Here is a 55334-nt window from a genome sequence, read left to right as displayed (position 1 = left end):
GGACAGTCCAACATTCATCCGATGACGCCGGATCTCGCGATGCGCGTCGGCATCGCCGTCGGCACGATCTTCCGCAACGGCAATCATCGCCATCGGGTGGTGATCGGCAAGGATACGCGTCTCTCCGGCTATATGCTGGAAAACGCCATGGTGGCGGGTTTCACCGCTGCCGGCCTCGACGTCTTCCTGCTCGGGCCGATCCCGACGCCGGCGGTCGCCATGCTCACCCGGTCGCTGCGCGCCGATGTCGGCGTGATGATCTCCGCCTCGCACAATCCTTACGAAGACAACGGCATCAAGCTGTTCGGCCCGGACGGCTACAAGCTCTCCGACGAGCTGGAGATGCGCATCGAGGACCTGCTTGACAGCGACCTGCATTCGCAGCTCGCCAAATCGGGCGATATCGGCAGGGCGAAGCGCGTCGAGGGCGACATCTATCGCTATATCGAACATGTGAAGCGTACGCTGCCGCGTGACGTTACCCTGCACGGCCTGCGCGTCGCGATCGATTGCGCCAATGGCGCGGCCTACAAGGTGGCTCCGCTGGCGCTCTGGGAACTCGGCGCCGAGGTGGTGACAATCGGCAACGAGCCCAACGGCACGAACATCAATCTCGACTGCGGCTCGACCAGCCCGGAAGCGCTTCAGAAGAAGGTGCATGAGGTGCGCGCCGACATCGGCATCGCACTCGATGGCGATGCCGACCGCGTCATCATCGTCGACGAGCGCGGGGAGATCGTCGACGGCGACCAGCTGATGGCCGTCATCGCGGAGAGCTGGGCCGAGGACCAGAAGCTGAAAGGCGGCGGCATCGTCGCGACCGTGATGTCCAATCTCGGCCTGGAACGTTTCCTCAACGGCAAGGGTCTCGATCTGGCGCGCACCAAGGTCGGCGACCGTTATGTCGTCGAGCATATGCGCACACACGATTTCAACGTCGGCGGCGAACAGTCCGGCCATATCGTACTCTCCGATTTCGGCACGACCGGTGACGGCCTCGTCGCCGGCCTGCAGGTCCTGGCGCGGGCAAAGCGGCTCGGGCGGCCGGTCAGCGAGATCTGCCGCCGTTTCGATCCTGTGCCGCAGCTTCTGAAGAATGTTCGTTTCCAGGGCGGCAAGCCGCTGGAGGACGTAATCGTGCGTCAGGCGATCGCCGATGCTGAAGCCGAGCTCGCTGCCAAGGGGCGCCTGGTGATCCGCCCGTCCGGCACCGAGCCGCTGATCCGGGTGATGGCGGAAGGCGACGACCGGGGACAGATCGAGCGCATCGTCGACGGATTGGTCGGCGTCATCGCCAACGTCCGCAACGCGGCCTGACGGCGCAAGCCCCCCAAGCCCAATGAAAAAGGCCACCCGCGGTTTTCGCGGGTGGCCTTTATTTTTGCGGCAAGTTCCGGATGGCCGAATTGCCGTTCCTGCCGCCTCTAGAACTCTTCCCAATCCTGCTTTGCGGCAGCGGCGTTGCCCTGGAACGACTGCGCGACTTTGGCAACCATTCGGCGGGCCGGCGATGCCGCCGGGCGGCTGCTGCCGGATGCGAGTGCGGGCGAGCCCCGATGTGAAGAGGTTCCCGTTACGGCGCTGCCGCCGATATGGAATTGCGACAGAAGTTGGAACAGGCCCTCCGCGTCCCGGGCAAGACTGTGTGCCGCTGCGGTGGTTTCCTCGACCATGGCCGCGTTCTGCTGCGTCCCTTGATCCATTGTATTGACCGACGTGTTGATTTCCTTGAGGCCGGTCGCCTGTTCCTTCGAGGCTTCCACAATAGCCTCGACATTGCCGTTGACCTGCTGGACCTGGATGACGATCTCCTGCAGGGCCTTGCCGGTTTCCCCGACCAGCGCCACGCCGCTCTTCACGTGGTCGTTGGAGGTGTGGATCAATTCCTTGATCTCTTTTGCGGCCTTGGCGGAACGCTGGGCGAGTTCCCGCACTTCCTGCGCCACCACCGCGAAGCCCTTGCCGGCCTCGCCGGCACGGGCAGCCTCGACGCCGGCGTTGAGAGCAAGCAGATTGGTCTGGAAAGCGATCTCGTCGATGACGCCGATAATGTTGCCGATCTCGACGGCGGATGAATCGATCTTGCCCATCGCATCGACCGCATCACGGACGACCCGGCCGGAACGTTCGGCGTTCTCCTTGGTCATGCGCACCAGGTTGCCAGCCTCCTGAGCGCGGTGGCTGGAGTCGGAAACCGTCGTGGTGATCTCTTCCAGGGCCGCTGCGGTTTCTTCGACGGAGGCCGCCTGCTGTTCGGTGCGTTTGGCGAGGTCGTCGGAGGCCGAGCGGATTTCCTGGGCACCGGCGGCTATCGCACTCGCATTCGCGGCAACCTTCTGCATCGCTTCGCGAAGTTTCGCCACCGCGGCGTTGTAGTCGGCCCTCAACTGGTCGAGCGAGGGAGTGAACGGGGTGTTGATCTCCCGGGTCAGGTCGCCGTTTGCCAGGGCCTGCAGAGCGTCGGCGAGCTGGCGGACCGCCTGGCTCGTCTGTTCGGCGAGCGCACTACGCTCGGTCGCTTCCTGTTCCAGCCTGTGGCGTTCTCCAACGGTCCGCTTCGCCTCGGCATCCGCTTCGCGCTCTGCCTTGACGGAGATGGCCTCCCGGAGGGCCGCCACGGCGCGGGCCAGCATGCCGATCTCGTCACCGCGCGCCTCGATCGTCCGGTCGCCTTCGAGGTTGCCCGCAGCCATGGCTTTCAGTGATTGCTGCAGCTTGGAGAGCGGTCCGATGATCGAGCGGGCGGTCAAGAAGGCGGCAATGATCGAAAGCAGTGCGGCTATGCCGAGGGCAGCCAGCGCAATATTTCTAAAGCCGCTCGCCGCGTTGCGGACATCGCCGCCGATCGTTTTGTTGAGCGCCTCCTGATGGTCGATGAATTTGTTGATTGCGCCAAGCCAGGAGACGAAGAGCGGGCGGGCCTGTTCCAGCAGGATCTTGCGGGCCGCATCGCCATCGCCTTTTTCCTGCAGCGAAATGATCTGGCTGACCAGCGGGTTGGTCTTGGACTGAATGTCGGCGATCTCGGCCAGTATCGTCTTTTCGCGATCCGTTGCACCGGAAGGGGCACCGACCATTTCCGCCATGCGCTTTTCGTTTTCCGCATAGGATGCCGCGAGCTTGCCGATAAGCGCTTCCGCTTCCTTGCGCTCAGCCTCGGACGTGACAAGCGTTACATCGCGGATCGCGATCGCCCGGTCGTGCACGCTGCCGCGATAGTTGATGGCATAACGTTGCTTGACGCTGTTGACGTCGTTTACGGTTGCCAGGTCGTTGTCGATCGTCTTGACCTCGCTGGTGGAATAGAAAGTCAGGCCGATCATCAGGAGAAGTAAAAAGCCGAACCCGATAGCCAGTCGGAATGCTATGCCGAATGTTTTGACATTGCTCATGGACAGTTCTCTCTTTTGCGGCGCCTTTCGCCGCAGCTACACGCGGTCATCTTCTTCGGAAGAGCACTCGCGCAATCCCATCGCAGTAGTTCGCCGACTGGAGTTGTTTGTTTGGCGCAAAAGATATTTGCGGATTGACTGTATCGGCAATCCAAGCGTCGAGTTCAGAATGCGCTCGGCGCTCAGGTGTGCTCCACCAGTCTTTCGGCACTATCGATTCCCCGGTATTTCCCCCTTCGGAATGTGCTAAAAATAGCTATCTATGGTTTATAAAGAATTAATTGTTTATCTAAGTGTAAATTACCATTTGCTAACTATTTTCTACTGAAGCAGGTGAGATCAATAATTCCGCGCGGCGCCGTGGATGGCGGATCTTTCCTTGCGGCGAAAAGAACGGATTCTGCCGGATGCGATGCCTTCTGCAAGTCTCAGGCACGCCGTTACTTGTAGAATTGCCTGCGATTTTAGGAAAACGCGCGGTAAATAAGCATGGTTAAGCGAGACTTAACCTTTGTCGATCATCATCCACAGCGGATCAACCCGTTGGCTGCCCGCTTTGCATGCCATACGCGATACGAGCTTTGGAGATGAACCCATGAAAAAGTTGCTGGCCAGCGCTTTTGCGCTGACACTGACGGTGAGTGCCGCCAATTCCGCCGATCTTTACCAGCCGCAGCCGGAGCCTTATCAGGATGCGCCCGAAGTGACCGTTCAGGAGGCTACCGGCTGGTACCTTCGCGGCGACGTCGGCTATTCCTTCAAGAAGTCGCGCGGCACCGACTTCTACCAGGGTACCGGCACGCCCGGCGTGGCGATGGCCGAATTCGACCGTTCCGATCTACGTGATGCCTTCACGCTCGGGGGCGGTGTCGGTTATCAGATCAACAGCTACCTGCGCACCGACGTCACCCTCGACTATATGTTCGACAGCAAATTCCGGGGTTCTACGCATGGAGGCTGCGGCTCCGGTCCCGTTTGCACGTCAACGGATCTCGCTGCGCTGCACGCCTATTCGCTGATGGCCAACGCCTATGTCGATCTCGGCACCTATGGTTATTTCACGCCTTATGTCGGTGCCGGTATCGGCGGTACCTACGTCAAGTGGTCGAACCTGCGCAACACGTCTTGCGACGACGCCGGCGGCGGTTGCGACGACACAGTGACCCATGGCGGCGAAAAGAGCTGGCGCTTCACCTACGCGCTGATGGCCGGTGCGTCGATCGACATCACCTGCAACGTCAAGGCCGATGTCGGCTACCGCTTCCGTCAGGTTGCCGGCGGCGACATGTTCGGTTACTCAACGGGCGGTGGCCCGGGCAAGGACAAGGGTTTCTATTCGCATGAAGCCCGCGTCGGCGCCCGCTACATCTTCGGCGGATGCGACACGCCGCCGGCTTACGAGCCCCCGCCGCAGCAGATCGTCTACAAGTAAATTTGCCTCATCTCCAAGCGAAAGCCGCCTTCGGGCGGCTTTTTGCGTTTGGGGCGACAGAGCTGCGGCAAAAATTTGTCAGCGGGCGACATTAGTCGCTTGACTGTTAAAGCACTCAGGCATAACCACAGCGGCGGGACACCTCTCCCCAACGAGAGGCCATCTATCTGGAAGGATAGCCATATGGCAAACGCCGCAAAGCCGGACCTGCGTCCGAACAACGCCCATTTTTCTTCTGGCCCTTGCTCGAAGCGCCCCGGTTGGTCGCTCGAAGCGCTCTCCGATGCGCCGCTCGGTCGTTCGCACCGCGCCAAGGTCGGCAAGGCGAAGCTGAAGCAGGCCATCGACCTCACCCGAGAAATTCTCAACGTGCCGGCGGATTACCGCGTCGGCATCGTGCCGGCTTCCGATACCGGCGCCGTCGAAATGGCGCTCTGGTCGCTGCTCGGCGAGCGCGGCGTCGACATGCTGTCCTGGGAAAGCTTTGGCGCCGGCTGGGTCACCGACGTCGTCAAGCAGCTGAAGCTCAAGGACGTCCGCAAGATCGAAGCCGGCTACGGCCTGCTTCCGGACCTTTCCACGGTCGATTTCGACCGCGACGTGGTCTTCACCTGGAACGGCACGACGTCTGGCGTCCGTGTTCCGAACGCCGACTTCATCCCGGCAGACCGCAAGGGCCTGACGATCTGCGACGCCACCTCGGCGGCTTTCGCGCAGGACATGGACTTTGCCAAGCTCGACGTCGTCACCTTCTCCTGGCAGAAGGTTCTGGGCGGCGAGGGCGGCCATGGCATGCTGATCCTCAGCCCCCGCGCTGTCGAGCGCCTGCAGACCTACGTTCCGGCCTGGCCGCTCCCAAAGATTTTCCGCCTCACCTCGGGCGGCAAGCTGATCGAAGGCATCTTCGTCGGCGAGACGATCAACACGCCGTCGATGCTCTGCGTCGAGGACTATATCGATGCGCTCGTCTGGGCAAAGTCGGTCGGCAGCCTTGAAGGCCTGATCGCCCGCGCCGATGCCAATGCCAAGGTCATCCACGATTTCGTGGCCGCCAACGCCTGGATCGACAACCTCGCCGTCGATCCGGCGACGCGCTCCAACACCTCTGTCTGCCTGAAGATCGCCGACGCGGATGTCGCCGCTCTCGATGCCGACGCGCAGGAAGCCTTTGCCAAGGGCATGGTGTCTATCCTCGAAAAGGAAGGCGTCGCGCTTGATATCGGTGCCTATCGCGATGCGCCGTCCGGCCTTCGCATCTGGGCCGGCGCCACGATCGAAGAAGCCGACATGAAGGCTCTGATGCCCTGGTTGACCTATGCTTTCGAAACGCAGAAGGCTGCGCTTTCCAGGGCCGCCGCTTAAAGCAAGTCGCGTATCGGCTCCGCTGACGAAGCGGAGCCCATTCCCTCATTCACGACAGAAACTTTTTCAGGAGGCCCACTGATGGCACCTCGCGTTCTCGTATCCGACGAATTGTCGGAAACCGCCGTCCAGATCTTTCGCGATCGCGGCGTCGAAGTCGATTTCCAGCCGAAGCTCGGCAAGGACAAGGAAAAGCTTGCCGAGATCATCGGCAACTATGACGGCCTTGCGATCCGGTCCGCCACCAAGGCGACCGAAAAGCTGATCGCGGCTGCAACCAACCTCAAGGTAATCGGCCGCGCCGGCATCGGCGTCGACAATGTCGATATCCCGGCCGCCTCGCGCCGCGGCATCATCGTCATGAACACCCCGTTCGGCAATTCGATCACGACAGCCGAACATGCCATCGCCCTGATGTTCGCTGTCGCCCGCCAGCTTCCGGCAGCCGACGCCTCGACCCAGGCCGGCAAGTGGGAAAAGTCGCGCTTCATGGGCGTCGAGATCACCGGCAAGATCCTCGGCGTCATCGGTGCCGGCAATATCGGCGGCATCGTCTGCAAAAAGGCGATCGGCATCGGCATGCATGTTCTTGCCTACGACCCCTTCCTCTCGACTGAGCGCGCCGAGGAAATGGGCGTCACCAAGGTCGAGCTCGACGAGCTTCTGGCCCAGGCCGACTTCATCACCCTGCACGTGCCGATGACTGACAAGACCCGCGGCATCCTCGGCAGGCAAGCCCTCGCCAAGACCAAGCCCGGCGTTCGCATCATCAACTGCGCCCGTGGTGGCCTCGTCGATGAGGCAGCGCTTGCCGAAGCCATCAAGTCCGGCCATGTCGCCGGCGCCGGCTTCGACGTGTTCGAAGTCGAACCCGCCACCGAAAGCCCGCTCTTCGGCCTCGAAAACGTCGTCTGCACCCCGCATCTCGGCGCCTCGACCACCGAAGCGCAGGAAAACGTAGCACTTCAGGTCGCCGAGCAGATGTCGGACTACCTGATCAAGGGTGCGGTCTCGAACGCCATCAACATGCCGTCGATCACGGCGGAAGAAGCGCCGCGCCTGAAGCCCTTCATCCGGCTTGCCGACGTGCTCGGCGCCTTCGTCGGCCAGGTCACCGAGGATGCGATCAAGGAAATCGAGATCCTCTATGACGGCTCGACTGCCGGCATGAACACCAAGGCGCTGACGAGCGCGCTGCTTGCCGGCCTCATCCGCTCCCAGGTCTCCGACGTCAACATGGTTTCGGCGCCGATCATGATCAAGGAAAAGGGCATCATCCTTTCCGAAGCCAAGCGCGACAAGTCGGGCGTCTTCGACGGCTATATCAAGCTGACTGTCACGACGGACACGATGACCCGCTCGGTTGCCGGCACGGTCTTCTCGGATGGCAAGCCGCGCTTCATCCAGATCAAGGGTATCAACCTCGATGCGGATGTCGGCACCAACATGGTCTACATCGCCAATACCGACGTGCCGGGCATGATCGGCTTCATCGGCATGACGCTCGGCAATGCCGGCGTCAACATCGCCAACTTCCATCTCGGCCGCGACAAGGAAGGCGGCGATGCGATCGCTCTCCTTTATGTCGATGGTCCGGTTCCGGCCGATGTGCTGGCGAAACTGACCGCCAACCCGGCGATCCGCCAGGCCAAGCCGCTGGCGTTCAACGTCGAGTAACCATCACCGAAACTGCTCACGCCTGTTGTGGTGGTGAGGGTTTTCCGAATAGGACGAAGGCCTCCGGCGAGTATGCCGGAGGCCTTCTTCATTTTATCCGTCCGGCATGTCGGAGAGCTCGATGCCATGCGTATCGAACCACCATTCGGGGCTCATGCCGGGGTGCCTTTCCCGCAGGCGCAGATATCTCGCCCGAAGCCGTTCCTGACGTGCGACCTCCTCGATGAAGAAAGGATGGTCGAACGTGCCGCCCATCCGATGCAGGCGGCGGAGCAGTTTGCGCAGGACATAACCCTGCTCCTTGTTGCCAGGAGGGTAGCCGCTTTCGATGATCTTCACGATCGCGCTGCCGAGCGTTTCGAGCACATTCTCCGGCGGCGTGCCGTTGATGAGCATATTGAGACGATCGGCGCCGAAGCCGACATCGATGCAGGTTCCGAGCGGATTGACGATGTTTCCGATCTCTACCCCGTCCTTGTAGAACTCGGTACTGTATCCGGTGATGCTGCCGTCGCTCCACGTGCATTCCGGATCCGGGACGATTGGAATGCGTCCGCGGTAAAGCGGCGTCCATTCGGTGAGGCGGTCGGGATGAATGGTGACGTGATCCGGCGTAAGACCGAGCGTTCGCAGGAACTCGAGCCAGAAATCGATGGCACCGCCAACGCTCATCTCCCGGAAGGAGAAGAGGCCGAGCATGGTGAAGTGAAGGAAGTGGGTTCCGTCTCCGATTTCGTCCAGGTCGCCCAGACGCAGGCATGCCTGGCTGTTTGCGACGGTTCCTCTATGGGAGGGATCGGAGAAGAGGAGTTTGTACTGCTGCATGCCAGCGCTGCAGAAGAGCGTGGTGGCGTCATGCGGCCTTACGGATTGAATGCGTGTGAAGTCGATACCCTTTGAAAGGCAGAAGTCCCGGTAGTGCTGGATCAGGCGTCCCGCTGTGACATAGGCAACCTCCTTTGTTTGTGTGCCTCACCAAGAGGTAATGGTATTCCGCATGCGGCGCAATATGGTTTGCGGATCATCTTTCGGCGCGGAGGCCCGCGCCTGGATGTCGCAGGCTGATATGAGGAATTTCTCGTTATGATTGTATTTTTGATGCTTGGTTCCCGTTTCAAACTCCGTTATCTACTTCGACGGGAAAAAATGAGGGCGGGCCTAAAATCCTGAAGGCCGCCTCTCTATATAAACAGGGAATACCGCGCTTGAGCGGTTTATGAGGAGAAAACGATGTTATCCAACCTTCGGCGTTTCAAGAACCTGTTCGCGATCCTGGCGATCGGAATGGCGGTTTCCTTGACCGCCGTGGACATGGCTGAGGCGCGCCGCGCCAGCGGTGGTTTCGGCAGCCGCGGCACGCGCACGTTCTCGGCTCCGGCGACCACCAATACAGCGCCCACGGCGCCGACCGGCATCAACCGGACGATGACGCCCAATACGCAGCAGAACGCCACGACGCCGCAGAACGGCCTTGGCCAGCAGGCGGCACAGCCTCGTCGAGGCCTGTTCGGTGGCATGTTCGGCGGTCTGCTCGGCGGTCTCGCCCTTGGCGGCCTGATCGGCATGTTCATGGGCACCGGTTTCGGTGGCATGGCCGGCATGCTCGGCATGTTGCTGCAGATCGCGCTGATCGGTGGTCTCGCCATGCTGGCGTTTCGTTGGTTCGCCCGCCGTCAGCAGACGGCCGGCGGTCCGGTGGGCGGAGTGAAGACCGGCTTTGGTCAGCCGCGCAACGCCTATGAGGCGCCGAGCCAGAATACCTCGTCCTTCCAGATTCCGAAGATCGGGTCGCTGGGCGGCGGTGGTCAGGGTGGTTTCGGAGGCGGTTCCAATGCCGCGCCGCGCCAGGCCGGACCCCAGACGGACGAGATCGGCATCACCAACCGCGACCTCGATCAGTTCGAGAAGCTGTTGACCAATGTTCAGTCGGCTTATGGCGAAGAGGACTATGCCAAGCTGCGCAGCCTCACGACGCCGGAGGCGATGTCCTATCTGGCGGAAGAACTCGGCGAGAACGCCACCAATGGCGTCAAGAACGAGGTGAAGGACGTGAAGCTGCTGCAGGGCGACCTTTCGGAGGCCTGGCGCGAAAACGGCCAGGACTATGCGACCGTCGCGATGCGCTACTCGAGCGTCGACTACATGAAGGACCGCAATACCGGCGCAGTCGCCGAAGGCGATCCGAACGCGGTGACCGAAACCGTCGAAGTCTGGACCTTCGTGCGCAAGCCCGCCAACGACTGGCAGCTTTCGGCGATCCAGGCGGCCGCTTAATTTCGAAGCAGCGCGACGGTCTTTTCGTCGCGCTCGCCGTCAAAGAACTGCTCAAGGGCTCGCTCGAAAGGCGAGCCCTTTTTGCTGACCGCCTCGAACAGCGTCATCGAGCTCTTGAATTTCATGTCGTCGGGCGAGCCGAGGATCGCGTGCGCCGAAAGACCGGGATGGGAGAGCATCGCTTCGGTGCATTCGATGAGCCTGGGGCCAAGCTGGGGATGTTCCAGATAGGCCGTCGCCTCCGCCCTCGAGCCGATTGCGAAACGCTGGGACATGATCGAAAAACCGAGCCCCGCGACCTGGGGGAAGACGTACCACATCCAGTGGGAGCGCTTTTTGCCGTCGCGCAGCTCGCCGATGACGCGCGCATAGACAGGCGCCTGCGCGTCGACAAAGCGCATGAGGTCGAATTGCATCGTCTCTCCGTCCCTGATCGCCCTGTTGCCACAAATCACCCCACGCCCAGAAGGCTCCCAAATCATGAAATTTTTGCGGCCGCTCTTTTCGATGCTGCATCGCACCCTAGCTGAGGGGGCATGGAACGCTTCATTCAGGAATTCCGGAATGATACGGCCTGGCTGCCGGACTGGCTCGTCAGTTGTGGTGTCATGGCCGTCGCATTTCTGATCGGCCTTGCGATCCAGCGCTTCGGATTTCGCTTTCTGACGCGGCTGGTGGAGAACCGGGACCTGTTCTGGCGGTCGCTGGTGTCGCGTACGCGGCGGCCGATGCGGCTGGCGATCCTCACCTGGACGCTGTCGCTCGGCGCGACCATCGCTCCTCTCAGTGCCGGGCAGGGAGACGTGATACGTCACCTGCTGCTGCTCGGCTTCATCGTCGTCGTCGGCTGGATGCTTAAGATCGCCCTGCATGTGTGGATGATCGTCTATCTGCGCCGCTTCAAGCTGGATGCGGAAGACAATCTGCTCGCCCGCACCCATGTCACCCAATCGCGGATCGCCGAACGGATCGCGAGCGTCATGATCGTGGCGATCACCATCGCCGCGATGCTGATGACCTTTCCGGCGGTGCAGCAATACGGCGTCAGCCTGCTCGCCTCCGCCGGCGTGGCGGGTGTCGTGCTGGGCCTTGCTCTGCAGCCGGTGCTGAAGAACATTTTCGCGGGCATCCAGCTCGCCATCACCCAGCCGATCCGCATCGACGACGCGCTGATTGTCGAGGGCGAGTGGGGCAATGTCGAGGAGATCACCTCGACCTATGTGGTGGTGAAACTGTGGGACTGGCGGCGGATGATCCTGCCGCTTAGCTATTTCATCGAAAACCCGTTCCAGAACTGGACGCGCGACAGTTCGGAACTGATCGGCACGGTGATGATCTATCTCGACTATTCGGTTCCGGTGAATGCGGTTCGTCGCAAGGTCGAGGAGATTGCCGCAACGTCAAAGCTCTGGGACAAGCGGGTGGTGGCCGTGCAGGTGACGGATTTCAGGGAAAACGTCATGGAGATCCGCATCCTCGTCTCGGCCTCCAATGCTCCGCGAACCTTCGACCTGCGATGCGAGGTGCGCGAAAAGATCATCGACTTCATCCAGCGCGAATATCCGGCAAGCCTGCCGCGGGTGCGGGCGGAAGGTGTGGCCAGCGGCGTCAGGACGGCTGCCGGCAAGGCCGTACGGCACGGCGCGCTGCAATCTTGAATCCCGACCTCCCGGCTTCGAGCAAGCTGCTTTTCAGGCGCTGAATCCCGGCGGGACAGGCCCAAGTGTTTTACAAAACCATTCCATGGGCATAGACAGTCGGCCATGCAAACCTCCACTGGTCGATCGCATTGAACCCCGAAGCAAAGCCGATATGCGCCATCCTTGTCCATGTCGCGGATGTTGCACGGGCTTTGGACTGGTATCAGGCCGCTTTCCCGCAATCGGTGCGGCGTCACCTTGAGGCTTTCGAATTTCAGTTCCTCGATGTCGGCGGGATCTGCCTCGAGATCGTGGCGGCTGACGAGAAGGTGGGAAGCGGCGCCAGCGGATCCGTCGTCTATTGGCAGGTCGATGATCTTGACGCGGCGGTCGAGCATTTCACCGCGATTGGCGCGACGCTTTATCGGGGACCGATCGACATCCAGAGCGGCCTGCGCATGTGTCAGGTCCGCGATCCATGGGGAAACTGCATCGGTCTTCGCGGTTGAGGCCTTGTCCGTTCCTGCACGCGCCGTGCCTGCGATTCGCGCTCCTCCTTGCGCAGGCCGCAAATCCTTTCTATATCCGGCAAGAATTGCCTCCGACGGCCGATCCCGCCGCAGGCCCTGAACATGTCGCCCTCCCATCATGGACCGGCGCTTGAGAGACCGAGAGAGTTACTCGTGAATACGCTGGATTTTGACAAGAGGCCGGAAGACACACGTGTTGTCGTTGCCATGTCGGGGGGAGTGGATTCCTCCGTCGTCGCAGGTCTGCTCAAACGCCAGGGTTATGACGTGCTCGGCATCACGCTGCAGCTCTATGATCATGGCGCGGCCGTGCACCGCGCCGGCTCGTGCTGCGCCGGCCAGGACATCGACGATGCGCGGCGTGTTTCCGAAACGCTCGGCATTCCCCATTACGTCCTCGACTACGAAAAGCGGTTCCGGGAAACGGTGATCAATCCGTTCGCGGAAGCCTATGCGATGGGCGAAACGCCGATCCCCTGCGTTGCCTGCAACCAGACGGTCAAGTTCGCCGATCTGCTGGCGACCGCCAAGGATCTCGGCGCCGATGCGCTGGCGACCGGCCACTATATCCGCTCCTCCGCCAATCCTTCCGTGGGCAACCCGAACCGCCGCGCGCTGTTTCGCCCGATCGACAGCGACCGCGACCAGAGCTGGTTCCTGTTCGCGACGACCCAGGAGCAGATCGACTACCTGCGCTTCCCGCTCGGCGGCATGTCGAAGGCGCAGGTGCGCGAGCTTGCCGAAGAGATGGGCCTCGTGGTCGCCAAGAAGGCGGACAGCCAGGACATCTGTTTCGTGCCGCAAGGCAAATACGCCGACATCATCAACAAGGTGAAGCCGAACGCGGCACTCGCCGGCGATATCGTGCATATGGACGGGCGCGTGCTCGGCCGCCACGAGGGTATCGTGCATTATACGATCGGCCAGCGCCGCGGTATCGGCATCGCCACCGGCGAGCCGCTCTACGTCGTTTATCTCGATGCCCGTTCGCGCCGGGTGATCGTCGGACCGAAGGAAGCGCTCGATACGCACCGCGTCTACCTGCGCGACGTCAACTGGATCGGCGACGGGGCGCTCGCTGAGGATGTGAAGGGCGGTTTTGCCTGTTTCGCCAAGGTGCGCTCGACGCGCCCGCCGACGCCGGCAACCATCCACTGTGACAGCCATGGCATCTATGTCGATCTTGCGATCGGCGAGGCGGGCGTCGCGCCAGGCCAGGCCTGCGTGCTCTATTCGGCCGAAGGTGCGGATGCGCGCGTCTATGGCGGCGGTTTCATCGAGCGTTCGGAACGGGCGGCCGAGGCCGAAATCGCTCTGAAGACCCTGCTTTCGACGCCCGTCGCGGCCTGAAGCCGGCACTTGCCGGTTACGGCGAAATTGCCGCCGGTTTTTTGCCCAGACCCTGCTTGACACTTTGGTGACGGGGGACTTATAAGCCGCACGACCAAAGCGGAACCGGCCACGCCGGAACTTCCGCAATCCCTGTGGCGGGGTAGCTCAGTTGGTGAGAGCGCAGGATTCATAACCCTGAGGTCGGCAGTTCAATTCTGCCTCCCGCTACCATTCAACCTCATGGGAATAACCTGAAACTGTCTCTCACGCTGGCAGAACCTCGAGCCCTGATGTGTTCAGGGATCAGTTCGGCCGAGCCGCGGGGCGGTGCCCAGTTTCAACAGCGCCATGAACAAACGGATGCCGCCCTCAAACTCCGGCCCGGTGCCATGCGTGTGCTTGATCCCATCCATCGCCGCGACCACCAGTGCGGCCAGCTCCGTGGCTTGAGTTTGCAGGGCGGTGAGGTCGATCTCCCGGTTTTTCTCGGCTTCGCTCAACGCCGTGATCAGTAAGTCCAGCAGCCTTGCCCGAGCCTCCAGCGCGATGTCGCGCGCCAGTTCGTTGCTGGCGGCGAAAAGCTCATCAGCATTATGGCTACCCCCGAATGGCGCGATCAGCCCTTCCTGGAAGGCGCGAATGCCAGCCGTCATGCGGTCGAAGACGCTGCCGGGGCGATCGAGCGCCGCCGTGACGTCGTTCATCGTCCTGGAATGCGCGCGCTTCGACCCGGCCCGAAACAGTTCTTCCTTGCTGCTGAAGCAGAGATAGAGCGAGGCCCGCGATATCTTCGCGGCACGCGCAATATCGGCCATGGTCGTCTTTCGAAATCCGAAACGGACGAAGACGGGCAGGGCGGCATCGAGAATGAGGTCTGTCTTGGAATCGGTTTCGTTCATCTGGACATATTGACACTCGGCGTCTTATTGGTCAAAAGACGATTAGACATTTTTGATCCATATGTCCATTTGAGATGGCGCCCGACTGATCGGGGTCTATCTGCCGCAGGTTTGGCTGGAAGGCCCTCTGCCGCCGCCGAACCCTGCTTGTCCTGAAAACCTGGAGACGCCCGTGACTCGCGACATTGCTACCGAAGAAGACCAAATCCGCCAGACCGAACGGGCAAGGCTCAGCGCGTTGGTCAGCGGCGACGTGGCCGCGGCGCAAGCCCATCACGCGGCGGATTTCCAGCTGATCACGCCGATCGGCGCCGTTCTGTCGCGGGACCAATATCTCGGTGCGATCGCATCCGGACACATCAAATATCTCAGCTGGGAACCGGAGGAAATCGCCGTCCGTCTTTACGGTCCTGCGGCCGTCATTCGCTACCGGGCACGGCTGGCCGTCGTTTTCGGCGGGCATCACGTGCCCCTCAGCGGCTATTGGCATACCGACAGCTACGAGTATCGCGACGGCCGCTGGCTTGCCGTATGGTCGCAGGCAACTGCCATTAGTCACGGCAGTCCCGAATAACGCGCACGGTCAAAGGCAACGAAGTTCACGGCTCTCGCGCAGCGTCTCTTATTTGTCAGTTGAGCGGAGCAACGGCCTTCTCGGGGACGCCATGCCCAGACCTTTCGAGCAGCATGCGCTTTCGCCATGCATTGGGAGCAATTCCGTAAAGACGGCGGAAGCTGTTGGTAAGATGCGCCTGGTCGGTCATGCCGCATTCCAGGGCGATCCGGCAGAGAGGTTCATCTGTGCCGGCCATCATCCGGCAAGCCAATTCCATGCGCCTGCGGGTGACGTATTTGTGCGGCGTCTCGCCAAGGCTTGCCTTGAAAGCCCGCTGGAAATGGCCGCTGCTCAGGTTGCAGAGGCCGGCCAACGCCTCGACGCGGATTGTCGAGCGGAGATACAAGTCGACATAGGCCTGCACATTGCGCATTTGCCACGGGGCCAGGCCGCCAACGGCGATTTGACGGAGGTTGGGGGCCGGTTCGGACTGGTCGGGATCTCGCGGGACCTGTCTGGCGACAAGTCCTTCGAGGTCGATCTCCGAGGTCCGATATCTTGAAACGTCGGTGCGCTTTGCCGAAGGGTTGGCAGGCGGCGCCTTCGCGGGTTGTGGGATCTGCATCCTAAGTCTCCCCCATTCTCGGTGTACTTCGTCGATGATCAGAGTCTAACGCCGAGGCGGGCGGTCAGACTATTGGACAAGGGGACTTGTGCCCCTATCCAAAGGTATGATCGAGACTCACTGAAATTGTCTGGCCACCTTCGGAAGCCTGCGTTTCTGTCCCGCGGCCACATCAAAAAGCTCCGGTACGATGCTTCCGGAGCTGTTGCTTTTTCTGGGCAATGGGGAACCGCGGTCGGCGGGGCGGCCTCAGTCGAAGAATGCCCGGTCGTCTTCGGTGAGATAACGTTTGGCCTGGAGGCCCGACGGCGGAGGAGAGGCGGCTGGTTCCAGCGGTCAACCGCCGTCGCGCTTCAACCGCGCAACAGCGGGAGCAGTTGGTCGCCCTGCCGCTTGATCTCCTGGAGATAAGGCGTGTCGGAGAGCACGAAATGGGTGATGCCGAGATCCTCGTATCTGCGCAGCGAACGGGCGACGTCTTCGGCTGAACCGACGAGCCAGGTGGTGCCGGCGCCGCCGCCGCCGAATTTGCCGGGCGCCGTGTAGAGGTTGTCGTCGAGGACGTCGCCCCGCTCGTGCAATTCGAGCAGCCGGCGCTGGCCGACGGCGACCGGCTTTCCGTGGTCGTTCCAGTTGCCGGCCTTGCCCTTGGCCATCTCGGCGACCTTGGCCTCGGCATCGGCCCAGGCCTGTTCCGTCGTGTCGCGGACGAGGGTGGTGATCCGCAGCCCGAATTGAAGAGGAGGAAGGTCGCGGTCGAGTTGCCTGCTCAGCGTCTTCAGCCGTTCGATCCTCTCCCGCACGCCGTCGAGCGGTTCGCCCCAGAAAAGCTGGATATCGGCTTCCGTCGCGGCCACCCGCTCGGCGGCTTCGGAAGCGCCGCCGAAGTAGAGTTTCGGGTGCTTGCGGTCGCCGCGGGGTTGGAGGCGAGGCTCGATCGTGGAACCGGTGACCTGGAAATGCTCGCCCTTGAACGTGACGTTCTCCTCGGTCCACAGCCGGCGGACCAGCCGCATGAATTCCTTGGTACGGGCATAACGATGCGCCTGATCGCCCTCGCTGTCGCCATAGGCGGCGAGGTTGTCCTGACCCGAGACGATGTTGACCCGCACCCTGCCGCCGCTCAGGTGGTCGAGCGTCGCCGCGGCAGAGGCGAAGTTCGCCGGCCGCCAATAACCCGGGCGGATGGCGATCAGCGGCTCGAAGGCGGTGGTGCGGGCGGCAAGAGCGGTTGCGATGGTGAACGTATCCGGCCGGCCCCAGCCGGTACCGACGAGCGCGCCTTTCCAGCCGTGCTCCTCCAGCGCCTTGGCGTGGCTGGTCAGGGTCTCCAGGCTGTTGTGGTTCTCGGTTGAGGAATCGCCGCGATGGCCGGCCTTGACGTCGTTCGGGATATACCAGAGGAACTCGGAATTGCTGCTCATGTTATCGGCCTGCATCTCTAGTGGCTGAAATAGGGAAATGAGTGGAAGGCATCGCGGTCGCAGCTCATTGATGCGACCCTTGGCTTACCGGCACCGGCGCACGCCGGGTCCGAGAGTTTCCGTCAGACGACGATCGGGTTGAGGGCGCCGTCCATGCCGATCACGACCCCGGTGACGTAGCTTGCCTTCGACGAACTCAGGAAGGTGACGACGTTGGCGATCTCGTCAGGGGTCGCCATGCGGCCGAGGGGGATGCGCTGGACCAGTTTTTCGAGGGCCGCCTGTTCGCTGATGCCATGGAGAGTGGCCTCTGCCCGAAGGCCCTCGGTTACCCGCTCCGTTTCGGTATTGCCGGGATTGATGCCGACGATGCGCAACCCGCTGGCGGCGTAGGCGTTTGCAAGGCCGACGGTCGCCAGCATCAGCGCCGCGTTGGCGGCCCCGCCCGGAAGGTGGATCGGCGATGCAACCTTGCCGCCGCCGCCGATGACATTGACGATCACACCTGCCCGTCGCGCAGCCATTTGTTTGACCACCGGATCGATGACGTTGATGTAGGAGAAATACTTGGCATCCATCGCAGCCCGCCAGTGGGCCGGGCTCAGCTCCTGGGGCGGCGTGCGGCGCGCAGCTCCGGCGCAGTTGACGAGAATATCCAGCGCTCCCACTTCGGCTTCGATCTTGTCGACGAGCGTCAGCGCCTCGTTTTCCGATATCAGATCGGCCGTGAAGCCGATCGCGCCGGGCAGTTTTGCCAGAGCCGCGTCGATATTCGCCTGGGAACGCGAACAGATGACGACGCGTGCGCCTTCGGACAAAAGGGATTGGGCGCAGGCGAGGCCGATGCCCTTGGAGCCGCCCGTGATCAATGCCGTCTTGCCGTTCAAATCGAGTTGCATGATGCGCCGCTTTCCTCAAAATCCAGGGGAGAGGCTAGGCTCTCGAGGATATTGGAACAAGCAAAAGGCAACTGCCGCGGTCCCGGTTACGGGGAAACGGTTCCTTAGTTCGCTGCGCAAGGAGGCAACTCTTCCATGCGGCGCGCCTGGCACGTTTTTCCGGCTTTGCCGAGACACCGATGTCAGCTGGAGCCGATCCTACCCTCGGATGATTTCCTCATGGGCCATCGCGGCCTGTAGCAATGTTTCATCGCAATTGGCATTGGCGGACAGCAGGAAGCCGACCGGCATGCCGGCATCGCCGCTGCCGCAGGGGATCGAGACGCCGCACCAGTCGAGGAAGTTGCCGAAGCCCGTATTGCGCAGCGTCTTGCCGTTGGTGGCAAAGAACAGCTCGTCGTCCCTTTCGAGCGGTGCGATCGGCGGGGCTACGTGGGCGACCGATGGCATGGCGACGAAGCGGTCGCCGATCAGTGCCTCGGTTTCGGCAATCATCCGGGCGCGGTTTTCGACGATGGCGATATAATCGGACAGGCTGGTCTTTTCGCCGAGGCGGGTGCGTGCGACGACCCGGTGGTCCATCTCCTCGGCATCCGGTCCCGACAGCTTCTCGCGATGCAGGGCGAAGGCTTCGGCGGTCACCATCGGGCCGTATTTCACCATCAGCTTCGGAAGTTCGTCGAAGGTTGGAAAGGCGAGGCGGGCGATCCTGGCTCCGGCCTTTGCAAGGCGCTCGATCGCCGCTTCGAAGGCGGCCACCACGCCCGGCTCGGCGCCGTCGAGGACGATATTGGTGGGGATGACGATATCGAGGGGTCGGGCCGGTTGGCGGGCCGTCTGCGGTACTGCAAGCCCGCGCATGGCCGCATCAACCCAGACCGCATCCTGCACCGTGCGGCAGAGCGGGCCGAGCGAGTCGAGGCTGGTCGCCAGCGGATAGACGCCGTTCATCGCATAACGGCCGCGGGTCGCCTTGTAACCGACGATGCCGTTGAAGCCCGCCGGGATGCGGATCGAGCCGCCGGTATCGGTGCCCATCCCGACCGGCACCAGGCCTGCCGCGACCGCGACGGCCGAGCCGGAGGAGGAGCCGCCGGGAATGCGCGGCGCGTCCTTGCCATGCGGATTGTGCGGCGTGCCGTAATGCGGATTGATGCCGATGCCGGAAAAGGCGAATTCGCTCATGTTGGTGCGGCCGACCGCGACCATGCCCGCCTGTTTCAGCAGGTCGACGATTGCGGCGTCCTTCGCAGCGGGAGCGGCCTTCTTCAGGACTTTCGAGCCGGCGGTGGTCGGCAGTCCCTCGATGTCGAAGAGGTCCTTCCAGGCGATCGGGATGCCATCGAGCAGGCCGAGCGAGCGGCCTTCCTTCACGCGCTTCGAGGATGCCTGCGCTTCCGCGAGGGCGCGATCTTCGAGAAGCGAGATGAACACGGCCTTGTCGGGGTAGGCCTTGATGCCGGCCAGCACCGATTCCGTGACTTCGACGGGATCGACCCTGCCCATCTGGATGAGCGCGGAAAGCTCGGCGATCGACATCGCTCCAAAGGTTTTCGTCACGGCCGTCATTCTCCCCATTGCGTTACTGGCGGCCCACAGATGTATCGGATATTTTGGCGATGGGTAGAGGAATTATCGGCTCGGCAGGTGGTATGGAACCTCCCGCATATCCGCGAAGTTCAGTGAGTCCACCGCGTCAGCGGGACATCGGGAAGGATCAACCCATGAGAAACATCATCGCCATAACCGGTCTCGTGATCGCGCTTGCCGGCTGCAGCACGGACGGCGGCGGAACCACCGGCGCAATCGACATCGGGCCGGGCATCCGGCCAATCCCCGGCAGCATCACCTATCGTGGCCAGCCGCGCACCAAGCTCACCAAGTCGCCGATCGGCAGCGTCGTGCCGCACGAATTCCGCAACGAACTCGGCCAGCGGGTCGAGGAAAATTACATCATCCAGCCGGACCGCAGTCTCAGGCTGGTCAGCCGACGGGTGTTTCGCGATCCGTTCGGGTTCGACGATTGATGAACTTCAACCGGAGATGCCCGCCCAGGCACGTTCGGTGGCGACCGGTTCGTCGGTGGTGATCTGATCCGGCTTCAGCGCCATCAGGGCGGAGAAGCTGCGGGCTTCGGCCTCGTCGAAACCGGCGTCCGGGTTCTTGAGGTTGAAGGTCCAGGCGTCGACGAGCCTGCCGGCATCGTGGCAGAGGCCGATCAGGTCGAGCCCGTCTTTGGCGGCCTGCAGCACCAGCTGCCAGGCGAGATAGATCGTGTCCGGCTCGGTCGGGCCGGCGATATCGGCGCGCAGACCCGTTTCAACGGCCTTCGGGCCCTGATGGCGATAGATCTCCATGAGCTTGCCGGTGGGGTCGATGCCGCGCTTGAGGTCCGGCAGTCTCCGCTTGACGGCGACGACAAGATCGAGATCGGCGCCGCTGACGATGATCGAGGAGCCGGCATTGCCGAAATGATCGGCGAGGTGATCCATGCCGCGTGCGCCGATCACCTCAAGTTCGTCCTTCATGTCGAACTGCAGCAGGGCGTCAGGATGAGCTGTTTGAAGCATCGTCGCGAGATCCTCGCTGAGGATCGGCGAATGGCCGCCCTGCAAAAGCGTCAGGCCGCGAATGGTTTCGGGCAAGGTCTCACGGATGAGGCCGTGGCCGGTGGTTTCACCTTCGAGCTCCTCGTCGTGCAGCACGACGAAGCCGCCATCGGCGCGGACGCGCAGATCGAGTTCGCTCGATGATCCAAGACGAAAACCCTCTGCCATGACGCCGGCGGAAAACAGCGGGTCCTTGAAGCTGCGGCGCAGGCGATGCCACTTCAGCCGGGTGAAACGGCCCTGATGGGCGATGCCGAGACCTGAAAATTCTGAAGCCATGAAATACCGTCTAAGGTGAAGGGCAGCGATTCGATCGACGCCACACTATTGTTTTGGAGCTGCCTGCCATAGATCGATGACAGAAGTTTCGTGCCGAACCTCAAAAGCCGAGATTGCGCCCGGCAGGGAACGGCTTGTTATAGATGTCTGCCGGATAAATACCCGGAAAACACGTTTTGTCTCCTGTCACGAAAGGCAGATTTCCATGTCCCATGACGCGAATTGGGCGCCTCTTCCTCCCCATAGCACCGGCCCGCGCGGCCGTTGCCCGCGTTGCGGCCAGGGACATCTGTTCAACGGTTTTCTGTCGATGCGGCCGGCTTGCGAGGTCTGCGGCCTCGATTATTCCTTCGCCGATCCCGGAGACGGTCCCGCCTTTTTCGTCATGTGCTTCGGCTGCATTCCGAGCATTGCGCTTGCGGTCTGGATCGAGACCGGTTTTCAGCCGCCATTCTGGGTGCATCTGCTGATCTCGCTGCCTTTCCTGCTCCTCACCTGCCTTGCGCCGATGCGGCCGCTGAAGGGCTGGCTGATCGCGAGCCAGTATTTTTACAAGGCAGGCCCCGGCAAGGTCGACAAGGGGGCGTCATCGCGGAATGACGCCCAGAACGGCAGCTGACTGCCGACAGGACTTCGAGGCTTGCGACAAGACCGGGCCGGATGATGAGGAACAATCTTCTCCCCAAACCATTCGGCAGGTGACAGTTCAAGGAGCCTGCAATGTCCGATGCCGATGAAATCGAAATGGAAACGCACCGACGGTCGCTCGCGGTCGAGGGGGCGATGCTCATGCTGATCGACGGCCTAGCCGCCCGGGGCAGCATCTCTGCAGACGAGGCGGAGGACATGTTGCGGATCCTGTCGAAGAGCTCGGATTCCTCGGCGGCACGGGCCGCAAGCTCGCTTCGCATCGTCAATCATCTGAAACGCCTGCGGCGCGGCGACGGAGCGATCACCCCCGGGGCGTGAGGCGGAGGTCAACATCCATGCGATGTTCTATCTCACCAAGGCAGCGGTGCCCCACATGAAGCCGGGTAGCGCCATCGTCAACACGGTCTCGATCGCCGCCGTTCATGTTTGGCGGGCAGATTTTCTCAGGTGCGGCGGCCGACTTCCCGGGCCAGATCCTCGAAACAGAATTTGGTGCCCTGTTCGCTCGCCTCGTTTGCCAGAAGCAGGAGCCGGATCGGAAAGGCGATTGCTTTCTGATGGGAGGTCGACACGGCGAGGGGCTTGTCGTCGGCAAGCACCGTGCGTTCGGCCGCCTGCAGGGCGCCCTGGATTTCTTCGTGGGAGAGGACGCCTTTTTCGACGAGGAGCCGGTTGATCGCGGCAACGGCGAGATAGAGGCCTTCGAGCTGCGGATTGGCGGTGTTCATGTCTCGGTCCTTTGCGTGGAAGACGGCACTGAGGTGGCGGCATTTTCGTCGATCAGCCGGGCGCCGCGCTGCTGGGTCAGGTAACGCCAGATCCATTGCACGCTGACGAGCAGGCGCTTTTCGAAATTGACCAGCAGGTAGACGTGGACGAGCGCCCAGAGGAACCACGCGAGCCGGCCCTTCAGCGTCCACTTGCCGAAGTCGAAGATCGCCGCATCGCGGCCGATGACGGCCGTATTGCCGCGATTTTGGAAGCGGAAAGATTCGGCCGGCTTGCCGTCGAGAAGTTTTGCCCGCAGCGCCTTGCCGAGGTACTGGCCCTGCTGCTTGGCGACCTGGGCAAGGGCAGGCAGTGGCTTGCCGTCTTCGCCAAGGCCCAGCGCCGTATCGCCGATCGCAAAAATATCCGGAAAGCCGGTGATGGAGAGGTCCGGTTCGACCGGAATGCGCCCGCCCGCCTTGCCTTCGATGCCGAGCCATCTGGCCGAGGGCGAGGCTTTGACGCCCGCACCCCAGATGACGCAGCTGGTGCGGAAACGCTGCGAGCCGGCGATGACCTCGTCCTTGGTGACGGATTCGACGGCCAGATTGGTCATCACCTCGACGCCCGCCTTTTCCAGCGCCTTCATGGCATATTGGGTGAGGTTGTCGGGAAAGGTGGCGAGGATCTTCGGGCCGGCCTCGATGAGGATGACCCGCAGATGATCGGGCTCCAGCTTGCGGAAGTCGCGGGCGATCATGAAATGGCCGAGCTCTGCGATCGCGCCGGCCATTTCGACGCCGGTCGGACCGCCGCCGATGATGACGCTGGTGAGCAGCGCCTTCTTTTCTTCCGGATCATGGGACAGCTCGGCCTTCTCGAAGGCGAGCAGCAATCGCTGGCGGATCAGCCTTGCTTCGTGGATGGTTTTCAGCCCCGGCGCCCAGGCGCGCCAGTCGTCGTGGCCGAAATAGTTGTAATCCGAGCCGGTGGCGATGACGAGGCGGTCGTAAGGGACGGTGGAGCCGTTATCGAGCGTCACGGTCTTGCCCACCGCATCGACGCCGGTGACTTCCGCCAGCATCACGTTGATGTTTCTGAAACGCCCGAGCGTGCGGCGGATCGGCTCCGATATGTCGGCGGGAGACAACGCGGCGGTTGCGACCTGATAGAGAAGCGGCTGGAAGAGATTGTGGTTGCGCCGGTCGATGACCGTCACGTCGATGGCGCTGTTGCCGAGCGCGCCGGCAGTCGCAAGCCCGCCGAAACCGGCGCCGACGATGACGATGTGTGGTGGTTTGGTATTGCCGCCCGTCATGCCGTTCTGAATATTCTCACCCGCCATTTTGCCCCACCCTGTTGGCGGAGCAGAACTCCGCTGGACGCTCGTTCAACACATGCCAGGCGCGTTTGTTCCGGGCATGTTTCACCGGAACCTTTTACGCCTGTCGCCGTTCAATTTCACGACATCAAAAGGAGAAAGTCATGAACAGCATCGTTTGGTTGGTCGGCGCGGTCGTCATCGTCATCGCGGTTCTGAATCTCGTTGGGTTTGCTTGATTTATTGAATGGAATCAAACGGAAGCATTGCTTCCACCTGTAGCGAACTGAAAAGGAGACAGTCATGAACAGCATCGTATGGCTCGTTGGAGCCGTCGTTATCGTTCTCGCCGTCCTATCCTTCATCGGCATAGGCTGATCGGTGAGAAGCAAGGCTGAAGGATATCGATAAGGCGCCGTCCGCTGAAGGATCGGCGCCTTATCTTTGTGAGCTCTTTGGAAAGTAGCGGGACTATTCCGTCAGCAGGAGCGCGAAGGGGTGGTCGCCAAACGCCCAGTTGACGGCGATACGATCCTTGGGATCGACGACCTCGCAGGTGCAGACATCGCGGTAGCGGCGGTGTCCGAGCCTTTCGGGCAGGATGATCTCCGTTTCTGCCCAGCGTTCGGACCGAGACGGGGCAAGGCCCGCATGCAGCGCACTGAACACCAGCCGCGGGGCGATGACGATGAAGGCGTCGTCCATGTCCGCGCGGGCGAAGGCGATGACGTTGCCGGCGCGCTTGCCCGACGCTCTAAGAGGCAGATATTCCCCCCGCCGAAACAGCGTCGGCGCCTCCTGGCGAACGCGCAGCAGGGTCGCGATGACATGCTGTTTCAGCCGGCCGCTCTGCCATTCCTCCTCCTCGGTGGAGGCAAGCTTTTCCTTCTCCGTCAGTCGCTGCTGGAGCCTATCGAAATCTGGCTCGCGGCGGTTGTCCGGATCGACGAGGCTGAGGTCGAGGCCTTCGCTGCCCTGATAGATGTCGGGTACGCCCGGCGCCGTCAGCTTGATGATCGTCTGGGTGACGCCGTTCACCAGGCCTGCGCGGATGAAAGGGCGCAGCGTGTCCGTGAAGTCCGTCAGAAAAGCCTGGTTGTCAGGTGACGGAAGCGTGCGGGCGTACTCCAGGACCGCCTTCTCGTAGGTCTCATGTGGGGCGCCCCAGTTGGTGCGCAGCTTCGCCTCGCGCAGTGCCTTTTCGACATAGTCGAGGAAACGTGTCTCCAGTGCCTTGAGGCCCGCCGCGTCTTCGGCATGGAGATCGTTCGGCCAGGCGCCGGCGAGCGCCTGGTAGAGCATCCATTCGACCGCCGGTTCCGGAGCGGGGCCGTCGTCGAGTGCCTGGACGGCATGGCCGTTGATCTTGCGCCAGCGGGTCACGGCATCGGCCCAGAGTTCGGGTGCTTCGGTGATCGCGTAGAGCCGGGCACGGGCATCCTCGCCGCGCTTGGTGTCATGGGTCGAGGTGCCCGACAGCGCATCGGGCTGCCTTTCCAGCCGCGTCTGCATTTCCGCGTGGAAACGGTCGAGCGAGAAGGGGCGGGGCAGGGGTTCGGCTCCGACCTCGTTCAGCGCCAGCGCCATGTGCTGCCGGAAGAACAGCGTGTCCTCCACCGATTTCGCCATCAGCGGGCCGGTGAGCTGCTGGAACCGGGTGCGGAAGATCGACGCCTGGCCGGCCGCCGCCTGCTCGACATCGCCGATCAGGATGCGTTCGAGGAAGGCGAGCGCCGTAGCCTCCGGCGGGTTCGGGTCGTTGCCCACCTTGTCGAGAACTTTTGCCAGCATCTCCCGGCCCTCGGGCGGAATGCCCTCCCGCGTGCCATAGGTGCGGTAGACCGGGAAAGCGACCAGCAGCTCCCGCAGCGCCGACTTCACAGCCGCCTCCGACAGGGCGGATTCGCGGTCCTCCGTGGGCTGGATCTGCATGGCGATATTCAAGAGCGTCGAAACCTCGCCGGCGAAATTGTTGTCGGCCATCAAGAGCTTCGCGGTGCGGAGTTCGGCTTCCATGTCGATCGGCCGGCCGGTAACCTTTTCATACGCGGCGCGAAGGTCGTCTAGCTTTCGGCCATCGACCAGCGCGTCACTCACGGCCGCGATGAACTCATAACCGGTCGTGCCGGAGATCGGCCAGTCGGCGGGGATCTGCTCACTTTCGCCGAGGATCTTCTCGACGGTGATGTAGCAGTCCGGCCCAGCCTCGTGCCGCAGGCGCTCGAGATAGCCCTTCGGGTCGGCAAGGCCGTCGATATGATCGACGCGCAGGCCGTCGACCTTGCCGCTATGGACGAGTTCGAGGATCAGCCGGTGGGTATCGTCGAACACGGTGCCGTCCTCCACCCGCATGCCGGCAAGCCCGGTGATCTCGAAGAAACGTCGGTAAGAGAGTTCGCGGGGCGCATCCCGCCAGGACATCAGCCGGTAGGGCTGCTGGTCGTGCAGTTTGGCAATCGCCGGGTGATCGGTGACTTTCAGCACCTCTTCCTGGCGGCCGGCGTAACTCGCCGGTGCCAGCGGATAGTAGGTGTCGTAATAGGCGAGCGCCGGCTTGCCGGTCTTCGGATCAGCCTTGACGGCAAGCTCGCCCGCCGCCAGCACCTTCTCGAACGTGTCGCCAAGGAAGGGCAGCGTCAGGGATCTGGTCCAGTCGATATCGAAATGGCGGGCATATCTGCTCTTTTCGCCATTCTCGACGACATCGCGCCACCAGGGATTTTCGAGCGATGCGGCCATGTGATTGGGGACGATGTCGAGGATCAGGCCAAGGCCCTCGGCCTTCAATGCCTTCATCATCCGCTCGAAACCGTCGCGGCCGCCGATCGCTGGGTCGATCTCGTTGGCGTCGGTCACGTCGTAGCCGTGGGTGGAACCGGTCGTGGCCGTAAAGATCGGCGAGGCGTAGAGGTGGCTGATGCCGAGCCGCTTCAGATAGGGCACCAGGCTGCTCGCCCGATCGAAGGTCATGCCGTTGCGGAACTGGATGCGATAGGTGGCGGTCGGAATCATCATGCGGCGTCTCCCGCGGTTCCGGCGCGGACGAGGACGGAATTGGGCGGCAGGTCCTTCGCCTGTTCAGGCCATGCGAAGATCACCTTGCCGGGCAGGTCTGGCAGCGCCTGCGCCTTCTCGCCGATATTGATCGCCATGGAGAGCGTGCCTTTCGGAAAATTCCACGATACGGCAAGGAAACCCTTGTCGGTCCTCAGCACCTTGCCGGAGCGACCGCCCGCGGAGCCGAGCAGGGGAACGACGATATCCTGCCGCAGCTTCAGCAGCGTCTTGGTGAACTCCAGCCAGTCCTTGCCGTCCGCCGATTCCAGCTTCTTCCAGTCGAGCCTGGAGACATCGAAGGTCTTTTTGGCGTTTGGGTCGGGAACGGTCTCGCCCTCGTGGCCCGCGTGGCCCTCGAACTCCTTGCGGCGGCCGTCCCGCACGGCTTTCGCGAGATCGCCGTGGAAATCGGTGAAGAACAGGAAGGGATTGGTCTCGCCATATTCCTCGCCCATGAAGAGCAGCGGAATATGCGGCGACAGAAGAAGCATGGCGAGCAGCGGCTTCACCCTGTCGGCGCCTGCCAGTTCGATCAGCCTTTCGCCCTCGGCGCGGTTGCCCACCTGGTCGTGGTTCTGGATGAAATCCACGAAGGCGACCGGCGGCTGGTCCAGGCTCGAAACACCGCGTTTCTTGGCGGTCTGCGGCGAGACCTCGCCCTGATAGGCAAAGCCTTCGGCGAGCGCCCGCGCCACCAGCTTCTCCGGCTCCTTGGCGAAGTCCTTGTAGTAGGCATGCGTCTCGCCGGTCGCGAAGACATGGACGGCGTTGTGAAGGTCGTCGTTCCATTCGGCGGTGAAGAGCGGCGCCTTGCCGTCCTCGTCGCGTGGATGCAGGAACGTGACGTTGCGGGCGTCCTCGGTCGTCAGATGGATGGCGCGTTCGGGGATCTCGGCGCGGATGCGCTCGGCGATTTCGACCAGTACATGCTTTTCGGATGAATCGTCGATCTGGTCGATGGCGTCGAAGCGCAGCCCGTCGAGGTGGAATTCCTCCAGCCAGTAGAGCGCGCATTCGGAGATGTAACGCCGGACCGGCTCGACGTCATAGGCGATTGCCGCACCCCAGGGCGTCATCTTTTCCGGATGGAAGAACGCAGGCGCGAGCAGCGGCAGGTAATTCCCCTCCGGGCCGAAGTGATTCAGCACGAGATCGAGCACCACGGTCAGCCCGAGGCCATGGGCGGCGTCGACGAAGGCCTTGAAATCCTCCGGCGGGCCGTAGGCGACATGCGGCGCATAGAGGAGCACGCCGTCATAACCCCAGCCGCGATTTCCGCCGAAATGAGCGATCGGCATGATCTCGATCATGGTGATGCCGAGTTCGGCCAGATAGGGCAGTTTCTCGATCGCGGCCTTGAACGTGCCTTCGTTGGTGAACGTGCCGATGTGGATTTCGTAGAGGACCGTCTCTTCCCACGGCCGGCCCTGCCATTCGGGATGCTGCCATGTGTAGCTGGTCGGATCGATCACCAGCGAGGGACCGTTGACGCCGTCCTTCTGTCCCCGCGAGGCGGGGTCGGGGACGACCATGCCGTCGGCCAGCACATAGGCATATTCGGCGCCTGGGGTGATGCCGGTGGCAAGCAGCTCGAACCAGCCGTCGTCGGTGCGGGTCATCTCTGTGTCGTCGCCGTTCAGCCTCAGCGTCACGGTCTCCTGGCCCGGTGCCCAGAGCCGGAACCGCACCTCGCCGGCCGCGACGTATTCGGCGCCCCAAGTCTTTGGAAACGCTCGAAACTCGGTAACGGCATTGAATTCCGACATGCTGGCCAGCCCCTGGTTGAGAGAGACCGGCAAACGGTCGAAGTGGCTTCCGGTTCCATTGTGGGGCGCAGGCGCAATAAAATTGCGCGGGGGAGCAACAAATAACAAGTTCCAGGGAGTGGTCGGCGGACCGGTTCAGTCCTAATTTAGCACTCATGCAGGCGGTTTCGGGGAGGAGATCAGTGCATGCTGACTGAGGAGGAAGAGCTTATCCGCTCGACTGCCGCGGAGTTTTCCCGGGAGGTCCTGAAACCTGGTGCCGCGGCACGCGACAAGTCGCACGCGATCGAGCCGGACGTGTTGAAACAACTCGGCGAGCTAGGGTTTCTCGGCATGCGAACCGCGGAGGAATGGGGCGGCGTCGGCTGTTCCTATGTGGCCTATGCGAGCGCGCTGATGGAGATCGCGGCGGGCGACGGCGCGGTCTCGACGCTGGTCAGCGTCCACAATTCCCCGGTCTGCTCCCTCCTCGATATGCACGCTTCCGACGACCAGAAGGAACGGTTTCTCAGGCCGCTCGCGGAAGGCCGCCATATCGGCGCCTTTGCGCTGACCGAGGCCGATACCGGCTCGGATGCCGCGGCGATCCGTACCCGCGCCGTGAGGGACGGCAGCGACTATGTCATCAACGGTTCGAAGATGTTCATCACGTCCGGCAAGATCGCCGGCACGGTGATCATCTTCGCGGTCACCGATCCCAGCGCCGGCAAGCGCGGGATCTCCGCCTTCGTCACCTCGACGGATGTGCCTGGATTTTCGATCTCCAAGGTCGAAGACAAGCTCGGCCAGAAGGCTTCGGACACTGCGGCGCTGATGTTCGACAATATGCGCGTTCCCGAAAGCCAGCGGATCGGTGCCGAAGGCGCCGGTTTGAAGATCGCGCTGTCGGGACTGGAAGCGGGCCGGATAGGCATCGCCGCCCAATGCGTCGGCATGGCGCAGGCCGCCTTCGACGTGGCGCTCACCTATGCCAAGGAGCGCAAGACCTTTGGAAAGCTGCTTCTCGACCACCAGGCGGTCGCCTTCCGGCTGGCGGATGCGAAGACGCAGATCGAGGCGGCCCGCCAACTGGTCCTGCATGCCGCACGGCTGAAGGATCGCGGCGAGCCCTGCCTTGACGAAGCCTGCATGGCCAAGCTGTTTGCCTCCGAAATGGCGGAGAAAGTCTGTTCGGCGGCGATCCAGACGCTCGGCGGCTACGGTTATATTTCCGATTTCCCAGTCGAGCGCATCTATCGCGATGTCCGCGTCTGCCAGATCTACGAGGGCACGTCCGACATCCAGAAGATCATCATCGCCCGCGGCCTGGCGAACTGAGGAGGATCGGGATGCGCATAGACGGCGGAAACTTTCTGGTGACCGGTGCCGCTTCCGGCCTTGGGCTCGCGACAGCTAAAATGCTTGTCGAAGCTGGCGGTTGCGTGGCTTTGCTCGACCTTGATGAAACGAGCGGCCGGGTAAAAGCCGAGGAGCTCGGCAAGGGCACGATCTTCGTGAAGACGGATGTCCGCAGCGGTGAGGCGGTCGAAAATGCGGTCGCCAAAGCGGAAGCCGCCAACGGGCCGATCCGGGGCGCGGTCTGTTGCGCCGGCATCGCGCCGTCGGAAAAGGTGCTCGGCAGAGAAGGCGTCCATGCGCTCGAAAGCTTTGCCCGCGCGCTGGAGATCAACACCATCGGCACGTTCAACGTGATCCGGCTGGCGGCGCAGGCGATCGCGAAAGCCAAGCCGAACGAGGAGGGCGAACGCGGCGTGCTGGTCGCCACCGCCTCAGTCGCCGCCTATGACGGGCAGATCGGGCAGGCCGCCTATGCCGCCTCGAAGGCGGCGGTGGCCGGCATGACCCTGCCGATCGCCCGCGAGCTTGCCCGCGACGGCATCCGGATGATGACGATCGCGCCCGGCATATTCGAGACGCCGATGATGGCCGGATTTTCCGACGAGGTACGCGCCTCGTTGGCCAAATCGGTGCCGTTTCCGCCGCGGCTCGGGCGGCCGGCGGAATTCGCGCGGCTGGTGCGCGACATTATCGAAAACCCGATGCTGAACGGCGAAGTGATCCGCCTCGACGGAGCGCTCAGGATGGCGCCGCGTTGAACGACTGAGTTTGACCGGTTCTTTGGGAGGAGAAACGAATGACGGATGGACAGAGACTGAGCCTGCATGTGCCGGAGCCTGAAGTGCGGCCGGGCGGCAAGCCGGATTTCTCCAATGTGCCGATCCCGAAGGCCGGCTCGGTGCGGCGGCCGGAGGTGGACGTCGATCCGAAGGAGATCCGCGACCTCGCCTATTCGATCATCCGCGTGCTCGACCGCGAGGGCGAGGCGGTCGGTCCCTGGGCCGGCTCGCTGACGCCCGAGGAACTGATGGAGGGCCTCAAGCACATGATGCTGCTGCGGGTCTTCGACAGCCGCATGCTGATGGCGCAGCGGCAGGGCAAGACGTCCTTCTACATGCAGCATCTCGGCGAGGAGGCGGTCTCCTGCGCCTTCCGCAAGGCGCTTCTCCCGGGCGACATGAACTTTCCGACTTATCGCCAGGCGGGCCTGCTGATTGCCGGCGGCTATCCGATGGTCGAGATGATGAACCAGATCTATTCCAACGATGCCGATCCCCTGAAGGGGCGGCAACTGCCGATCATGTATTCGTCGAAGGAGTTCGGCTTCTTCACGATCTCCGGCAATCTCGCCACGCAATATGTCCAGGCCGTCGGCTGGGCCATGGCATCCGCGATCAAGAACGACACCAAGATTGCCGCTGCCTGGATCGGGGACGGATCGACGGCCGAGTCGGATTTCCATTCGGCGCTGGTCTTTGCCTCCACCTACCGGGCGCCTGTTGTCCTCAATGTCGTCAACAACCAGTGGGCCATCTCGACCTTCCAGGGCGTCGCCCGCGGCGGCTCGGGCACGTTTGCCGCCCGTGGCCTCGGTTACGGCCTGCCGTCGCTGCGCGTCGACGGCAACGACTATCTCGCCGTGCATGCGGTCGCCAAATGGGCGGCCGAGCGGGCGCGGCGCAATATCGGCCCGACGCTGGTCGAATACGTCACCTACCGCGTCGGCGCCCATTCCACCTCCGACGATCCGTCGGCCTATCGCCCCAAGGAAGAGTCCGAAGCCTGGCCGCTCGGCGATCCGGTCATCCGGCTGAAGAACCACCTGATCCGCATCGGCGCCTGGAGCGAGGAACGCCATAAACAGATGGAGGCGGAAATCCGCGACACCGTCGTCGCCGCCCAGAAGGAGGCGGAGCGCCACGGCACCCTGCATTCCGGCGGGCGGCCGTCGATGCGCGATATGTTCGAAGGCGTTTATGCGGAAATGCCGCCGCATTTGAAACGGCAGCGGCAGCAGGCGGGGGTGTGAGGATGAAAGAGCTAAGTCTTCGATCGCGGCTCCCCCTCATCCGCCTGCCGGCACCTTCTCCCCGAGAGGAGAAGAGAGATGCCGCACCGTCGCCGTTCCTCCTCTCCCCTTGGGGAGAGGGTGGCCGAGCAAAGCGGAGGCCGGGTGAGGGGGCTGCTTGCTCCGGCCTTGAGATCGCTTGCTCCGGCGTTCCAGCATCGGAGGTCCCCCCATGCCGCGCATGACGATGATCGAGGCGATCCGCAGTGCCATGGATGTCTCCATGGAGCGTGACGACGATGTGGTCGTGTTCGGCGAGGATGTCGGTTATTTCGGCGGCGTCTTCCGCGGCACCCAGGGGTTGCAGCAGAAATATGGCAAGACGCGCTGCTTCGACGCGCCGATCAACGAATCCGGCATCGTCGGTGCCGCAATAGGCATGGCGGCCTATGGGCTGAAACCCTGCGTCGAGATCCAGTTCGCCGATTACATGTATCCGGCCTATGACCAGCTCACCCAGGAAGCGGCGCGGCTGCGCTATCGCTCCAACGGCGATTTTACCTGCGGCATCACCGTGCGGATGCCGACCGGTGGCGGCATCTTTGGCGGCCAGACGCACAGCCAGAGCCCCGAAGCGCTGTTCACGCATGTCTGCGGCCTGCAGGTGGTGGTGCCCTCCAATCCCTATGACGCCAAGGGCCTGCTGATCGCCTCGATCGAAAACCCCGACCCGGTGATCTTCCTCGAACCGAAGCGGCTCTATAACGGCCCGTTCGACGGCCATCATGATCGGCCGGTGACGTCCTGGGCCGGCCATCCGCTTGGCGAAGTGCCGGCCGAACATTTCGTGGTGCCGCTCGGCAAGGCGGTGGTGCGGCGTCCGGGCTCGGCGGTCACCGTGCTCGCCTATGGCACGATGGTGCATGTGGCCGAAGCGACGGCCGAGGAGACCGGCATCGATGCCGAGGTGATCGACCTGCGCACCCTGATGCCGCTCGATCTCGATACCATCGTCACCTCGGTGAAGAAGACCGGCCGGTGCCTGGTGGTGCACGAGGCGACGCTCACCTCCGGCTTCGGCGCGGAGCTGGCGGCGCTGGTGCAGGAGCACTGCTTCTACCAGCTCGAAGCGCCGGTCATCCGGGTGGCGGGCTGGGACACGCCTTATCCGCATGCGCAGGAATGGGATTATTTTCCGGGGCCGGCCCGCGTCGGCCGGGCGCTGCGCGACCTGATGGAGGCCTGAGATATGGCGGAAAAACTCATCAAGCTGCCTGATGTCGGCGAAGGTGTCGCGGAAGCCGAACTGGTGGAATGGCACGTCAACGTCGGCGACCTGGTGCGCGAGGACATGGTGCTTGCCGCGGTGATGACCGGCAAGGCGACGGTGGAGATCCCATCGCCTGTGGATGGCGAGGTAACCTTCCGGCACGGAGAGATCGGCGATATAATCGCCACCGGCACCGTCATCCTCAAGATTAGGATCGCGGGCGAGGGGGGCGAGACCGAGGAAGAGCCACAGGTCAAACCGGTTGCTCTGCCCGTTGCAGCCGCCGAGCCGGCATCTGAGAAAAAGGTTGAGCCTCTTAAACCAAAAGCTGAGATCGCTGTATCACCGCCCGTCGCCAGACCGTTGTCCCATCCCGTTGGAGCACCCCGCGCGGAAGGTGAAAAACCGCTGGCACCGCCGGCCGTGCGTCTTCGGGCGAAGGAAGCGGGGATCGACCTTCGGCAGGTCACGGGCACCGGACCGGCCGGCCGCATCACCCATGAGGATCTGGATGCGTTCCTGAACAGCCAGGGTGGCAGCGGGGCTGTCGCCGCCGGGCTGCAGTCGAACAAGGCGGTGCAGGAGGTCAAGGTCGTCGGGCTGCGCCGCCGGATCGCCGAGAAGATGGCGCTGTCGAAATCCCGCATCCCCCACATCACCTATGTGGAGGAGATCGACATGACCGCGCTCGAAGAGCTGCGGACCCGGATGAACGGTACCCAGAAGCCCGGCCGGCCGAAACTGACCATCCTGCCGTTCCTGATGCGGGCGATGGTGAAGGCGATCGGCGAGCAGCCGGGCATCAACGCGCTCTATGACGACGAGGCCGGCATCATCCGCCAATATGGCGGCGTGCATATTGGCATCGCGGCGCAGACGCCGTCGGGCCTGGTCGTGCCGGTGGTGAGGCACGCCGAGGCACGCGACATTTTCGACTGCGCCCGGGAAGTGGCGCGCCTCAGCGATGCCGCCAAGAACGGCACGGCACTGCGCGAGGAACTGTCGGGGTCGACGATCACCATCAGCTCGCTCGGCGCAATGGGCGGCATCGTTTCGACGCCGGTCATCAACCATCCGGAAGTGGCGATCATCGGCGTCAACAAGCTCGCCGTCCGGCCGCATTGGGACGGGGTGCAATTCGTGCCACGCAAGATGATGAACCTGTCCTCCAGCTTCGATCACCGGGTGATCGACGGCTGGGATGCCGCGACATTCGTGCAGCGCCTGAAAGCGTTGATGGAAACGCCGGCGCTTATATTCGTCGAGGAGTGAGGTGAGAGAAGAACAATGAAAGAGATCACCTGCAAGCTCCTCGTCATCGGGGCCGGTCCGGGAGGCTATGTCTGCGCCATCCGGGCCGGCCAGCTGGGGGTCGACACGGTCATCGTCGAGATGGCGAAGCCGGGCGGCACCTGCCTCAATATCGGCTGCATTCCGTCGAAGGCGATCATCCATGCGGCCGACGATTTCGCGAAGACCGTCGCAATGGCGGCTGGCAAAAATGCCATGGGCATCAAGGCAGATAATCCAGCCATCGACCTTGCCAAAACCATGGCCTGGAAGGATGGCATTACCGGCCGGTTGACGCTCGGTGTTGCCGGTCTGTTGAAGAAGGCAGGCGTCAAGATCGTCGTCGGGCGAGCAAAATTCCGGGACGGCAAGACGGTCGCAGTGGAGACGGAAACCGGCGAACAGGTTATCCGCGCCGAAAATATCGTCATTGCCACCGGTTCGGCACCGGTCGAATTGCCGATGCTGCCGTTCGGGGGCAAGGTGATCTCGTCTACCGGGGCACTGTCCCTGATCGAGGTGCCTGCAAGGCTGGCGGTCGTCGGTGCCGGATATATCGGCCTTGAGCTCGGCATCGCCTTTGCCAAGCTTGGCTCAAAGGTGACGATCGTCGAAGCGGTCGATCGCATCCTGCCGCTCTACGATCCGCAGCTTACCCAGCCGGTCGCCAGGCGGTTGGCGGCCTTGGGTGTCGAGGTCCTGCTCGGCACCAAGGTCAAGGGCCTGTCATCGAACGGAGAGGCGCTGCTGGCGGAGACCGGTTCCGGCGAGGAGAAACGCATTGCTGCCGACAAGGTCCTCGTCACGGTTGGCCGCAAGCCCGTGACCGAAGGCTGGGGCCGGGAGGAGCTGGAACTGGACATGGACGGTCGCTTCCTTCGGATCGACGAGCAGTGCCGCACCTCGATGCGCGGCATCTATGCGGTCGGCGATGTGACCGGCGAGCCGATGCTGGCGCATCGGGCGATGGCGCAAGGCGAGATGGTGGCGGAGATCGTTTCCGGCAAACGCCGCTCCTGGGACAAGCGCGCCATTCCCGCCGTCTGCTTCACGGATCCGGAGATCGTCTCGGTGGGCATGTCGCCGGACGAGGCGAGGGCGGCGGGCCGCGAGATCAAGATCGGCCAGTTCCCGTTTTCCGCCAATGGCCGGGCGATGACGCTGTCGGCGGAGGAGGGGTTCGTGCGCGTCGTGGCGCGGGCCGACAATCATTTGGTGCTCGGCATCCAAGGTGTCGGGGCGGGGATTTCCGAACTCTCGGCGGCGTTCTCGCTGGCGATCGAGATGGGGGCGAGGTTGGAGGATATCGCCGGGACGATCCATGCGCATCCGACGCAGTCGGAGGCGTTTGCCGAGGCGGCGCTGAAGGCGCTGGGGCATGCGCTGCATATTTGAAGCAAGCAGCGCTCTCAGATGCTGGACTAGGTCGTGAACTCAATAAGCGGGCTTGCGTCAGGTCGCTGTGTCCAGAGCTTCGTGAAGGGCTTTGAGGATGATGTCGCCTTCTGCTGATCCGGAAATCAGGCAGGGATCGTCCCACTCGCTCTGGAAGGTGAAGCTGCATCCACCGAACCGGTACCTGGCAGATGTCGGGTACTCCCGCCTGTCTGGCACGCCATAGAGGTTGCGAATGGCTAATGTTACCGACGGAAGGTCCGACGGTTCGAATTCCAGCGAATAGTGGCCGCTTGATAAGGGAAGCAGTGTCACCGTCATCCTCGAAAGATACGAGGACAACGGTTAGGGATCAAGCCGGGCTTACATCGATCACTGATTGATGAGTCAGGATCGGTATGAGCTGATATGACCTGACCGATTTCGAGTGGCGCGTGATCGAGCCGTTGTTGCCAACAAGCCGCGAGGCGTGCCGCGTGTGGATAACCGCCGCGCCGCGTGCTGTTGGGCACTCAGCTGATAGCACGGCAAGGCTGCAACCGCAGCCTAAAGATCCAACAGCGCATACGGTTTCCCCGACGGCTTCTCGATATGGCTTGCGACATTGTAGACCGGCGCACCGCCCGGCGTCTTGCCCTCGTAAGTCCCGCGATGTGCATGCCCATGAACCACAGCCTTTACCGGGAAGCGATCGATGGTTTCCGCCAATCTCGATGAGCCGAGGAAGGGATAGATCTCCTCCGGCTCGCCGACCACGGTCTCGCGGATCGGCGCGTAATGCAGAATGACCATGGCCCGCTCCGAGCGGACCTGACGCAGCGCGTTTTCGAGGCGCATGGTTTCCTCGACGCTTTCGGTCACCATCGCCTTGATCGCCGGCTCGCCGAAGGAGCCGAGCATGTGGCGGCCGAAGCCGCCGGCAAAACCCTTGGCGCCGGCGAAACCGACGCCGTTGATCTCGACCGCCTGACCTTCCAGCAGATGGATGCCGGCCTCCTTCAGGATATGGGTGACCTCCTCGACGCAGCCGCATTCGTAATCATGGTTGCCGAGCACGCCGACGATCGGGATAGAACAGGCGCGCAGGTCGGAAGCCAGGATTTCCGCTTCCTTGACCTTGCCGAGGTCGGTGAGATCTCCGGTCAGGACGAGGATGTCGGCAGCCTGGGAAATCTCGGTGAACAGCTCCTTGTAGGACACCGTGCCGTGTTCCTTGACATGCAGGTCGCCCATCGCGGCGATCCTGAGCTTGCCGTTTGCTTTCCTGGTGGCGTCGTTCTTCGCGTCGGTCGCTTTGCTCACGCTAAGCCTCCCTGGGCCATTTCCTCTTCGACGCCGTCGCGAAGGTCGCCTTCGCCGCCGACATCGGCAAAACCCCATTCCTTGACGTCGATCTCGAAATCCACCCGGCTGAACATGCGGCCGCGACAGATCTTCATCTGCGGCAGCGGCAGTTCGCGCTGCGCCTTCAACCGGTCGAGCAACTCGTCCAGCAGCCAGTCCGGCACCTTGTCGCGCTCGGTCGGGTAGATCCAGCGGAAGTTCAGGAGGTGGATCAGCAGCACTTCCCAATGCACTTCCATATGGTTCAGCAGCCGCTCCCAATCGATCTGGTCGTGGGCGCGCAGGATCATATGGACGATATCGCCGCCGTCGTAGCGATGGCGGAGCTGGACGAAACATTTCGACCAGATGAGTTCGGTCGGCGCGATGATGCGCACCTTGTGGCCGTTCATCTCGATCTGGCGGGCGTTTTCGAACCAGGCGTCGCTGATCGGCATGGTGCCGTTCGAGGCGGCGAAGATGACGTCGAAGAAATGCCGGCCCTTCTTCACCTTGCCGAGCCAGCGGTCGTCCTCGACCTCGATGTGATAACCCTTGTCCTTGAAGTGGGAAAGGATGCGGGCGTAGTCGCCGGCCTTGCAGAAGATGTCGAGATCCTTGGTCTGGCGGGTGATGCCCGTATAGGCGCTGATGGCAAAGGTGCCGGCCAGCAGGAACGGGATATGACAGTTGGCCAGATCCTCGACTGCCTCGGCGACAAAGGCTTCGGAATCCGCGTCGGCAAGGGTCGGTGCGGCCTTTACTTCCATCCCCGGCATGGTGTCGACTGGATGAGTGGCCTTCTCCCTCGGTAGGCTCTGCGCGGCATTCGCTTCGGCATTCATTGCGGGATCTCCGAATTTGGCTTCGCGCAAGGAACACCCGGGCATGCCCGGAGGTTCCGCTTTGCGTCGTTTTCGAGATATGGGCTGTGTCAGCGCCCGGGATTGTCGGGGAACCAAAGCCGCGGTTGGCTGTTGGATTTGGTGTGCAAACTCGAGGAGGCAGATATGCCAGCGAAATCCAAAGCACAGCAGAAGGCCGCCGGTGCAGCGCTTGCCGCGAAACGCGGCGACATGAAGAAAAGCGAACTCAAGGGCGCTTCGAAGGGCATGGAGAAATCCATGAGCGAAAAGCAGCTCGAGGATTTTGCCTCGACCAAGCGCCAGGGCAAGCCGGATCACGCCACTCACCACTGACGGGATGCCGATTTGCCTCGATGCCCCGATCGGGCTGCCGGTCCGAGACCGGAACTTCCCGGAAAGACGGACGTTCTTCGGAGCGCCCGCCTTTTCGTGGAGGAAGAAGCCATGCCGCCTGAAGAACTCGATGCAACGCTGACCGCCCTGCCGCTGAGGATCGGCGTCTATATTCCCGATGACCTGATGGAAGACTGGTTTGCGCCCGGAACCGGCATGAAGCCGGTGAGCAAGGCGGCCTTGAAGGCGGCCGAGGCCTATGGCCGCCGCTTCGAATGCGAATTCAAATATTATCCGGAGCGGATGGAAGGCGTTTTCTGGAAATGGGTGCCGGCCCTCTAGTCAGCTTTCGGACCCGATGAGAGCTGAAAGCGGTTGATGCGCGCCGCGCCGCTAAAGATCGCTCGCCTCTCGCAAGCGATCGGTCCGCCTATGGGCGCGGCGGCGCCTTTTTCAATGACAACCACCTTAAAAGGGCAGCATTTGGCTAAACGATCGTCACGCAGCCAACCCACTCCGCAGGCCCTGCCATGGCGTTCCAATGCAGGGGGAAACGAAAAGTTCCGCCGGGAAGTGATTCGGACAGTGATTTTTCGCCCGAATCACCAAAACTCACGGAACCGCCTTCGCTCAGGCGTAACTGTCGCGCAGTGCTTCGAACTTTTGCAGCTGTTCGGCGATCAGTTCGCGTGCGGCATCCCGCTTGACGAACACCTTGAACATCGCCGAACCCTTGGCATTCATGAACCAGACCGAGCAGGAGCGGCGGCCGTGGAAGGCGCGGTCGACGAAGGTCACGGAGGCGCAGTTCTCCTTCTTGATGTGACCGCCGATCGGGCTGTCGCCATGGATGTTGAACCAGCCATGGCCCTCCGAACCCATCGGCAGGGTGCCTTCGGCTTCCAGCACGATGTCTTCGGTATGGACGATGAACAGGACCTCGCCCCAGGTGGTCATCTCGGCCCAGATATCCGCGAATTTCTCCTTGTCGGCGATGACCGCCGCGCCCTTGGGCAGGATTTCGAGGATCTCGGCGGGCGTCACCTCGGCATTGGCGGCAATCGCCTCGACGACGCCGTCGGGCTTCTCCGCAAGGGCGGCGAGAGCCCGTGCGTGACGGTCCGGGCTGATTTCGGAAACGGCGTTCATCGGGACCTCAAGCGGCAGCGTCGGCGCGCACGCCGTTCTTGTCTTCGTGGATGATCACTTCGAAACCTTCGAAATGCGGACCCGAGAGATATTCCACCTTGCCGCGGTTGTTGCCAGCATTCGCGTGCGCGGCGCGGAACTGTTCCGACTTCGTCCAGGCCTGGAAGTCCTCGAAGGTTTCCCACACGGTATGGGATGCGTAGAGGGTGTGATCCTCAGCCTTCGGGCCCTTGAGCATGTGGAATTCCACATAACCGGGCAGCTCTGCGAGGCGGCCGTGGCGGCCGCGCCAGATGGCTTCGAACGCCTCTTCATAACCCGGCACGACGCGGAATCGGTTCATGGCGATGTACATGGATAGTCCCTCACTTAAAGTTTCACTTTCGGCTCAAGATATCTGCGGCCGGTCCCCTTGAAAAGCCTAAAAAACTTGCGTAGTCAACTCAAGTTATCGCCGCCGGCCAGGCGGACCTGAGGCATATTGCGCCTCGGTTTGGGCAGAAAAGGAGCAGAGTATCATGGGGTCTTCCTTCACCTTGAGGGGGCTTTTCGCAGCCGTCCTCCTGGGCACCGGTCTCGTCGCGGGCGTCGCCGTTGCATCCGACAAGGGCAATCCGGAGGCCAAGCGGATCGTCTCCATCGGCGGCACGATCACCGAGATCCTCTATGCAATCGGCGCCGAGGACCGGATCGTAGCACGGGACTCGACGAGCTTCTATCCGGATGCGGCGAACTCCAAACCGGACGTCGGTTATATGCGCGCTCTGTCCGCTGAAGGTATCCTCGGCCAGAAGCCTGATTTGATCCTGATGGAGGAGGGTTCCGGTCCGCCGCCGGTGATCGAAATCCTGAAAGCCAGCGAAGTGCCGATGGTGGTCATCCCGACCCCGGCGAAGGCGGATGCGATCGGCAGGAAGATCCGCGACGTGGGTGCGGCGGTCGGGCTTTCCGACAAGGCCGACGCCCTTGCCCTAAGGACGGAAGACGGACTGAAGAAACTCGCCGCCGACGTTGCCAAGATCCCCGGCCCGAAGAAGAAGGTTCTGTTCGTGCTGTCGCTTGCCAACAACCGCGTCATGGCCGGCGGTGCCGACACGGAGGCGGGTGCGGTGATCGAAATGGCCGGCGGTATCAATGCCGCTCCGACGATCAACGGCTACAAGCCGCTTGCCGACGAAGCTGTCATCGCCACGAAGCCGGATGTCGTGCTTTCCATGTCGCGCGGCGACCACACCATCACGCCGGAACAGGTTTTTGCGATACCGTCGATGCAGACGACGCCGGCTGCCGCCAACAAGGCGCTGGTCACCATGGACGGCCTGCTGCTGCTCGGCTTTGGCCCGCGCACGCCGGAGGCTGCCCGTTCGCTCGCGGGCCAGATCTATCCCGGGGCGATCAACTGATGATGAAGGCGCTGGCGATGCCCTTTCGTCCGGCGGATGATGGAGACCGGACCCGCCACGGGGTCGTCGTGCTTCTTCTGCTGACGGTGATGCTGTTTGTCGCGTGCCTGCTTTCCCTCGGCATCGGCCCGACGGGTGTCGGCCTGCGCGATCTCTGGACCTACGCGACCGGCAACAGCGCCAGCCTCTCGACCCAGGACCGGGTGATCCTCGAGGCGGTCCGCCTGCCGCGCACCGCGCTCGGCCTTCTGGTCGGCGCCGGGCTTGCCGTCTCCGGTGCGATGATGCAGGGCCTGTTCCGCAATCCGCTTGCCGATCCCGGCATTGTCGGCGTCACTTCCGGCGCGGGGCTTGCCGCGGTTGCGGCGATCGTCCTCGGCAACGGCATTCTGGCGCCGGTCGCCATGGTGCTCGGCAACCAGTTCCTGCCGCTGATGGCCTTCTTCGGCGGTCTCTTCAACACCTGGGCGCTCTACGTCATCGCCACCCGCGACGGGCGGACCTCGACGACGACGCTGATCCTGTCGGGCATCGCGATCGGTGCGCTTTCGGCGGCACTGATGGGCCTGATGATCGTCATGGCCGACGACCGGCAGCTGCGCGACATCACCTTCTGGAACCTCGGCTCGCTCGGGGGTGCCACGTTCGGCCGGGTGTTGTCCATCCTGCCCTTCGTCGGCGCGGTGATGGTGATCATGCCCTTCGTGGCGCGCGGCCTCGACGCACTGGTGCTTGGCGATGCGGCTGCGTTTCACATGGGAATACCGGTGCAGCGGCTGAAGAAGATCGTCATCGTCGCTGTCGCCGCCGCCTGCGGTTCTACAGTCGCGGTCGCCGGCTCGATCGGCTTCGTCGGCATCGTCGTGCCGCATCTGCTGCGCCTCGTCATGGGCCCGTCGCACCGCTTCCTGTTGCCGGGTTCGGCGCTCGGGGGTGGGGCGCTGCTGTTGGTTGCCGACAGCGTGGCGCGCACCGTCGCCGCTCCGGCGGAACTGCCGATCGGCGTCATCACCGCATTGTTCGGCGCGCCGGTCTTCCTCTTTCTGCTGTTGGGTAAAAACGGCATCACCACGCGGGACATGCCATGATTTCCGCCGAACACGTCACCGTCGCCCGCTCGGGCCGCAAGCTGCTCGACAATGTCGGCCTTGATCTCGAGCCGGGCAAGTTCACCGTCGTCATCGGCCCGAACGGTGCCGGAAAATCGACGCTGATGAAGGTGATCTCCGGCGAGATGAAACCCGATATCGGCTTCGTCAGCTATCACGGCACCAGCGTCGATCTCTGCCAGCCGGTCGATCTCGCCAAACGCCGGGCAGTGCTGCCGCAGGCGACGCAGCTCGCCTTCCCCTTCACCGCGCTCGAAATCGTCCGCATGGGGGCGGTGGCGCAAGGGGCGCTGAACCCGACCGAACAGGCGCGTCAGGCCTTGTCACGCGTGGGCCTGCGCGGGTTCGAAAGCCGGCCCTATCCGTCGCTGTCGGGCGGCGAGCAGCAGCGGGTGCAGTTTGCCCGCGCACTCGCCCAGGTGCCGCAGCCGGTTGCCGACGGCGTGCCGCGGGCGCTGTTCCTCGACGAGCCGACCGCCAGCCTCGACCTCGGACACCAGATCTCGGTGCTGGAAATCGCCCGCGACTTCGCCAATGCCGGCGGCATCGTGCTCGCCATCCTGCACGACCTCAACCTCGCGGCTGAGTTCGCCGATCATCTCGTGGTGCTCAACCACGGCCGGGTGGTCGCGGAAGGCGGCTGCATGGAAACGGTGAACGACGAGATCATCGCCAGCGTCTACGGTATCGCCGGCGCCGTCGGCCGCCTGCCGGCCGCCCACATTCCCTACGTCCTGCCGCAATCGCGGCACCGCTGAACGTTCAGATGCTCATGTATCCGGCCGGGTGACGATGAAGGTCGCCGAGCCGAGCATGACCGCGGCCACCAGCGCCGCCCGCCACAGCGGCGGCGAGGTGCCGAACCAGAAAACCGCGTAGCTCGCCGCCATCAGCGAGATCGCCGCGATCTTCGCCTTCCTGGCGATCGCACCCTTTTCCCGCCAGTTGCGCAGGGACGGCCCGAATTTCGGGTGGTCGAGTAGCCATGCCTCCAGCCGCGGCGAGGAGCGGGCGAAACAGGCGACGGCCAGAAGCAGGAATGGCGTGGTGGGCAGGACAGGCAGGAAAGCCCCGACAATGCCGATTGCGACGAACAGCCATCCGAGGGCGAGAAAGAGGAGGCGCATGAAATGACCTATGGAATATCCTGAGTAGGATAGACAAGTTCGAAAGCGGCGTCTCCACCCAAATTTCTCCTGGCCGCCCGCCCTTCACATTTAGGCGCCGCCGGCTATAGTGCCGCCGGCTTCAATAACCGCAGGGAAAATGATGTCGCAACAGAAAGTGCTCGTGGTCGGCGGGGCCGGCTATATCGGCTCCCATACGTGCCTGGTGCTCGCCGAGCGGGGGTATCAGCCGATCGTCTTCGACAATCTCTCCAACGGGCATGCGGAATTCGTGCGCTGGGGTGAGCTGGAACAGGGCGATATCCGTGACCGCGCCCGGCTAGACGCGGTTTTCGCCAAGCACAAGCCGGATGCCGTGCTGCATTTCGCGGCGCTGATCGAGGTGGGGGAATCGGTCAAGAACCCGGTCGCCTTCTACGACAACAATGTCATCGGGGCGCTGACGCTCTTATCGGCGGCGATCGATGCGGGTGTGAAGGCCTTCGTGTTCTCCTCGACCTGCGCCACCTACGGCCTGCCGGACCGCGTGCCGATGGACGAGACGCACAAACAGGCGCCGATCAATCCCTACGGCCGCACCAAGTTCATCATCGAGCAGGCGCTGAAGGATTACGGCACCTACAAGGACCTGAAGTCCGTGATGCTGCGCTATTTCAATGCCGCCGGCGCCGATTTCGAGGGCCGGATCGGCGAGTGGCACACGCCGGAAACCCACGCCATTCCGCTCGCCATCGAGGCGGCGCTCGGCCGTCGCCAGGGCTTCAAGGTGTTCGGCGACGATTACGACACCCGCGACGGCACATGCGTGCGCGACTATATCCATGTGCTCGACCTTGCCGACGCGCATGTGCGGGCAGTCGACTACCTTCTCGCGGGCGGCGAAACCGTGGAACTCAACCTCGGCACCGGCACCGGCACCACGGTGAAGGAGCTGCTTGCAGCGATTTCGGAGGTTTCCGGAAAACCTTTTCCCGTGGACTATGTCGGCCGGCGCGAGGGCGATTCCACCTCGTTGGTTGCCAATAACGACAAGGCGCGGGCGGTGCTCGGCTGGGAGCCGAAATTCGGGCTGAACGATATCATCCGTTCAGCCTGGGACTGGCATTCCCGCTCGAACCATCATGTGATCTGAAGGGCCAAGACATGGCGGAAGGCGAGGTCAAGCTCGAGGAAAGCTGGAAACACGCGCTCGGGCCTGAGTTTTCCAATCCCTATATGAGCGAATTGCGCCGCTTCCTCGTTGCCGAAAAGGAAGCGGGCAAACGTATCTTTCCAAAAGGCTCGGAATATTTCCGGGCGCTCGATCTGACGCCGCTCGACGAGGTCAAGGTCGTGATCCTCGGCCAGGATCCGTATCACGGCTTGGGCCAGGCGCATGGGCTTTGCTTTTCCGTGAAGCCCGGCGTGCGCATCCCGCCGTCGCTCATCAACATCTACAAGGAGATGGAGACGGATCTCGGCATTCCGCCGGCCAAACATGGTTTCCTCGAACACTGGGCCGAACAGGGCGTGCTGTTGCTGAACAGCGTGCTAACGGTCGAGGAAGGTAAGGCCGCTGCCCATCAGAGCAAGGGCTGGGAACGGTTTACCGACGCGGTGATCCGCGCCGTCAACGACGAGTGCGACGGCGTCGTCTTCATCCTCTGGGGCTCCTATGCCCAGAAGAAGGCGGCCTTCGTCGATCAGCAGCGGCATCTGGTGCTGAAATCGGCGCATCCGTCGCCGCTGTCGGCCCATAACGGGTTTCTGGGCTCGCGTCCCTTCTCCAAGGCGAATGCCTATCTGCAGTCGATCGGCAAGGATCCGGTCGACTGGCGCCTGCCGGAACAAGCCTAATTCTGTGAACGATTAACCAATGGTCGTCTACGCAGAGTGAACAATGCGTTCGGATCGTCGCGTCTATCCAATTGCCGGTCGTTCCACCATCTTTACCTCAGAAAGCGGGCCGCACAGGCGGCTCCTAGAAAGGGGTTTAAAATGCTCGACCAGATCAAAGGCCTCCACCACGTCACGTCGATGGCTGCCAGCGCCAGCACCAACAACAAGTTCTTCACCGATACGCTCGGCCTTCGCCGGGTCAAGAAGACCGTCAATTTCGACGCTCCGGATGTCTACCATCTCTATTATGGCGATGAAGTCGGCACGCCCGGCTCTGTCATGACCTACTTCCCGTTTCCGCATATCGCCCGTGGCCGTCAGGGCACCGGCGAGGTGGGCACCACGCTCTTCTCGGTTCCGGAAGGTTCGTTCGGTTTCTGGACCGACCGCCTGACGAAAGCTGGCGCCGAAGGCATCAAGGCCGATACCGCATTCGGTGAAAACCGCCTGCATTTCGCCGGCCCCGATGGCGACGGTTTCGCGCTCGTCGAAGTCAAGGATGATGCCCGCAAGCAGTTCATCGGCAACGGCATTTCCGAAGACCATGCGATCCGCGGTTTCCATTCCGCCTCGCTTCGTCTTCGCGATGAAGGCGCTACCGCCGAACTCCTGAAGTTCATGGGCTACAGCCAAGCCGATGCTCAGGATGGTGTGACCCGCCTGATCATGCCGGGCGGCAACGGTGCCGATGTCATCGACATCGAAACCATGCCGAACATCGCCCGCGCCAATCTCGGTGCTGGCTCGGTCCACCACATCGCCTTTGCCGTCGAGAATCGCGCAAAGCAGCTCGAAGTCCGCAAGGCGCTGATGGATACCGGTTACCAGGTCACTCCGGTCATCGACCGCGATTACTTCTGGGCGATCTATTTCCGCACGCCGGGCGGCGTGCTGTTCGAAATCGCCACCAACGAACCCGGCTTCGATCGGGACGAGGATACCGCCCATCTCGGCGAGGCCCTGAAGCTGCCCGCACAGCATGCCCATCTGCGGTCAACGCTCGAACAACATCTCGAACCGCTGGACGCCTAACCAGACGACGCGTCCAAGGAGACCATCATGAGTTACGACAGTTATGTGCACCGGGCGCGCCCCGGTGCTCCCGGAGCGCCGATCCTGTTCGTCTTCCACGGCACCGGCGGCGATGAAAACCAGTTCTTCGATTTCGGCGGCCGGCTGTTGCCGGGCGCCACGGTGATCTCGCCGCGCGGCGACATTTCCGAACACGGCGCGGCGCGTTTCTTCCGGCGCAAGGCGGAAGGCGTCTACGATTGCGAGGATCTGGCTCGGGCGACCGAGCGGATGAGCGAATTCGTCGCCGCCAACCGCGAACGCTACGGTTCCTCGACCGTGCTCGGCCTCGGTTTCTCGAATGGCGCGAACATTCTCGCCAATATCATGATCGAGAAGCCCGGCCTGTTCGAAGCGGGCGTGCTGATGCATCCGCTGATCCCGTTCACGCCGAAGGACCGCAAGCTCGAAGACAAGGCCCATGTGTTGATCACGGCCGGCCAGCACGATCCGATCAGTTCCATCGAGCAGACCACCGACCTTGCCGACTATTTCAGGAAGCAGGGCGACACGGTGTCTTTGGAATGGCATGGCGGCGGGCATGAGATCCGCCCGAACGAGATCGAAGCTGCCAAGACGTTCTTTGCGCCCTATGGCGCTTGAACGCGACGATGAAAACGCCTGGCGTCAGGCTTGTGAAGGCTGATGCCGGGCCTGCTTTTGCGGGTGCTCTCTACCAGCGGGCCGTTGCCTTGCCGAACAGGTTCTGGAGGGTGGGCTTTTTCTCGTCGACCGCCTCTTCGCTGTCGCCCGTTTTGCCCTCTTCCTCTTTGAAATACTTGGCGACGGTCTGCATGTGCCACTGCATCAGCTCATAGCAGTATATCACTTCCCGTTCGCCCGCCGACCAATAGGCATTCGGCTCACCGCATTCGGCGGCCGTCAGCTTGATGCCGTCGTCCAGCTTGTAGAGCCCGGAGAGAAGCTCGGCGAGGATATCCAGAACCTTCGCCGTCTTCGTCAGGTCCGCGTAGTCCTCGAGTTCCTTGTTGCTCGGCTTCTTGTAGGTGATCGTAAATTTGTTGTTCTGCCCGTCGGTCCGCAGATGCGGTTTCAGGACGCCGAACCAGCTGTCATGGGCTTTCAGATATTCGCCGACGCACTGCCTGCGGCGTTCCTCCGGAAATTCGAGGTTGTCGGCCGATTCCTTGAATTTCTCCGCATCCTTGCCGACCATCATGCAGACCATGCTGAAGGCGCGCTGGCGGTCGAGCGCGTGGACGTCCCACATGGCCAGTTCTTGTTCGGCCGCCTCGCTGGCCTCTGCGGAAAATGTCCAGCCATCGACGGAATCGGTCAGCGCCGTGTCGAAAACTTCGTCGTCGGCCTCCAGCAGGAGCAGCGTGGAAAGCGTGTCCACCGCATCCTCCTCACGGCCAAGAACCGGCAGGTTGAATTCTGAAACCAGCATGTGTCCGGCCTCATGGAACAGGAAAAACAGCGCATTGCCGAATGCGAACTCGACGCTGTCCTCGACCTGCTTCTTGGAAAGACCCTGAAGATCGTCGGTGAGGGCTGTCGCTTGTGCGCCGGACATGGGCAGCGCAAAAAGCCCGAGAAGGGCGAGAGGGAGAAGGCTGCGTCGCATCGGGCCTGCCTGCTTTCTGAAAGCCGTGTTGATCTGTCGCGTCCATGCCCAGCGCTGCGGAAATTTGCTGGATCGTCGCAAGGTCGATCTATTCCGTAACATCGAGCTTTTAAGTTCGGATGAAGCGGTATTGTTGCTGATATGTTTCGATGGGTTTTACGAACATTTAAGGCCTGTTGAAATTCCCCGGCTTTCTCTGGCCTGCAAGAGCAAAGGCATCGACTGCCGAGCGCTGCCTGGCGATGGAAGAAGCCTCCGCACGTCGCCTTTTCGACATATCCGGCGGGCTTGCGAGGGAGATGGCGATGGCCGATAGTGGTTCACCATTCCCTCGACCGCGCGGAGGTTTTCCATGAGCAACCACTTGAAATTCTTCATCGACGGTGCCTGGGTCGAGCCGGCCATTCCGGTTGCCTTGGACGTCATCGACCCGTCCACCGAAGAGGCCTATACGCGGATCGCGCTCGGCTCCAAGGCGGATGTGGACAAGGCCGTCGCAGCCGCCAAGGCGGCTTTCGCGTCTTTCTCGCAGTGGTCGAAGGAGGAGCGGCTGGCGCTGCTCCGCCGTATCCTTGCCGAATACGAAAAGCGTTACGAGGATATTGCGCAAGCCGTTTCCCAGGAAATGGGCGCGCCGATCGCCTTTGCCCGGGACGCGCAGGCCGCCGCCGGGCAGGGGCATCTCAAGGCGACGATCGAGGCGTTCGAAGCCTACGAATTCACCGAGACGCGCGGCACGACGACCATCGTGAAAGAACCGATCGGCGTCTGCGCTCTCATCACGCCGTGGAACTGGCCGCTCAACCAGATCGTCTGCAAGGTGGCACCGGCGATCGCCGCCGGCTGCACCATGGTGCTCAAACCCTCCGAGATCGCGCCGATCAGCGGCATCATCTTTGCGGAAGTGATGGAGGCGGCGGGCACGCCGAAGGGCGTCTTCAACCTCGTTAACGGTACCGGTCCGGATGTGGGCCAAGTGATGGCCGGCCATCCGGATGTCGACATGGTGTCCTTCACCGGCTCGACCCGCGCAGGCGTGATCGTCGCCAAGACCGCCGCCGATACCGTGAAGCGCGTGGCGCAGGAACTCGGCGGCAAGTCACCCAACATCATCTTGGCGGATGCAGAATTCGAAAAGGCGGTGGCGGAGGGCGTGACCGCCTGCTTTGCCAATTCCGGCCAATCCTGCGACGCGCCGACCCGCATGCTGGTGCCGGCCAGGCGTCACGACGAGGCGCTTCAAGTTGCCAAGGCTGCGGCCGAAAAACTGAAAACCGGCGACCCGCGGGCCGATGGCATCGATCTCGGCCCGGTGGTCAGCCAAATCCAGTTCGACAAGATCCAGCGGCTGATCGAGGCCGGCATCACCGAAGGTGCCACGCTGGTCACTGGCGGCCCCGGACGCCCGGAAAACCTCAACCGCGGTTATTACATCCGCCCGACCGTGTTCGGAAACGTCACCAACGACATGACCATCGCCCGCGAGGAGATTTTCGGGCCGGTCCTGTCTATCCTCCCTTACGAAACCGAGGAGCAGGCAATCGAGATCGCCAACGACACGCCCTACGGGCTTGCGGCCTATGTCCAGTCCGGCGACCTTGCCCATGCCCGCAAGGTGGCGGCGCGGTTGCGCGCCGGTTCGGTGTTCATCAACTATCCCGAATGGGATCTCTTCGCGCCCTTCGGCGGCTTCAAGCAATCCGGCAACGGCCGCGAATATGCCGACTGGGCCATTCACGATTTTCTCGAAATCAAAGGTATCGTCGGTTATGGCATTTAAGACATTTAATCCGCCTTCCGTCCGCAAGCCGTTCGGCGGCTACAATCACGGCCTGCTGGTTCCGCCGGGCGCAAGCCTGCTGGTGACCTCCGGCCAGCTCGGCATTTCGCCGGAAGACAGGATCCCGCCGGACGTGGCAGGCCAGGCCGAACTCTGCTTCAAGGCGATCGGTGCGATCCTCGAAGAGGCGGGCATGACCTACGCGGACGTCATCCGCATTTCCGGCTTCGTGACCAGCCGCGAGGATTTTCCCGCCTACATGGCGGTGCGGGACCGCTATACGCTCGATCCGAAACCGGTCTCGACCCTGATCGTTGTCGGTGGCTTCACCCGCGCCGAATTCCTGGTCGAAGTGGAAGTGACGGCGGCGAAGGTGTTTTGAAGCAACGCCGAATAGAGATACCTCTCCCGGGCAATCCGCATTGCGGGCAGGCCGCAGATATTCAGTCTTTGTTGATTACGTATTGTCTTGTTGCGGCGATGGCGGATGGATTTGCGATTTTACGCCGAATGCCATCCTCGATTTTAAATATTCCTTGAGCTGAATGAGGTATCTCTTGCTCCAGGGTTTTTTATCGGGGGTTTTCTATGCGTCGTATCTTAATGGGAGCCATGGCGCTCTTCTGTGCGCAATTTCTCGCACCCGCTGCCTTTTCTGCAAGTCTTGTTGCCAGCGTCAGCCTCTCGTCGCAGACCATGACCGTCGAGCAGGACGGCGTGGTGGTCTACGAATGGAAGGTCTCGACCGCGCGTCCGGGTTATTCGACGCCGACAGGGAACTGGGGCGCCAAGTGGCTGTCCAGGGATCATCGTTCGCGCAAATACGATAATGCCCCGATGCCCTATGCGGTGTTCTACAACGGCGGTTATGCCGTCCATGCGACCTTCGAGACGAAGCGGCTCGGCCGACCTGCCTCGCATGGCTGCATCCGCCTGCATCCTGAAAATGCAGCGACATTCTTCTCGCTCGCCAGCCGGCACGGGGTGTCGAACACACGCATCGTCGTCAGCCGCTAAGCGGCTTACACGACGTCCTTGCTGAGCCGTAGCTGGCCTTCGACGAAAAGGCCTATCCGGCCGCGGCCAAGGCGGGTGAGCCGGATCGGCAGCCGCTTCTCGTCCAGTCGCCGGCGGAGCAGCAGCAGCCGCGTTTCCAGATTGTCCTTGAAGTCGGGCAGCTTCAGCGCCGCGTCGAGCCGGATTTCGCGGTTGGTGAATTCCAGCCGGCCGCTTTGCTGGTGTTGTTCCAGCATCGAGGCGAGCAGCCTGCCTGCGACCCCCTTGATGACGTAGTCGCCATCGATGAAAACGCTGTCATCGAAGCGATGGTGAACAACTTGCACTGTCTTTTCGGATGCCGGAGGTTGGGCCGGGACCGACCGTTGCGGTTCGGTTTCGAGCGAGAGCTTTTCGCTCAGGGCCAGTGCCATGGCTGCCTGCCTGGCAATCATCGAAAGAGCCGCCTCGTCGTCATTGGTGAAAGCGATGCGGTCGCGGCTTTCGAGGAAGAGGACGCCGCGCACCGCACCAGCGGCGACGAGCGGCACGGCAATCTGGCTCATCGCGTCCGGCATGCCGGGGAGCGGGATTGCCCGCGTGCGGTTTTCGTCGGCCGAGGAGCCGCGCACGGCCGCACCGAAGCGGCGGATGCGGCTCATGTCGCTCAACTTGACGAGACGCCCACCGGCGGCAGCCGCGCCGATCACACCTTCGTCGAAAGGGATGTCCGAGCCGATGCCGGACGGGACATAGCCCATGCTGCCGATGGTGATGAGCTGGTTGCGCTCTTCATAGAGCTGCAGCAACAAGCAGTGCTCGAAACCGAACTCCGTGCGCAATCCTTCCAGCATGGCATCGATGATGCCGTCCGCGTCCATTTCCGCGGCGATCGTTTCGGCAATCCTGGCTGCTCCAGCCAACCGGTTCCGTTTCGGCATTTGGGGTTCGGCGGTCTGGACCTGGGAGGGGATCGGCTCGATGCTCACGACGCGGAAGACATCGAGATTGCGAAGCTTCATGATACCGGCCATGCCGACCTGTGCACTGCTTGCGTCCAGCTGCAGCGCAATGTGCTCGAACAACGGTCCCGCCTCCAGGGTGTGGGCGAAGACCAGTTCCAGCCGATATTGTGCAGAATTGCGTGCATCCACCAGAAGCAGCATCGCATGCGGGTTCAGACGGATGTTGGCGGCGGTCTTGGCGAAGAACTGGTTGGAGAGCGCCACATGCCGATCGTCGACCACGGCGACATGCGAGAGATAGGAAATATTCGGCAGCCCGTCGGCATCCGCCGTCGAGATGATCGAGGGGATCACGCCTTCGAAACAGGCTTCGAGATCAGCCAAAGTCAGCCTGATCGGCGTCGGCGTCATGGGGTCGTGCTCCAGATACGTTCCCCGGCGCGGGAGCCGGGCGTCTGGACGAAGACCGAGGCGACACGCATCGTGATCAGCATCGGGTCGCGGTTGGAAAGTACCGGCATGATCAGTTCCGGCAGCAGCCCAAGTCTCATCTGCGTCGAAACGATCGCAACGATATATTGGGATGAGCGCTCCACCTCGTCCGGTTCGGCGGGCCGAATGGTGGCCTGTCCCTTCAGTTGATAGGAGACGTAGTCCGACGGCCGGGCGAACGTGACGGAAATTTTTCCGTTTTCGCGCAGATTGGCGACGGTCTCGGGCCATTGCCAGGCCGAGGTCAGGAGGTTGATGGTATCACTTCCGGCGGACATCCAGGCGCCCACCGCCCGCCCGATCTCCGGCTGGCGGGCATCATTCGAACTGCCGATGATCTGCATCACCGGGCTTTCTATGAAGCCTGCGATTTCGTCCCCGAACATCGAACGTCCCCCTTGGACAGGTTCATAGCGCAGTTAGGCAGGTTTTAGGATTCCCCCGCGCGACTTAATGAGCTTTTAGGAAACGACATTCGCGGAACTGGCTAAAGCGCTCCCATCGAACAAGGAGCAAGCCGATGTCCACCCAGAACCATGTCAGAATGCCTGAAAACGCTGTCGCCGTGATCGGCGCCGGTCCAGCCGGTCTCGTCGCCGCGCGCTTCCTCGTCGCCCGCGGGCTGGTGCCCGTCATTTTCGAGGCCTCGTCCCGCCTCGGTGGCCAATGGAATTCCGCCTCGGCCGCCAGCGCCATCTGGCCCGGCATGCGCACCAATACCAGCCGCGTGATGACCGCCTTTTCCGATCTCGACCACGCCTCCGGAAGCGCCGCCTATCTGCGGCAGGAGGACATACTCGATTACCTCGAACGATATGCCTTCACCTTTGGCCTGCTGCCGCATCTGAGACTGAAGACGCGGGTCGAGCGGCTGGAGCGGGCTGGCAATGGCTGGCTGATCCGTTCGACCGAAGACGGGCAGGAGCGTTCCGAAGTCTTCCAGCGGGTGATCATCGCAACTGGACGCCAGAACGTGCCCGACCTGCCGGCAGTACCAGGACTCGATGGTTTTGCCGGAGCTCTCGGCGCCGCCCACACCGCCCAGTATAACGGCCCGGAGCGTTATCGCGGGCGCAAGGTGCTTGTCGCCGGCTGCTCGATCAGTGCGCTGGAGATTGCCTCCGACATCGCGCTCGGCGGTGCGGCACAGGTGATCTCCGCCAACCGCCGGCAGCGCTACATCCTGCCGAAAATCATCGCCGGCGTGCCGACGGATCACGTGATGTTCAATCGGGCCGCCGTGCTGATGGAAAGCGTGTTGCCGCCGGACATGCTGGCCGAAGGTCTGACCATGACGGTCCTGAAGGTGGCCGGTTCCCCGGACCAGTTCGGCGCACGGAGGCCGGAGGGCAACGCCTTTGTGGCGGGCATCTCGCAGTCGCAGGGTTTTCTGCCGGCGGTGGCGGAGGGGCGCATTGCGGTGAAGCCCTGGATCGAGCGGATTGACGGTCATACCGCCTGGTTCCGCGACGGGACGAGCGCCAATGTGGACGCCATCCTGTTCGGCACAGGTTACCGCCTGCAGATGCCCTGGCTTTCGGAGGATATCGTTCGGACGATCCGGCTCGACGGTTATGGCGCCGATCTTCACGAGCACACCTTCCACCCGGACCTGCCGGGGCTCGCCTTCCTCGGCCTGTTCGATCTGGTCGGACCGGCCTTCCCGGTTCTCGAATTGCAGGCGCGCTGGGTTGCCCAGTGCTTCGGGAGCAAGCAGCCGCTCCCGGCGCGGGTGGCGATGCTTGCCGGGGTTGAACGTTGCCGCGCCACCCGCTCGGGACCGCTCAGCCTGCCGATGCATGTGGCAGCACTCGCCTTCGCCCGCAATGCCGGTGTGGAGCCGGACCTGACGATCTGGCCGGACCTTGAGCGGGCGCTGCTGTTCGGACTGCTCTCGCCGATCTCCTTCCGCCTGCAAGGGCCGGATGCGCTGCCGCATGCGCCTGCGAAGACGGAGGCTGCAGCGGCCGCTTTCGGGGCGATTACGACCGGCGGTTTCACGGCCGAGGAGGAGGGCATCCGCCAGCTCCTCAAACTGCTCCCGGTTCAGACGGCGGCTTGAACACTTCAACCATTGATTCACCTGATTCAACAAGAATGGCCATGCTCATGAAATACCTGCACCTTCTCGCGCTGTCGGCGCTGCTCGGCACACCTGCCTTTCCAGAGAGCATGCAGGCACCGGTGCCTTCCGGGATCTACGTGTCCGACCCTGCCCATTCGAGCGAATGGGGCCTCAGCCTTCATGTGCCGGTGGTCAGCGACGAGGTGACGATCCTGATCGAGACTGAACTCGCGCCGCGGAAGAAGGCGACGAACTGATCCGAGAAGCTGGCGGCGCTGACAACCGGCGCCGCTTCATCAATAACCGCAGCTTCTGAGCTGGGCTTCGTATTTGGCGGCCATGCCGGCGGATTTCTGCGCGGTCTGCTTGACGCCGTTGCCGAACTGGCCGCGCGCATAGCCGGCTTGGCCGGTGTAGTAGGCGAGGTAGAGGTTGTAGCTGTCGGCGAGCGGGATGCCGTTCTTGAGATGGCTCTGGTTGTGATACCAGCCGACGAAATGGACGGCATCGCCGAAATCGGTGCGGCTGGCGCTCCAGCGGCCGGTATCCTTCTTGTAGCTCAGCCAGGTACCGTCGAGCGCCTGGGCGTAGCCGTAGGCCGTCGAGACGCGCGTCCACGGGATGAAGCCGAGCAGTTTGGTGCGCGGCGGCCGGGCATAGGGCTGGAAGCCCGATTCCACATAGATCGTCGCCATCAGGATCGGCACCGGCACGCCGAATTCCCGCTCCGCCTTCTTGGCGTCACGCGCCCAGTTGTTGAACAGCCCGTCGCGCTGCTCGAAGATCGCGCAGGCATTGGTGACCCTGCTCGGCGCAGAGGCGCAGGCAGACAGGGACAGCGTCAGGAGGGCGATGAAAAACGCAGTACGCATCGCTTAATCTCTCGGTTTCCAGAGATTAATAACCGGTAAAATTTAAGGAAAAGTTTAATGGTCGGGATGAGATGTCGGTGACGCTAAATAAGCGCCCCCGGCAAACAGGTTTCGTACGATGACGCCGAGCGCAGTCGTGGCTGCAATGCCTTCGAGGCCGAGCCCGATTGCCGGCACGACAAGGCCAAGCAGGCCGAAGATAAGAAGCGCATACCTGGAGAAGCCGGTGCAGGCGAAACGGTCGCGCACGAACCACAGGCTTGCGAAATAGATAGCGACCGGGATCGCCACCGCATAGTCGCCGACGATCAGCGGTACCTCCGCATGGTGGGTGATGATGTCGACGAGCGCGGCAAAGCCGGCGCCGACTGCTGCTCCGGACGCGAAGATGAAGAAGTGGCCATAGCCCCATTGCAATGCGCGGCTGAGCCTATGGCTGCCAAGGTGTTCCTGCCGGGAGAAATAAGCCCACCAGAGCGCAAAGACGATGATCAGTGCCGAAAGTGCGGTATGGACGAGCATGAGGTTGAATTCGCCGGCAAACTGTCGCAGCGCGATGGAGCCGGCAAGCAGGGTTTCGCCG

Annotated in this window: 55 protein-coding genes, 1 tRNA gene and 2 pseudogenes (2 of these 58 running past the window's edge); 35 read left to right on the top strand and 23 right to left on the bottom strand. The window is 62.6% G+C overall.

Annotation, left to right across the window (positions count from 1 at the left end):
* A protein-coding gene (glmM, locus tag LZK81_RS15955; RefSeq protein ID WP_046603580.1) for a phosphoglucosamine mutase crosses the window boundary here: on the top strand, positions 1 to 1317 show its 3' portion. 36 nt of this gene lie to the left of the window's left edge; only the last 1317 of its 1353 coding nucleotides appear in the window; the start codon falls outside the window, past its left edge; the stop codon is at positions 1315 to 1317.
* A 107-nt stretch (positions 1318 to 1424) separates the two neighbouring features.
* Here the strand turns inward: glmM and LZK81_RS15950 are convergent, their stop codons facing one another.
* Positions 1425 to 3392 (bottom strand): HAMP domain-containing methyl-accepting chemotaxis protein, encoded by a 1968-nt coding sequence (locus tag LZK81_RS15950; protein WP_233953894.1) that lies wholly within the window; start codon positions 3390 to 3392, stop codon positions 1425 to 1427.
* Positions 3393 to 3987: 595 nt separating this feature from the next.
* Between LZK81_RS15950 and LZK81_RS15945 the strand changes: the two genes are divergently transcribed.
* From LZK81_RS15945 to serA, 3 genes are all read left to right on the top strand, one after another.
* Entirely contained in the window at positions 3988 to 4824 is an 837-nt protein-coding gene (locus LZK81_RS15945) for an outer membrane protein (protein ID WP_233953893.1), read from the top strand.
* Positions 4825 to 5007: 183 nt separating this feature from the next.
* Positions 5008 to 6186 carry a phosphoserine transaminase gene (locus tag LZK81_RS15940; protein ID WP_233953892.1) on the top strand — a complete coding sequence of 393 codons (1179 nt, stop codon included), beginning with the start codon at positions 5008 to 5010 and terminating at the stop codon, positions 6184 to 6186.
* Positions 6187 to 6267: 81 nt separating this feature from the next.
* Positions 6268 to 7863, top strand: coding sequence for a phosphoglycerate dehydrogenase (serA, locus tag LZK81_RS15935; protein WP_233953891.1), 1596 nt, complete (start codon positions 6268 to 6270; stop codon positions 7861 to 7863).
* 93 nt (positions 7864 to 7956) lie between these two features.
* On the opposite strand, the gene LZK81_RS15930 is transcribed toward serA, so the two are convergent.
* Complete coding sequence (locus LZK81_RS15930) at positions 7957 to 8793, bottom strand: alanine--tRNA ligase-related protein (RefSeq protein WP_233956590.1); 837 nt, start codon at positions 8791 to 8793, stop codon at positions 7957 to 7959.
* Between the two features lie 300 nt (positions 8794 to 9093).
* Between LZK81_RS15930 and LZK81_RS15925 the strand changes: the two genes are divergently transcribed.
* On the top strand, positions 9094 to 10137 hold the full coding sequence (locus LZK81_RS15925) for a Tim44 domain-containing protein (RefSeq protein WP_233953890.1): 1044 nt from the start codon (positions 9094 to 9096) through the stop codon (positions 10135 to 10137).
* Here the strand turns inward: LZK81_RS15925 and LZK81_RS15920 are convergent.
* Positions 10134 to 10553 (bottom strand): DUF1810 domain-containing protein, encoded by a 420-nt coding sequence (locus LZK81_RS15920; RefSeq protein ID WP_233953889.1) that lies wholly within the window; start codon positions 10551 to 10553, stop codon positions 10134 to 10136. The genes LZK81_RS15925 and LZK81_RS15920 overlap by 4 nt on opposite strands.
* 120 nt (positions 10554 to 10673) lie before the next feature.
* On the opposite strand from LZK81_RS15920, the gene LZK81_RS15915 reads away from it, so the two are divergent.
* From LZK81_RS15915 to LZK81_RS15900, 4 genes are all read left to right on the top strand, one after another.
* Positions 10674 to 11795, top strand: a complete 1122-nt coding sequence (locus LZK81_RS15915; protein ID WP_046603587.1) for a mechanosensitive ion channel family protein — start codon at positions 10674 to 10676, stop codon at positions 11793 to 11795.
* Between the two features lie 131 nt (positions 11796 to 11926).
* A complete protein-coding gene (locus tag LZK81_RS15910) occupies positions 11927 to 12286 on the top strand; it encodes a VOC family protein (protein WP_233953888.1) in 360 nt (119 codons plus the stop codon).
* Positions 12287 to 12460: 174 nt separating this feature from the next.
* Positions 12461 to 13657 carry a tRNA 2-thiouridine(34) synthase MnmA gene (mnmA, locus tag LZK81_RS15905; RefSeq protein WP_046603588.1) on the top strand — a complete coding sequence of 399 codons (1197 nt, stop codon included), beginning with the start codon at positions 12461 to 12463 and terminating at the stop codon, positions 13655 to 13657.
* Positions 13658 to 13793: 136 nt separating this feature from the next.
* Positions 13794 to 13870: transfer RNA gene (locus tag LZK81_RS15900), tRNA-Met, on the top strand.
* A gap of 65 nt (positions 13871 to 13935) precedes the next feature.
* On the opposite strand, the gene LZK81_RS15895 is transcribed toward LZK81_RS15900, so the two are convergent.
* Positions 13936 to 14538: a TetR/AcrR family transcriptional regulator gene (locus LZK81_RS15895; RefSeq protein WP_046603589.1), complete on the bottom strand. Its 603-nt coding sequence runs from the start codon at positions 14536 to 14538 to the stop codon at positions 13936 to 13938.
* 172 nt (positions 14539 to 14710) lie between these two features.
* On the opposite strand from LZK81_RS15895, the gene LZK81_RS15890 reads away from it, so the two are divergent.
* A complete protein-coding gene (locus LZK81_RS15890) occupies positions 14711 to 15112 on the top strand; it encodes a nuclear transport factor 2 family protein (protein WP_233953887.1) in 402 nt (133 codons plus the stop codon).
* Between the two features lie 55 nt (positions 15113 to 15167).
* On the opposite strand, the gene LZK81_RS15885 is transcribed toward LZK81_RS15890, so the two are convergent.
* From LZK81_RS15885 to LZK81_RS15870, 4 genes are all read right to left on the bottom strand, one after another.
* Complete coding sequence (locus tag LZK81_RS15885) at positions 15168 to 15719, bottom strand: helix-turn-helix domain-containing protein (RefSeq protein WP_233953886.1); 552 nt, start codon at positions 15717 to 15719, stop codon at positions 15168 to 15170.
* Between the two features lie 353 nt (positions 15720 to 16072).
* Positions 16073 to 17143: an LLM class flavin-dependent oxidoreductase gene (locus LZK81_RS15880; protein ID WP_233953885.1), complete on the bottom strand. Its 1071-nt coding sequence runs from the start codon at positions 17141 to 17143 to the stop codon at positions 16073 to 16075.
* A gap of 122 nt (positions 17144 to 17265) precedes the next feature.
* Positions 17266 to 18042: an SDR family NAD(P)-dependent oxidoreductase gene (locus LZK81_RS15875; protein ID WP_233953884.1), complete on the bottom strand. Its 777-nt coding sequence runs from the start codon at positions 18040 to 18042 to the stop codon at positions 17266 to 17268.
* Between the two features lie 198 nt (positions 18043 to 18240).
* On the bottom strand, positions 18241 to 19602 hold the full coding sequence (locus tag LZK81_RS15870) for an amidase (protein WP_233953883.1): 1362 nt from the start codon (positions 19600 to 19602) through the stop codon (positions 18241 to 18243).
* A gap of 164 nt (positions 19603 to 19766) precedes the next feature.
* Between LZK81_RS15870 and LZK81_RS15865 the strand changes: the two genes are divergently transcribed.
* Positions 19767 to 20069 carry a hypothetical protein gene (locus LZK81_RS15865; protein WP_233953882.1) on the top strand — a complete coding sequence of 101 codons (303 nt, stop codon included), beginning with the start codon at positions 19767 to 19769 and terminating at the stop codon, positions 20067 to 20069.
* A gap of 6 nt (positions 20070 to 20075) precedes the next feature.
* On the opposite strand, the gene LZK81_RS15860 is transcribed toward LZK81_RS15865, so the two are convergent.
* On the bottom strand, positions 20076 to 20930 hold the full coding sequence (locus LZK81_RS15860; protein WP_233953881.1) for a glycerophosphodiester phosphodiesterase: 855 nt from the start codon (positions 20928 to 20930) through the stop codon (positions 20076 to 20078).
* 205 nt (positions 20931 to 21135) lie between these two features.
* On the opposite strand from LZK81_RS15860, the gene LZK81_RS15855 reads away from it, so the two are divergent.
* From LZK81_RS15855 to LZK81_RS15845, 3 genes and pseudogenes are all read left to right on the top strand, one after another.
* A complete protein-coding gene (locus LZK81_RS15855) occupies positions 21136 to 21549 on the top strand; it encodes a DUF983 domain-containing protein (protein ID WP_233953880.1) in 414 nt (137 codons plus the stop codon).
* Positions 21550 to 21650: 101 nt separating this feature from the next.
* Positions 21651 to 21899 (top strand): hypothetical protein, encoded by a 249-nt coding sequence (locus LZK81_RS15850; RefSeq protein ID WP_046603594.1) that lies wholly within the window; start codon positions 21651 to 21653, stop codon positions 21897 to 21899.
* Positions 21900 to 21903: 4 nt separating this feature from the next.
* Positions 21904 to 21993 (top strand): annotated as a pseudogene (locus LZK81_RS15845) (NAD(P)-dependent oxidoreductase); the annotation flags it as partial.
* 31 nt (positions 21994 to 22024) lie between these two features.
* On the opposite strand, the gene LZK81_RS15840 reads toward LZK81_RS15845, so the two are convergent.
* The 4 genes from LZK81_RS15840 to treZ all read right to left on the bottom strand — a co-directional run bounded on the left by LZK81_RS15840 (position 22025) and on the right by treZ (position 28433).
* Positions 22025 to 22309, bottom strand: coding sequence for a hypothetical protein (locus tag LZK81_RS15840; protein ID WP_046610083.1), 285 nt, complete (start codon positions 22307 to 22309; stop codon positions 22025 to 22027).
* On the bottom strand, positions 22306 to 23634 hold the full coding sequence (locus tag LZK81_RS15835) for an NAD(P)/FAD-dependent oxidoreductase (RefSeq protein ID WP_233953879.1): 1329 nt from the start codon (positions 23632 to 23634) through the stop codon (positions 22306 to 22308). Before LZK81_RS15835 ends, LZK81_RS15840 begins: the two co-directional genes overlap by 4 nt.
* 447 nt (positions 23635 to 24081) lie before the next feature.
* Positions 24082 to 26625, bottom strand: a complete 2544-nt coding sequence (gene treY / locus LZK81_RS15830) for a malto-oligosyltrehalose synthase (RefSeq protein ID WP_233953878.1) — start codon at positions 26623 to 26625, stop codon at positions 24082 to 24084.
* Positions 26622 to 28433, bottom strand: a complete 1812-nt coding sequence (gene treZ, locus LZK81_RS15825) for a malto-oligosyltrehalose trehalohydrolase (protein ID WP_233953877.1) — start codon at positions 28431 to 28433, stop codon at positions 26622 to 26624. Before treZ ends, treY begins: the two co-directional genes overlap by 4 nt.
* Before the next feature lie 186 nt (positions 28434 to 28619).
* Between treZ and LZK81_RS15820 the strand changes: the two genes are divergently transcribed.
* The 7 genes and pseudogenes from LZK81_RS15820 to LZK81_RS29335 all read left to right on the top strand — a co-directional run.
* The gene (locus LZK81_RS15820; protein WP_046603598.1) at positions 28620 to 29750 is read left to right on the top strand and encodes an acyl-CoA dehydrogenase family protein; all 1131 of its coding nucleotides are present in this window, start codon (positions 28620 to 28622) and stop codon (positions 29748 to 29750) included.
* Between the two features lie 11 nt (positions 29751 to 29761).
* Entirely contained in the window at positions 29762 to 30529 is a 768-nt protein-coding gene (locus LZK81_RS15815) for an SDR family NAD(P)-dependent oxidoreductase (RefSeq protein WP_046610079.1), read from the top strand.
* Positions 30530 to 30567: 38 nt separating this feature from the next.
* Positions 30568 to 31800: a 3-methyl-2-oxobutanoate dehydrogenase (2-methylpropanoyl-transferring) subunit alpha gene (locus LZK81_RS15810; protein WP_233953876.1), complete on the top strand. Its 1233-nt coding sequence runs from the start codon at positions 30568 to 30570 to the stop codon at positions 31798 to 31800.
* A 211-nt stretch (positions 31801 to 32011) separates the two neighbouring features.
* Entirely contained in the window at positions 32012 to 33025 is a 1014-nt protein-coding gene (locus LZK81_RS15805; protein ID WP_046610164.1) for an alpha-ketoacid dehydrogenase subunit beta, read from the top strand.
* A 3-nt stretch (positions 33026 to 33028) separates the two neighbouring features.
* Complete coding sequence (locus tag LZK81_RS15800) at positions 33029 to 34321, top strand: dihydrolipoamide acetyltransferase family protein (RefSeq protein ID WP_233953875.1); 1293 nt, start codon at positions 33029 to 33031, stop codon at positions 34319 to 34321.
* 15 nt (positions 34322 to 34336) lie between these two features.
* Positions 34337 to 35734, top strand: coding sequence for a dihydrolipoyl dehydrogenase (gene lpdA / locus LZK81_RS15795; protein WP_233953874.1), 1398 nt, complete (start codon positions 34337 to 34339; stop codon positions 35732 to 35734).
* Positions 35735 to 36147: 413 nt separating this feature from the next.
* Positions 36148 to 36227, top strand: a pseudogene (locus tag LZK81_RS29335) (IS5/IS1182 family transposase); the annotation flags it as partial.
* A gap of 53 nt (positions 36228 to 36280) precedes the next feature.
* Here LZK81_RS29335 and LZK81_RS15790 read toward each other — a convergent pair.
* Positions 36281 to 36967, bottom strand: a complete 687-nt coding sequence (locus tag LZK81_RS15790) for a metallophosphoesterase family protein (RefSeq protein WP_233956588.1) — start codon at positions 36965 to 36967, stop codon at positions 36281 to 36283.
* 65 nt (positions 36968 to 37032) lie between these two features.
* Positions 37033 to 37827, bottom strand: coding sequence for a nucleotidyltransferase family protein (locus LZK81_RS15785; RefSeq protein ID WP_046604083.1), 795 nt, complete (start codon positions 37825 to 37827; stop codon positions 37033 to 37035).
* 240 nt (positions 37828 to 38067) lie between these two features.
* Between LZK81_RS15785 and LZK81_RS15780 the strand changes: the two genes are divergently transcribed.
* Both LZK81_RS15780 and LZK81_RS15775 read left to right on the top strand, forming a co-directional pair.
* Positions 38068 to 38256, top strand: coding sequence for a DUF3008 family protein (locus LZK81_RS15780; protein WP_233953873.1), 189 nt, complete (start codon positions 38068 to 38070; stop codon positions 38254 to 38256).
* 111 nt (positions 38257 to 38367) lie between these two features.
* Positions 38368 to 38598: a hypothetical protein gene (locus LZK81_RS15775; RefSeq protein WP_046603606.1), complete on the top strand. Its 231-nt coding sequence runs from the start codon at positions 38368 to 38370 to the stop codon at positions 38596 to 38598.
* Positions 38599 to 38886: 288 nt separating this feature from the next.
* On the opposite strand, the gene hutX is transcribed toward LZK81_RS15775, so the two are convergent.
* Positions 38887 to 39405 (bottom strand): heme utilization cystosolic carrier protein HutX, encoded by a 519-nt coding sequence (gene hutX / locus LZK81_RS15770; RefSeq protein WP_046603607.1) that lies wholly within the window; start codon positions 39403 to 39405, stop codon positions 38887 to 38889.
* 7 nt (positions 39406 to 39412) lie between these two features.
* On the bottom strand, positions 39413 to 39760 hold the full coding sequence (locus LZK81_RS15765) for an antibiotic biosynthesis monooxygenase family protein (RefSeq protein ID WP_046603608.1): 348 nt from the start codon (positions 39758 to 39760) through the stop codon (positions 39413 to 39415).
* A 163-nt stretch (positions 39761 to 39923) separates the two neighbouring features.
* Between LZK81_RS15765 and LZK81_RS15760 the strand changes: the two genes are divergently transcribed.
* The 3 genes from LZK81_RS15760 to LZK81_RS15750 are packed head-to-tail and all read left to right on the top strand — an operon-like array spanning position 39924 to position 42675.
* Positions 39924 to 40808, top strand: coding sequence for a heme/hemin ABC transporter substrate-binding protein (locus tag LZK81_RS15760; RefSeq protein WP_046603609.1), 885 nt, complete (start codon positions 39924 to 39926; stop codon positions 40806 to 40808).
* Positions 40808 to 41896, top strand: coding sequence for a FecCD family ABC transporter permease (locus tag LZK81_RS15755; protein WP_046603610.1), 1089 nt, complete (start codon positions 40808 to 40810; stop codon positions 41894 to 41896). The genes LZK81_RS15760 and LZK81_RS15755 overlap by 1 nt, the downstream gene beginning before the upstream one ends.
* The gene (locus tag LZK81_RS15750; RefSeq protein ID WP_233953872.1) at positions 41893 to 42675 is read left to right on the top strand and encodes a heme ABC transporter ATP-binding protein; all 783 of its coding nucleotides are present in this window, start codon (positions 41893 to 41895) and stop codon (positions 42673 to 42675) included. Before LZK81_RS15755 ends, LZK81_RS15750 begins: the two co-directional genes overlap by 4 nt.
* Before the next feature lie 12 nt (positions 42676 to 42687).
* Here LZK81_RS15750 and LZK81_RS15745 read toward each other — a convergent pair whose 3' ends face one another.
* The gene (locus tag LZK81_RS15745; RefSeq protein ID WP_007758381.1) at positions 42688 to 43044 is read right to left on the bottom strand and encodes a YbaN family protein; all 357 of its coding nucleotides are present in this window, start codon (positions 43042 to 43044) and stop codon (positions 42688 to 42690) included.
* Positions 43045 to 43186: 142 nt separating this feature from the next.
* Between LZK81_RS15745 and galE the strand changes: the two genes are divergently transcribed.
* From galE to LZK81_RS15725, 4 genes are all read left to right on the top strand, one after another.
* Positions 43187 to 44176 (top strand): UDP-glucose 4-epimerase GalE, encoded by a 990-nt coding sequence (galE, locus tag LZK81_RS15740; protein ID WP_233953871.1) that lies wholly within the window; start codon positions 43187 to 43189, stop codon positions 44174 to 44176.
* 11 nt (positions 44177 to 44187) lie between these two features.
* Positions 44188 to 44880, top strand: a complete 693-nt coding sequence (ung, locus tag LZK81_RS15735) for a uracil-DNA glycosylase (RefSeq protein ID WP_233953870.1) — start codon at positions 44188 to 44190, stop codon at positions 44878 to 44880.
* Between the two features lie 141 nt (positions 44881 to 45021).
* Positions 45022 to 45954: a VOC family protein gene (locus LZK81_RS15730; protein WP_233953869.1), complete on the top strand. Its 933-nt coding sequence runs from the start codon at positions 45022 to 45024 to the stop codon at positions 45952 to 45954.
* A 27-nt stretch (positions 45955 to 45981) separates the two neighbouring features.
* The gene (locus tag LZK81_RS15725; RefSeq protein ID WP_233953868.1) at positions 45982 to 46596 is read left to right on the top strand and encodes an alpha/beta hydrolase; all 615 of its coding nucleotides are present in this window, start codon (positions 45982 to 45984) and stop codon (positions 46594 to 46596) included.
* 70 nt (positions 46597 to 46666) lie between these two features.
* Here the strand turns inward: LZK81_RS15725 and LZK81_RS15720 are convergent, their stop codons facing one another.
* A complete protein-coding gene (locus LZK81_RS15720; protein WP_233953867.1) occupies positions 46667 to 47581 on the bottom strand; it encodes a DUF4344 domain-containing metallopeptidase in 915 nt (304 codons plus the stop codon).
* 352 nt (positions 47582 to 47933) lie between these two features.
* Between LZK81_RS15720 and LZK81_RS15715 the strand changes: the two genes are divergently transcribed.
* The 3 genes from LZK81_RS15715 to LZK81_RS15705 all read left to right on the top strand — a co-directional run bounded on the left by LZK81_RS15715 (position 47934) and on the right by LZK81_RS15705 (position 50378).
* Positions 47934 to 49361 (top strand): aldehyde dehydrogenase family protein, encoded by a 1428-nt coding sequence (locus LZK81_RS15715; RefSeq protein WP_233953866.1) that lies wholly within the window; start codon positions 47934 to 47936, stop codon positions 49359 to 49361.
* Positions 49351 to 49743, top strand: coding sequence for a RidA family protein (locus tag LZK81_RS15710; RefSeq protein ID WP_046603617.1), 393 nt, complete (start codon positions 49351 to 49353; stop codon positions 49741 to 49743). Before LZK81_RS15715 ends, LZK81_RS15710 begins: the two co-directional genes overlap by 11 nt.
* Before the next feature lie 206 nt (positions 49744 to 49949).
* Entirely contained in the window at positions 49950 to 50378 is a 429-nt protein-coding gene (locus LZK81_RS15705) for a L,D-transpeptidase (protein ID WP_046603618.1), read from the top strand.
* A 5-nt stretch (positions 50379 to 50383) separates the two neighbouring features.
* Here LZK81_RS15705 and LZK81_RS15700 read toward each other — a convergent pair whose 3' ends face one another.
* Both LZK81_RS15700 and LZK81_RS15695 read right to left on the bottom strand, forming a co-directional pair.
* A complete protein-coding gene (locus LZK81_RS15700) occupies positions 50384 to 51733 on the bottom strand; it encodes a GAF domain-containing protein (protein ID WP_326491491.1) in 1350 nt (449 codons plus the stop codon).
* The gene (locus LZK81_RS15695; protein WP_233953865.1) at positions 51730 to 52200 is read right to left on the bottom strand and encodes a pyridoxamine 5'-phosphate oxidase family protein; all 471 of its coding nucleotides are present in this window, start codon (positions 52198 to 52200) and stop codon (positions 51730 to 51732) included. Before LZK81_RS15695 ends, LZK81_RS15700 begins: the two co-directional genes overlap by 4 nt.
* A gap of 134 nt (positions 52201 to 52334) precedes the next feature.
* Between LZK81_RS15695 and LZK81_RS15690 the strand changes: the two genes are divergently transcribed.
* A complete protein-coding gene (locus LZK81_RS15690; protein ID WP_233953864.1) occupies positions 52335 to 53876 on the top strand; it encodes a flavin-containing monooxygenase in 1542 nt (513 codons plus the stop codon).
* A 41-nt stretch (positions 53877 to 53917) separates the two neighbouring features.
* Positions 53918 to 54136 (top strand): hypothetical protein, encoded by a 219-nt coding sequence (locus LZK81_RS15685; RefSeq protein ID WP_233953863.1) that lies wholly within the window; start codon positions 53918 to 53920, stop codon positions 54134 to 54136.
* 39 nt (positions 54137 to 54175) lie between these two features.
* Here the strand turns inward: LZK81_RS15685 and LZK81_RS15680 are convergent, their stop codons facing one another.
* Positions 54176 to 54751 carry a transglycosylase SLT domain-containing protein gene (locus LZK81_RS15680; RefSeq protein ID WP_233953862.1) on the bottom strand — a complete coding sequence of 192 codons (576 nt, stop codon included), beginning with the start codon at positions 54749 to 54751 and terminating at the stop codon, positions 54176 to 54178.
* Between the two features lie 54 nt (positions 54752 to 54805).
* Positions 54806 to 55334, bottom strand: the end of a protein-coding gene (locus LZK81_RS15675; protein ID WP_233953861.1) for a low temperature requirement protein A. It continues 674 nt past the right edge of the window; 529 of the gene's 1203 nt are visible here — the last part of the coding sequence; its start codon lies off the right edge, out of view; it ends in the stop codon at positions 54806 to 54808.

Source organism: Neorhizobium galegae, assembly GCF_021391675.1.
GTDB classification, from domain to species: domain Bacteria; phylum Pseudomonadota; class Alphaproteobacteria; order Rhizobiales; family Rhizobiaceae; genus Neorhizobium; species Neorhizobium galegae_B.
This window is presented reverse-complemented; position numbering and strand designations above follow the sequence as displayed.

Bases quoted from the DNA above. Each gene is read 5' to 3' on its own strand.
- LZK81_RS15950 (WP_233953894.1), bottom strand. From the start codon at position 3,392: ATGAGCAATGTCAAAACATTCGGCATAGCATTCCGACTGGCTATCGGG.
- LZK81_RS15945 (WP_233953893.1), top strand. From the start codon at position 3,988: ATGAAAAAGTTGCTGGCCAGCGCTTTTGCGCTGACACTGACGGTGAGT.
- LZK81_RS15940 (WP_233953892.1), top strand. From the start codon at position 5,008: ATGGCAAACGCCGCAAAGCCGGACCTGCGTCCGAACAACGCCCATTTT.
- serA (WP_233953891.1), top strand. From the start codon at position 6,268: ATGGCACCTCGCGTTCTCGTATCCGACGAATTGTCGGAAACCGCCGTC.
- LZK81_RS15925 (WP_233953890.1), top strand. From the start codon at position 9,094: ATGTTATCCAACCTTCGGCGTTTCAAGAACCTGTTCGCGATCCTGGCG.
- LZK81_RS15920 (WP_233953889.1), bottom strand. From the start codon at position 10,553: ATGCAATTCGACCTCATGCGCTTTGTCGACGCGCAGGCGCCTGTCTAT.
- LZK81_RS15915 (WP_046603587.1), top strand. From the start codon at position 10,674: ATGGAACGCTTCATTCAGGAATTCCGGAATGATACGGCCTGGCTGCCG.
- LZK81_RS15895 (WP_046603589.1), bottom strand. From the start codon at position 14,538: ATGAACGAAACCGATTCCAAGACAGACCTCATTCTCGATGCCGCCCTG.
- LZK81_RS15885 (WP_233953886.1), bottom strand. From the start codon at position 15,719: ATGCAGATCCCACAACCCGCGAAGGCGCCGCCTGCCAACCCTTCGGCA.
- LZK81_RS15880 (WP_233953885.1), bottom strand. From the start codon at position 17,143: ATGAGCAGCAATTCCGAGTTCCTCTGGTATATCCCGAACGACGTCAAG.
- LZK81_RS15875 (WP_233953884.1), bottom strand. From the start codon at position 18,042: ATGCAACTCGATTTGAACGGCAAGACGGCATTGATCACGGGCGGCTCC.
- LZK81_RS15865 (WP_233953882.1), top strand. From the start codon at position 19,767: ATGAGAAACATCATCGCCATAACCGGTCTCGTGATCGCGCTTGCCGGC.
- LZK81_RS15860 (WP_233953881.1), bottom strand. From the start codon at position 20,930: ATGGCTTCAGAATTTTCAGGTCTCGGCATCGCCCATCAGGGCCGTTTC.
- LZK81_RS15855 (WP_233953880.1), top strand. From the start codon at position 21,136: ATGTCCCATGACGCGAATTGGGCGCCTCTTCCTCCCCATAGCACCGGC.
- LZK81_RS15850 (WP_046603594.1), top strand. From the start codon at position 21,651: ATGTCCGATGCCGATGAAATCGAAATGGAAACGCACCGACGGTCGCTC.
- LZK81_RS15840 (WP_046610083.1), bottom strand. From the start codon at position 22,309: ATGAACACCGCCAATCCGCAGCTCGAAGGCCTCTATCTCGCCGTTGCC.
- LZK81_RS15835 (WP_233953879.1), bottom strand. From the start codon at position 23,634: ATGGCGGGTGAGAATATTCAGAACGGCATGACGGGCGGCAATACCAAA.
- treY (WP_233953878.1), bottom strand. From the start codon at position 26,625: ATGATGATTCCGACCGCCACCTATCGCATCCAGTTCCGCAACGGCATG.
- treZ (WP_233953877.1), bottom strand. From the start codon at position 28,433: ATGTCGGAATTCAATGCCGTTACCGAGTTTCGAGCGTTTCCAAAGACT.
- LZK81_RS15820 (WP_046603598.1), top strand. From the start codon at position 28,620: ATGCTGACTGAGGAGGAAGAGCTTATCCGCTCGACTGCCGCGGAGTTT.
- LZK81_RS15815 (WP_046610079.1), top strand. From the start codon at position 29,762: ATGCGCATAGACGGCGGAAACTTTCTGGTGACCGGTGCCGCTTCCGGC.
- LZK81_RS15810 (WP_233953876.1), top strand. From the start codon at position 30,568: ATGACGGATGGACAGAGACTGAGCCTGCATGTGCCGGAGCCTGAAGTG.
- LZK81_RS15805 (WP_046610164.1), top strand. From the start codon at position 32,012: ATGCCGCGCATGACGATGATCGAGGCGATCCGCAGTGCCATGGATGTC.
- LZK81_RS15800 (WP_233953875.1), top strand. From the start codon at position 33,029: ATGGCGGAAAAACTCATCAAGCTGCCTGATGTCGGCGAAGGTGTCGCG.
- lpdA (WP_233953874.1), top strand. From the start codon at position 34,337: ATGAAAGAGATCACCTGCAAGCTCCTCGTCATCGGGGCCGGTCCGGGA.
- LZK81_RS15790 (WP_233956588.1), bottom strand. From the start codon at position 36,967: ATGGGCGACCTGCATGTCAAGGAACACGGCACGGTGTCCTACAAGGAG.
- LZK81_RS15785 (WP_046604083.1), bottom strand. From the start codon at position 37,827: ATGGAAGTAAAGGCCGCACCGACCCTTGCCGACGCGGATTCCGAAGCC.
- LZK81_RS15780 (WP_233953873.1), top strand. From the start codon at position 38,068: ATGCCAGCGAAATCCAAAGCACAGCAGAAGGCCGCCGGTGCAGCGCTT.
- LZK81_RS15775 (WP_046603606.1), top strand. From the start codon at position 38,368: ATGCCGCCTGAAGAACTCGATGCAACGCTGACCGCCCTGCCGCTGAGG.
- hutX (WP_046603607.1), bottom strand. From the start codon at position 39,405: ATGAACGCCGTTTCCGAAATCAGCCCGGACCGTCACGCACGGGCTCTC.
- LZK81_RS15765 (WP_046603608.1), bottom strand. From the start codon at position 39,760: ATGTACATCGCCATGAACCGATTCCGCGTCGTGCCGGGTTATGAAGAG.
- LZK81_RS15760 (WP_046603609.1), top strand. From the start codon at position 39,924: ATGGGGTCTTCCTTCACCTTGAGGGGGCTTTTCGCAGCCGTCCTCCTG.
- LZK81_RS15755 (WP_046603610.1), top strand. From the start codon at position 40,808: ATGATGAAGGCGCTGGCGATGCCCTTTCGTCCGGCGGATGATGGAGAC.
- LZK81_RS15750 (WP_233953872.1), top strand. From the start codon at position 41,893: ATGATTTCCGCCGAACACGTCACCGTCGCCCGCTCGGGCCGCAAGCTG.
- LZK81_RS15745 (WP_007758381.1), bottom strand. From the start codon at position 43,044: ATGCGCCTCCTCTTTCTCGCCCTCGGATGGCTGTTCGTCGCAATCGGC.
- galE (WP_233953871.1), top strand. From the start codon at position 43,187: ATGTCGCAACAGAAAGTGCTCGTGGTCGGCGGGGCCGGCTATATCGGC.
- ung (WP_233953870.1), top strand. From the start codon at position 44,188: ATGGCGGAAGGCGAGGTCAAGCTCGAGGAAAGCTGGAAACACGCGCTC.
- LZK81_RS15730 (WP_233953869.1), top strand. From the start codon at position 45,022: ATGCTCGACCAGATCAAAGGCCTCCACCACGTCACGTCGATGGCTGCC.
- LZK81_RS15725 (WP_233953868.1), top strand. From the start codon at position 45,982: ATGAGTTACGACAGTTATGTGCACCGGGCGCGCCCCGGTGCTCCCGGA.
- LZK81_RS15720 (WP_233953867.1), bottom strand. From the start codon at position 47,581: ATGCGACGCAGCCTTCTCCCTCTCGCCCTTCTCGGGCTTTTTGCGCTG.
- LZK81_RS15715 (WP_233953866.1), top strand. From the start codon at position 47,934: ATGAGCAACCACTTGAAATTCTTCATCGACGGTGCCTGGGTCGAGCCG.
- LZK81_RS15710 (WP_046603617.1), top strand. From the start codon at position 49,351: ATGGCATTTAAGACATTTAATCCGCCTTCCGTCCGCAAGCCGTTCGGC.
- LZK81_RS15705 (WP_046603618.1), top strand. From the start codon at position 49,950: ATGCGTCGTATCTTAATGGGAGCCATGGCGCTCTTCTGTGCGCAATTT.
- LZK81_RS15700 (WP_326491491.1), bottom strand. From the start codon at position 51,733: ATGACGCCGACGCCGATCAGGCTGACTTTGGCTGATCTCGAAGCCTGT.
- LZK81_RS15695 (WP_233953865.1), bottom strand. From the start codon at position 52,200: ATGTTCGGGGACGAAATCGCAGGCTTCATAGAAAGCCCGGTGATGCAG.
- LZK81_RS15690 (WP_233953864.1), top strand. From the start codon at position 52,335: ATGTCCACCCAGAACCATGTCAGAATGCCTGAAAACGCTGTCGCCGTG.
- LZK81_RS15685 (WP_233953863.1), top strand. From the start codon at position 53,918: ATGCTCATGAAATACCTGCACCTTCTCGCGCTGTCGGCGCTGCTCGGC.
- LZK81_RS15680 (WP_233953862.1), bottom strand. From the start codon at position 54,751: ATGCGTACTGCGTTTTTCATCGCCCTCCTGACGCTGTCCCTGTCTGCC.